The sequence below is a fragment of the Pseudoalteromonas sp. TB41 genome (assembly GCF_000497975.1).
Lineage (GTDB): Bacteria > Pseudomonadota > Gammaproteobacteria > Enterobacterales > Alteromonadaceae > Pseudoalteromonas > Pseudoalteromonas tetraodonis.
Window position 1 is genome coordinate 1 of the sequence record NZ_AUTH01000022.1, and the last position, 44310, is coordinate 44310.

At 40.3% G+C, this 44310-nt stretch carries 37 protein-coding genes and 4 tRNA genes; 12 read left to right on the top strand and 29 right to left on the bottom strand.

Features of this window, described 5'->3' with window-relative positions:
• From L641_RS0103590 to L641_RS0103655, 14 genes are all read right to left on the bottom strand, one after another.
• Positions 1-76: transfer RNA gene (locus L641_RS0103590), tRNA-Lys, on the bottom strand.
• Positions 77-141: 65 nt separating this feature from the next.
• A tRNA-Lys gene (locus L641_RS0103595) sits at positions 142-217 on the bottom strand.
• 69 nt (positions 218-286) lie between these two features.
• A tRNA-Lys gene (locus tag L641_RS0103600) sits at positions 287-362 on the bottom strand.
• A 171-nt stretch (positions 363-533) separates the two neighbouring features.
• Positions 534-1286: a tol-pal system protein YbgF gene (gene ybgF / locus L641_RS0103605; protein ID WP_024601152.1), complete on the bottom strand. Its 753-nt coding sequence runs from the start codon at positions 1284-1286 to the stop codon at positions 534-536.
• Between the two features lie 13 nt (positions 1287-1299).
• Positions 1300-1839: a peptidoglycan-associated lipoprotein Pal gene (pal, locus tag L641_RS0103610; protein WP_013464641.1), complete on the bottom strand. Its 540-nt coding sequence runs from the start codon at positions 1837-1839 to the stop codon at positions 1300-1302.
• Positions 1840-1874: 35 nt separating this feature from the next.
• Entirely contained in the window at positions 1875-3233 is a 1359-nt protein-coding gene (tolB, locus tag L641_RS0103615) for a Tol-Pal system beta propeller repeat protein TolB (protein WP_013464640.1), read from the bottom strand.
• An 8-nt stretch (positions 3234-3241) separates the two neighbouring features.
• Complete coding sequence (gene tolA / locus L641_RS0103620) at positions 3242-4147, bottom strand: cell envelope integrity protein TolA (protein ID WP_024601153.1); 906 nt, start codon at positions 4145-4147, stop codon at positions 3242-3244.
• A 4-nt stretch (positions 4148-4151) separates the two neighbouring features.
• Positions 4152-4583 (bottom strand): protein TolR, encoded by a 432-nt coding sequence (tolR, locus tag L641_RS0103625; RefSeq protein ID WP_016899822.1) that lies wholly within the window; start codon positions 4581-4583, stop codon positions 4152-4154.
• Complete coding sequence (gene tolQ / locus L641_RS0103630; RefSeq protein WP_016899821.1) at positions 4570-5274, bottom strand: protein TolQ; 705 nt, start codon at positions 5272-5274, stop codon at positions 4570-4572. Before tolQ ends, tolR begins: the two co-directional genes overlap by 14 nt.
• 871 nt (positions 5275-6145) lie before the next feature.
• Positions 6146-7156 carry a Holliday junction branch migration DNA helicase RuvB gene (gene ruvB / locus L641_RS0103635; RefSeq protein ID WP_024601154.1) on the bottom strand — a complete coding sequence of 337 codons (1011 nt, stop codon included), beginning with the start codon at positions 7154-7156 and terminating at the stop codon, positions 6146-6148.
• A 7-nt stretch (positions 7157-7163) separates the two neighbouring features.
• Positions 7164-7781 carry a Holliday junction branch migration protein RuvA gene (gene ruvA, locus L641_RS0103640; protein ID WP_008114133.1) on the bottom strand — a complete coding sequence of 206 codons (618 nt, stop codon included), beginning with the start codon at positions 7779-7781 and terminating at the stop codon, positions 7164-7166.
• A 2-nt stretch (positions 7782-7783) separates the two neighbouring features.
• Positions 7784-8308: a crossover junction endodeoxyribonuclease RuvC gene (gene ruvC, locus L641_RS0103645; protein WP_024601155.1), complete on the bottom strand. Its 525-nt coding sequence runs from the start codon at positions 8306-8308 to the stop codon at positions 7784-7786.
• A gap of 132 nt (positions 8309-8440) precedes the next feature.
• A complete protein-coding gene (locus L641_RS0103650) occupies positions 8441-10942 on the bottom strand; it encodes an FtsX-like permease family protein (RefSeq protein WP_024601156.1) in 2502 nt (833 codons plus the stop codon).
• A complete protein-coding gene (locus tag L641_RS0103655) occupies positions 10932-11645 on the bottom strand; it encodes an ATP-binding cassette domain-containing protein (RefSeq protein ID WP_008114127.1) in 714 nt (237 codons plus the stop codon). Before L641_RS0103655 ends, L641_RS0103650 begins: the two co-directional genes overlap by 11 nt.
• On the opposite strand from L641_RS0103655, the gene L641_RS0103660 reads away from it, so the two are divergent.
• Together L641_RS0103660 and L641_RS0103670 are read left to right on the top strand one after the other, a co-directional pair.
• Positions 11646-12269, top strand: coding sequence for an arylesterase (locus tag L641_RS0103660; RefSeq protein ID WP_024601157.1), 624 nt, complete (start codon positions 11646-11648; stop codon positions 12267-12269).
• Positions 12270-12385: 116 nt separating this feature from the next.
• A tRNA-Pro gene (locus tag L641_RS0103670) sits at positions 12386-12462 on the top strand.
• Between the two features lie 403 nt (positions 12463-12865).
• Here L641_RS0103670 and L641_RS0103675 read toward each other — a convergent pair.
• On the bottom strand, positions 12866-13633 hold the full coding sequence (locus L641_RS0103675; RefSeq protein ID WP_024601158.1) for a hypothetical protein: 768 nt from the start codon (positions 13631-13633) through the stop codon (positions 12866-12868).
• 260 nt (positions 13634-13893) lie between these two features.
• Positions 13894-14049 (bottom strand): hypothetical protein, encoded by a 156-nt coding sequence (locus L641_RS23550; RefSeq protein ID WP_253944043.1) that lies wholly within the window; start codon positions 14047-14049, stop codon positions 13894-13896.
• A gap of 280 nt (positions 14050-14329) precedes the next feature.
• Between L641_RS23550 and L641_RS0103685 the strand changes: the two genes are divergently transcribed.
• Genes L641_RS0103685 through L641_RS0103695 form a run of 3 tightly spaced genes read left to right on the top strand, consistent with a single transcriptional unit; the run spans position 14330 to position 17975 of the window.
• On the top strand, positions 14330-15811 hold the full coding sequence (locus L641_RS0103685) for a PAS domain-containing sensor histidine kinase (RefSeq protein ID WP_024601159.1): 1482 nt from the start codon (positions 14330-14332) through the stop codon (positions 15809-15811).
• Positions 15808-16230, top strand: coding sequence for a response regulator (locus tag L641_RS0103690; protein WP_013464629.1), 423 nt, complete (start codon positions 15808-15810; stop codon positions 16228-16230). Before L641_RS0103685 ends, L641_RS0103690 begins: the two co-directional genes overlap by 4 nt.
• Positions 16231-16253: 23 nt before the next feature.
• Positions 16254-17975 (top strand): GGDEF domain-containing response regulator, encoded by a 1722-nt coding sequence (locus L641_RS0103695; protein WP_235190276.1) that lies wholly within the window; start codon positions 16254-16256, stop codon positions 17973-17975.
• Between the two features lie 17 nt (positions 17976-17992).
• Here L641_RS0103695 and L641_RS0103700 read toward each other — a convergent pair whose 3' ends face one another.
• The 3 genes from L641_RS0103700 to L641_RS0103710 form a co-directional block, all read right to left on the bottom strand.
• The gene (locus L641_RS0103700; protein WP_024601160.1) at positions 17993-18535 is read right to left on the bottom strand and encodes a methyltransferase; all 543 of its coding nucleotides are present in this window, start codon (positions 18533-18535) and stop codon (positions 17993-17995) included.
• 181 nt (positions 18536-18716) lie between these two features.
• On the bottom strand, positions 18717-18965 hold the full coding sequence (locus tag L641_RS0103705; RefSeq protein ID WP_008114111.1) for a hypothetical protein: 249 nt from the start codon (positions 18963-18965) through the stop codon (positions 18717-18719).
• 169 nt (positions 18966-19134) lie between these two features.
• Positions 19135-20628: an acetyl-CoA hydrolase/transferase family protein gene (locus L641_RS0103710; protein WP_024601161.1), complete on the bottom strand. Its 1494-nt coding sequence runs from the start codon at positions 20626-20628 to the stop codon at positions 19135-19137.
• Positions 20629-21016: 388 nt separating this feature from the next.
• On the opposite strand from L641_RS0103710, the gene L641_RS0103715 reads away from it, so the two are divergent.
• Entirely contained in the window at positions 21017-21610 is a 594-nt protein-coding gene (locus L641_RS0103715; RefSeq protein ID WP_024601162.1) for a hypothetical protein, read from the top strand.
• A gap of 58 nt (positions 21611-21668) precedes the next feature.
• Here L641_RS0103715 and L641_RS0103720 read toward each other — a convergent pair whose 3' ends face one another.
• A complete protein-coding gene (locus L641_RS0103720; RefSeq protein ID WP_024601163.1) occupies positions 21669-22220 on the bottom strand; it encodes a flavodoxin family protein in 552 nt (183 codons plus the stop codon).
• Between the two features lie 90 nt (positions 22221-22310).
• On the bottom strand, positions 22311-24011 hold the full coding sequence (locus tag L641_RS0103725; protein WP_024601164.1) for a cyanophycinase: 1701 nt from the start codon (positions 24009-24011) through the stop codon (positions 22311-22313).
• Between the two features lie 350 nt (positions 24012-24361).
• Between L641_RS0103725 and L641_RS0103730 the strand changes: the two genes are divergently transcribed.
• The 3 genes from L641_RS0103730 (at position 24362) to iadA (ending at position 30013) form a co-directional block, all read left to right on the top strand.
• On the top strand, positions 24362-27289 hold the full coding sequence (locus L641_RS0103730; RefSeq protein WP_024601165.1) for a TonB-dependent receptor: 2928 nt from the start codon (positions 24362-24364) through the stop codon (positions 27287-27289).
• A 141-nt stretch (positions 27290-27430) separates the two neighbouring features.
• Positions 27431-28834 (top strand): putative basic amino acid antiporter YfcC, encoded by a 1404-nt coding sequence (gene yfcC, locus L641_RS0103735; RefSeq protein ID WP_033102655.1) that lies wholly within the window; start codon positions 27431-27433, stop codon positions 28832-28834.
• Positions 28835-28846: 12 nt separating this feature from the next.
• Complete coding sequence (gene iadA, locus L641_RS0103740; RefSeq protein WP_024601167.1) at positions 28847-30013, top strand: beta-aspartyl-peptidase; 1167 nt, start codon at positions 28847-28849, stop codon at positions 30011-30013.
• 117 nt (positions 30014-30130) lie between these two features.
• On the opposite strand, the gene L641_RS23100 is transcribed toward iadA, so the two are convergent.
• From L641_RS23100 to L641_RS0103760, 4 genes are all read right to left on the bottom strand, one after another.
• Positions 30131-32404, bottom strand: a complete 2274-nt coding sequence (locus L641_RS23100) for an EAL domain-containing protein (protein ID WP_024601168.1) — start codon at positions 32402-32404, stop codon at positions 30131-30133.
• A gap of 120 nt (positions 32405-32524) precedes the next feature.
• Positions 32525-32830 (bottom strand): DUF3240 family protein, encoded by a 306-nt coding sequence (locus tag L641_RS0103750; protein ID WP_024601169.1) that lies wholly within the window; start codon positions 32828-32830, stop codon positions 32525-32527.
• On the bottom strand, positions 32823-35897 hold the full coding sequence (locus L641_RS0103755) for a CusA/CzcA family heavy metal efflux RND transporter (protein WP_024601170.1): 3075 nt from the start codon (positions 35895-35897) through the stop codon (positions 32823-32825). The genes L641_RS0103750 and L641_RS0103755 overlap by 8 nt, the downstream gene beginning before the upstream one ends.
• Positions 35898-36950 carry a hypothetical protein gene (locus L641_RS0103760; protein ID WP_253944044.1) on the bottom strand — a complete coding sequence of 351 codons (1053 nt, stop codon included), beginning with the start codon at positions 36948-36950 and terminating at the stop codon, positions 35898-35900.
• A gap of 183 nt (positions 36951-37133) precedes the next feature.
• Here L641_RS0103760 and L641_RS0103765 point away from each other — a divergent pair, with 183 nt between their 5' ends.
• From L641_RS0103765 to L641_RS0103775, 3 genes are all read left to right on the top strand, one after another.
• The gene (locus L641_RS0103765) at positions 37134-37661 is read left to right on the top strand and encodes a helix-turn-helix transcriptional regulator (RefSeq protein WP_024601172.1); all 528 of its coding nucleotides are present in this window, start codon (positions 37134-37136) and stop codon (positions 37659-37661) included.
• 122 nt (positions 37662-37783) lie between these two features.
• Complete coding sequence (locus L641_RS0103770; protein WP_024601173.1) at positions 37784-38698, top strand: M14 family metallocarboxypeptidase; 915 nt, start codon at positions 37784-37786, stop codon at positions 38696-38698.
• Positions 38699-38749: 51 nt separating this feature from the next.
• A complete protein-coding gene (locus tag L641_RS0103775) occupies positions 38750-39157 on the top strand; it encodes a hypothetical protein (protein WP_024601174.1) in 408 nt (135 codons plus the stop codon).
• 44 nt (positions 39158-39201) lie between these two features.
• Here L641_RS0103775 and ccoG read toward each other — a convergent pair whose 3' ends face one another.
• From ccoG to L641_RS0103795, 4 genes are all read right to left on the bottom strand, one after another.
• Positions 39202-40584: a cytochrome c oxidase accessory protein CcoG gene (gene ccoG / locus L641_RS0103780; RefSeq protein ID WP_024601175.1), complete on the bottom strand. Its 1383-nt coding sequence runs from the start codon at positions 40582-40584 to the stop codon at positions 39202-39204.
• Between the two features lie 153 nt (positions 40585-40737).
• Positions 40738-42135 (bottom strand): sigma 54-interacting transcriptional regulator, encoded by a 1398-nt coding sequence (locus L641_RS0103785; protein WP_024601176.1) that lies wholly within the window; start codon positions 42133-42135, stop codon positions 40738-40740.
• Positions 42136-42190: 55 nt separating this feature from the next.
• Positions 42191-43492, bottom strand: a complete 1302-nt coding sequence (locus L641_RS0103790) for an AarF/ABC1/UbiB kinase family protein (RefSeq protein ID WP_024601177.1) — start codon at positions 43490-43492, stop codon at positions 42191-42193.
• A 64-nt stretch (positions 43493-43556) separates the two neighbouring features.
• The gene (locus L641_RS0103795; protein WP_024601178.1) at positions 43557-44111 is read right to left on the bottom strand and encodes a DUF1439 domain-containing protein; all 555 of its coding nucleotides are present in this window, start codon (positions 44109-44111) and stop codon (positions 43557-43559) included.
• Between the last annotated feature and the right edge of the window lie 199 nt (positions 44112-44310).

Consider the following 44310-nt stretch of genomic DNA (forward strand, 5'->3'; position numbering starts at 1 on the left):
TGGTGGGTCATGATGGACTTGAACCATCGACCAATGGATTAAAAGTCCACTGCTCTACCAACTGAGCTAATGACCCGCTCTGGTTTACTTATAAAAAGTAAGGCTGCGTAAATCCGCCGATTATAACCATTCAGTAAAGAATGGTGGGTCATGATGGACTTGAACCATCGACCAATGGATTAAAAGTCCACTGCTCTACCAACTGAGCTAATGACCCGCTCTGGTTTACTTATAAAAAGTAAGTACGCGTAAATCCGCCGATTGGACCATTCTAATATAAAAAGAATGGTGGGTCATGATGGACTTGAACCATCGACCAATGGATTAAAAGTCCACTGCTCTACCAACTGAGCTAATGACCCGCTCTTTTTGTCGCATTTCGAGTGGGGTTACCATTCGTTTGCTGCGGGCGCTTATAATACTTATTTATAAAATGAGTGCAACCGAAATTGTCTCTTTTTTTAAGTTTTTATGTCTAGTTGAGCAATTTTAGACCGCTTATGACAAAAAGCAGTCTAATCAAGCATCAACATTTATTTTGATAAGCGATCTGTGGCTAATTTAGCAGCAGTTGTACTTGGGTACTGATTGATAAGCTCATTCAGTATTTTTTGTGCTTCTGCCTTCAAACCTTGCTCTTGTAAAAGTGTACCAAGCTTTAACATCGCATCTGGGCGTTTATTTGAATTTGGAAATTCGTTAACAACTACTTTAAAGTGCTCGGCTGCTTTTACACCGTCATTTTTAATCGTTAATAGTTGTCCCAGCCAATAATGTGCGTTTGAGGTGTACACTGAATTTGGATACGTTGTTAAGAACGCTTGAAATTCTGGAATAGCTTGGTCGTAGCGTTTATCTTTCATTATAAGCGCAACAGCACGTTCGTACGCTTCGTTTTCAGATAAATCGCTGCTGTAGCTCTGCTCATTACTTGGCTGTGTGTAGTCTGTTGTAGGCGCTGGAACGGTCGGCTTTGCATACGCTTGGCTAACACGGTTCTCAATTTCTTGATAAAGCTCGCGTTGACGCTGGAGTACTTTTTCAAGCTTATAGCTTTGCTCTTCAGTTACTCCGCGTATTTGACTAACTTCATCTTGCAGTAAATTGAGCTGTTGCTGTAACTCTACTTGTAAAAAATTACGCTGTTGCATCATACTTTCAAGTGTTGCTAAACGCTTTTCAATGCTTGACTGTGAACTTGCAGCTTCTGAAACAGGAGCGGGAGCAGCCATTAACTGGGTGCTCCCGCTCAATATCATGGCTGCCAAAATAATTTTCGGCTTCATAATATCTCTTATCTTAGTAAACTAGTACCGCACGGCGGTTTTTAGCGAAAGCTGCTTCTGTGCGAGTCTTAACCATTGGCTTTTCTTCGCCGTAGCTAACTACTGACATTTGGCTTGCAGAAACACCTAAGCTTTGTAGGTATTTTTCAACTGCTTGTCCACGGTGCTCACCAAGTGCAATGTTGTACTCTGGCGTACCGCGCTCATCTGCGTGGCCTTCAATTAATACTTTAACAGAAGGATTTTTAACTAAAAACTCAGCGTGTGCACGAAGTAAGTCTGCATATTTGCTTTCAACTGTCGCTTTATCAAAGTCAAAGTAGATAATTTGCTCTTGACGAAGCGCTTCGTACTTTTGACGAAGTTGCTCTTCTGCTTGTTGCTCTGGCGTCATTGTGGCTACTTCAACTGTATCCGTTGTTGTTTGCTCAACAGTTGCTTGGTTTGACTGGTTAGCTGCATTTTCGTCGATATCTGAAGATGAGCTACAAGCTGCTAGTGTCATTACTGGCACAGCAATTAGCAGGCCTTTAAGTATTTTGTTAAGTTGCATTGAGTAGATTCCTATTTTGAGTAAACCAGCAATTATTACTGTAAATATGGCGACCAAGCCGGTGCCTTTACTTGTCCATCAAGCACAGGTAAACGTGCTTTAAAACGGCCGTCCATCGATACTAGCGCAAGTACCTGTTTATTATTGTGGAGCGTGCTGTATATAATCATCGAGCCATTCGGCGCTATGCTCGGTGATTCGTCAAGGCGAGTTCGTGTTAAAACTTGAAACGCACCTGTAGCCAACTCTTTCTTAGCAAGATGATACTGTCCGTTAGTACGGTTTACCATCACTAATTCTTTTCCGTCTGGCGAAATAGAACCCGCTAGGTTCATGTCACCGTCAAAGGTTAATCTTTGCGTTCTGCCAGTTTTTAAATTTAACTTATAAATCTGAGCATTACCACCCCTTTCCGACGTAAATACTATATCTTCACCATTTGGGTACCACGAAGGTTCGGTATCTATACTACGATGGCGTGTTAATCGCGTCTCTTTACGTGTTAGTAAGTCTAATAAGTAAACCTCAGTTGCACCAGTTTTATCTTTTGACAGCACTAGCAGTAACTTTTTACCATCTGGCGAGAACTGCGGCGCGCCGTTAATTCCCTTGTAGCTGGTGATCAATTCGCGTTTACCCGTATAAATGTCTTGAATGTAAATTTGGCTCTGGCGATTTTCAAAGGTTACATACGCTAACTTAGTACCGTCAGGTGACCAAACCGGTGACATTAATGGCTCTTTTGAACGCAATAATACTTGTTCATTAAAACCATCGTAATCAGCAACCACTAACTGATAAGGCTTTTCTTCGGTATCACGTACAATAACATAGGCTATTTTTGTTAAAAACGCGCCTTTTTCGCCAGTTAGCTTTTCATAAATAACATCACTAATGCGGTGCGAGTATCGACGAAATCCAGTTTCACCAATTACGCTTTGACGTGCTTCTAAAATATGGTCTTGGCTTTGAACAAGCTTACCGTTGCTCATCATTTGTGTTTCACCGCCAGTAATTTGGCCGCGAATAACATCAACAAGCTCATAACGTACTAAGTAACGTCCGTTGGTTTGCTGTTCTACTTCACCCACTAAAACCGCTTCAACGCCTTTATTAACCCAAGCGCCGTAATCAATATCGCCGTCTTTATGTGGTTGTTGAGGCATTTGTGAAACACTAACTGGCTTAAATTTACCACTGCGCATTAAATCAGCAGCAATAACATCGCTAAGCTGCTCTGGAATAGGGCCAATACCTTGGTATTTAAAAGGCACAATCGCAATCGGTCTTGCACCGTCTATACCTTCAGTAATAACAATTTCAAGTGCCGCGTGTGCAACGCCCTGAAACCCTAATATTAAAACTAAACAGGCTATTTTAATTTTGTTAAACATGTCATCCCTTAAAACTCTGGCGCGATGGTTATATTAATATTCTTTAATTGTTCGAATACGTCTTTATCTTTCGATACCGGTAATGTGTCAGCCATGCGAACCGCTCTTAAAGCAGCTTCACACACTAACTTATCACCGCCTAACGACTTAACCTGCGTAACCAAGCCATTAAACCCAAGACGGAGATTAATGCGGCATTGCTGGTTTTTCATTTTTTCATCAATTAATAAGTTTTGCTGAATACGCGCCATAATTAATGCACGGTATTTATCAACTTCACTCACTACTTGCTGTTGACGTATTTTATTACGAGCAGCCTGCTCTTTGGCAAGTTGCTCTTGCAGTATTTGTTCTTGCAATGCTTGCTGACGTTTACGCTCAGCTTCTTCAGCACGTTTTTTACGCTCTTCTTCCGCTTTTTTAAGCGCGGCTTCTTCGGCTTTGCGTTTGTCGGCAGCCGCTTTAGCAGCATCTTCAGCCTCTTGCTTTTGCTTTTGCGCTTGTTTGGCCTTTGCTCGCTCACGTTGTTCTATTTCGCGGGCTTTTTTAGCTTGAGCTTCGGCTTCAGCTCTTTCTTTCTCTTTAGCTTTGCGCTGCTGCTCTAGCTTTTTAATGCGTCTTGCTTCAGATTCACTTTGCTTACGTGCGTCTGCTGCGCGGCGCTCTAAATCACGAATGCGTTTATCTTCAGCGCGCTTTTTATCTTCTTCTTTTTTGCGTAACTCAGCAATTTTTTGCTCAACCTGCTGTTGATCCACGGTCACAGCAGACACCGCATTTTCTGGCTCAGGAATGGCGGCATTAAGCGTCACTTCCATTACTTTAGGTTTAGGTGGATGAATGTTTGCTGATGCATACAAAAATCCCCCTAATGCTAAATGCAGTATTACTGATTTGATTAACGACGTATTCATATGACTACTTGGTCCCCTCAAAGGATTCGGTCATTAAGCCTACCGATGGTACACCTGCATTTTTCAAAAAATCCATGAGCAGTAACACTTCTTGATACGACACTTTGCCTGAGCCTTTAATCATTACTGGAGTATCAGGGTTTTTCATTAGTTGTAGTTTAATTACAGCGGCTACATCTAATGCTTCCATTGGCTCTTCCGGATCAGTACCTATGCTTACATAATACTTACCTTGCGAATCAATAGAGGCAATAATGGGCGGCGTATCTTTGGTATCAACCAAGTCTGACTCTTCCATTTTTGGTAGGTCTACTTTTACGCCATGGGTTATCAATGGCGCAGTGGCCATAAATATAATAAGCAACACCAACATTACATCAATGTATGGTACTACATTAATTTCTGCGACTGGGCGACGCTTTTTACGCTGGTACATTCGCTTGAGCCTCTATTTGGGTAGCTGCTTGACGGTGTAAAATATTGGCAAATTCTTCCATAAAGTTAATGTAATGAGATTCTAACTTTTCAACTTTATTAGCAAATCGGTTATAGGCAATAACGGCAGGAATAGCCGCAAATAAACCCATTGCTGTTGCAATCAAAGCTTCTGCTATACCTGGTGCAACCATTTGTAAGGTTGCTTGTTTTACTTCACCTAAGGCAATAAAGGCATTCATAATACCCCATACTGTACCAAACAAACCTATGTAGGGGCTAATTGACCCAACGGTTGCTAAAAACGATAAGCTTGATTCTAGTTTTTCTATTTCACGAGAAAGCGCAACCCGCATTGAACGGTGCGTGCCTTCCATAACAATGCCTGCACTTTGAAAGGTATTTTTTTTGTGGCGTGCAAACTCTTTAAAACCTGAGGTGAATAACGCTTCAATACCCGTTGATTGACCACCGCGTGATGAAATTTCGTTATATAACTTACTTAGGTCAACACCAGACCAAAAACGTTGCTCAAATTTTTTGGCATTTGCTAAGGCGTCAGAGATGGCTTTTTTACGTTGAAAAATAATAGCCCACGACATAACCGACATAGCAACCAACGCTAGCATTACTAATTGCACAAGCAAACTGGCTTCTAGAATTAGATCTAAAAAATTAAGCCCTGATCCCACGTTAAACTCCTAAATAATTAAAAACATCAAATTGATTTATTTGAGTAAGGTAACTTTGTAACACATTAGCCACCATTAAAGTTCAGCTAGTGTATCTAGTGTATTTCCTGCTGACAACGATATTGCTGTGAATAGCCAACAAAAAACGTTAAAAAAAATAGTTTTACTACTTAACTCTTGTTTTACTGTATAAATAAATAACAATAAAGCTATCTGTAAGCCCGCTTAATTTCACTAAAGAGTCACAAAAATACGCTGTTTATTCAAAATTAATGCATAAGCACTCATAAACACTACACGCTTACCTTAACGTAATAGTAAAACTAATACCGAACGTTTATATGTTAATATACATAAACAAAGCATTTCATTAACTTATAGAATTAATGGTTAATTAACATGCAACATTAAGTAAAAACAGAAAACCCCTGCTATTAGTTTTTTTAATCTGAAAATATAAATTTTCTAGTTTGAACAAATTCTGCCGCTTCGGTATTATTCTCCCATACCGAGCTAGCGCATTAAATGAAAGCTATTTCATTGAATCCAGTTCTTCGTAATATGATTTATTTCGTATTACTTTTTTACTTCTTGGGGTATGACCTCAATAAGTAAAACGTAGTTCCCTAGATTACTTCCTTAAACTTGTTGTTTGCCCGCATTATTTGCGGGCTTTTTTTTGCCCGCAATTTGTCAAATCAGCTACACTCGGCCTCAGTAACGTTACAGCAGGCGCACAATAGCCTGATATGTCTTAACGCTCAGTGAATTATTGGCAAAGTAAAATACGTCTAAATTTAGCCTTTGCTTATACTAAAAAGCCACTGTCGTTAAAATGACAGTGGCTTTAGAAAGAGTCTAGTTATTCTGGTTATTTAATCTTTTTAGGTAACAAGCCAAAATGGTGGTACGCATTATCAGAGACAATTCGCCCTCGCGGCGTACGCTGAATAAATCCTTGTTGAATTAAAAAGGGTTCAATCACATCTTCTATGGTTTCTTTCTCTTCGCCTATTGCCGCGGCTAAGTTGTCAAGGCCAACAGGGCCACCCATAAACTTTTCGATGATGGCGAGTAAATATTTACGATCCATGTAATCAAAACCGCTTTTATCAACGTCAATCATGTCGAGGGCTTGTTGGGCCACCTCAGCATTAACCGTACCGTCTGACTTTACTTGGGTGTAATCGCGCACTCGGCGCAATAAACGATTTGCAATACGTGGCGTACCGCGCGAACGTTTGGCTATTTCGGCCGCGCCATCGTCACACATTTCTAAACTAAGATAATGCGCTGAGCGCCCCACAATATGCGATAAGTCTTCCACAGAGTAAAACTCTAAGCGCTGCACAATACCAAAACGGTCACGCAGTGGAGAAGTTAATGATCCCGCACGGGTAGTTGCACCAATGAGTGTAAATGCGGGTAAATCAAGCTTAATAGAACGCGCTGCAGGGCCTTCACCTATCATAATATCGAGCTGGTAATCTTCCATTGCCGGGTAGAGTATTTCTTCAACTTGCGGGCTCAAACGGTGAATTTCATCAATAAACAGTACATCACCTTCTTCAAGGTTAGTGAGCAATGCGGCTAAATCGCCCGCTTTTTCAAGCACAGGCCCAGACGTGGTTTTAATATTTACGTTTAATTCGTTCGCCACAATATTAGCAAGCGTGGTTTTACCTAAGCCTGGTGGGCCAAATATCAATAAGTGATCCAACGCTTCGCTACGACTGCGCGCAGCTTCAATAAATATTTCCATTTGTTGCTTAACATGCGGCTGACCACGATAGTCGGCCAGTAACTTAGGCCTAATAGCACGGTCTATGGTGTCTTCGTTGGTTTTTTCAGCAGCATCTATTAAGCGATCAGCTTCGATCATAATTTACTCACAGCATTGATTTCAAAGATTCTTTAATTAGAACTTCAGTCGACATATCGGGTTTGCTTACTGATTTTACTGCTTTTTGCGCTTGTGGCAATTTATAACCGAGCGCCACTAATGCCGAAACCGCATCATCGGCCGCATTATTGGCTATAGTTGCATCGCTCGCAGGCTCTATTACGGCGCTATCGCTAAATGGGGTAAATAAGTCATTACCCCAATTTTTTAATCTGTCTTTCATTTCGAGCACTAAGCGCTCTGCGGTCTTTTTGCCCACCCCTGGCAGTTTAACCAAGGCAGTGGCATCTTCATTGTTTACACAACTTACAAACTGCTGCGCCGACATGCCCGACAAAATGGCTAAGCCTAATTTAGGCCCTACTCCATTGGCTTTTAACAGCTCTCTAAATAACGCACGTTCGGTTTTATTATTAAAGCCAAACAATAACTGTGCGTCTTCGCGTACTACAAAATGAGTGTACACAATGGCGTTGTCGCCTACTTTAGGCAAATCGTAAAAACAGGTCATTGGCATTTGTACTTCGTAGCCAACGCCGCTCACTTCTAAGAGTATTTCTGGGGGCTGTTTTTCAACTAACACGCCGTTTAAGCGACCTATCATTGTTATTTCCTTAGACGTCCTCTAACGGTTTTGCTTGCGCTACCCGCTAGTTTTATTAAATTTTGTTCAGAGTGGGCATGGCAAATTGCAATTGCAAGCGCATCCGCCGCATCGGCTTGCGGCGTACCTGGCAGTTTAAGTATGTTTTTAACCATATGTTGAACTTGCGATTTATCTGCCCCACCGTTACCCACAACGGCTTGCTTTATTTGCCGTGCTGAGTATTCAAAAACCGGTAAGTCGGCCATAGAGGCACCGACAATCGCAGCACCACGGGCTTGACCTAGCTTTAAAGCAGAATCAGGGTTATGCGCCATAAATACTTTTTCTATAGCAAATGTTTCAGGCGAAAATTGCTCTATAAGTTGCGTAATGCCCTGGTAAATCATTTTAAGTCGGGTGGGAAAGTCATGATCGGCTAATTTAATACAGCCACTGCCTAAGTATGAAAACTTGGCACCTTGATGCGCAACCACACCGTAACCCGTTAAACGCGAGCCCGGATCGATCCCTAAAATTATGGCCAAACAGCACTCTCATTATTGTTATTTATTAATAGTGCTAATAATGCCAGAGCACTGTATAAATTACCAGTACAAAGCAAAAACAAAAATGCCTACTTAAAAAGTAGGCATTTAAACGCTATTTGGCTGGAAAGTTTACGCCAATGCGCGTACTAAGCCTTGGGTATTTTGTTTAAGCGTACGGGCAATCATAAAATAGCCTAACCCAGCTACAAACACGCCGCCAGCAGCGGGGCCTATAATCCAAATATTAGGATGCAGCTTACCCGCTAAATCAAACATTTGCTGCTGAACAATCAATAACGCAATATCGCTGAAAAATGCAGCCACCAGTCCGGCTAAACCGCCCAGTAATAAAAACTCATACAAGGTGGCATTTTTGATTAATCGGCTTTTAGCGCCCAAAGTACGCAGTATCACAATTTCTTGCATCCGCTCACCTAAGCTTGCTTGCACCTGCGATATAAGTACCAACGCGCCACACAACACCACAATAGCCAGTACAAAGCCAATAGCTAACGACACTTGCTCAATAGTCGATTGAATTTGTCTAACAAAGTTGTCTACATCAATCGCTGTAATAGTAGGGTATGCTCGCAATAGCTGGCTAAAATCGCGCTTTTGCTCAGGCTCAATACGTACTGATGAAATATACGTGGCCGGAAAGCTGTTCAACACATCAGGGCTTAAAATAATGAAAAAGTTAGGTTTAAGCGTGGCCCAATTAACTTTACGTACACTGGTAATTTTAGCGTCGAACGACTGCGCACCAATTAAAAACGTGAGGGTATCGCCCATTTTCACATCAAGGCGCTTCATCATCGACTCTTCAAGTGAGGCCTCAGCTACTGCGTCATCGCCAAACCACTGGCCATCGATAATGTCATTTTGTGAAGGGACTTCGTCAAGCCAAGTTAAGTTAAGCTCGCGGCCAATGCCTGAGCGGGCTTCTTCGTCTTTTTTCTCGTTGTCTTGCAATGACACTTCACGTGCTACTGCTTCGCCATTTACTGCATTCACGCGGCCACGAATCGTTGGGTAAAACTCCGACACTTGAATGCCTTTTTGCGCTAAGTATTCATTTACCGGATCCAGCTCATTTTGCGTAATATTAACCAAAAAGGCATTAGGTGCATCGCTTGGTAACTGAGACTGCCAATCCGAAATAATGTCGTTTTTTAGCACAATTAAAAACAACAGTAATTTAATCGCTAGCGAAAAACTGATTAGCTGCACCGCGTTAACGTTGGCACGTTTTTGAATAGACGCAATAGCCAACGACCAGCTGTTACCTGGCTTTAAGCCAAGCTTTCGGCCCCCGCCAAATATTAATTTAGAAATTAAAAACAACACTAAAATAAGCGCAAGCGTTGAGGCAAATAAAATAAGGGTAATTTTAATATTGTTACTAAATAACCACATTAATAAAAATACCGTTAAGGCGCTAAGTCCTAAATGGATTTTACTTACCGCAAGGCGATCGCCTAAATTACGGCGAAGCACTCTAAGTGGTGGAATATCAAATAAATCTAACAATGGCTTAATAGAAAACATAACCGCACAAATAACCCCGGTGCTAATGGCCACTAACCACGGTTTAAACCCTGCCATAGGCAGTTCGGTTCCCATGCTTTTTGCAAGGTAACCAGTTGCAACTTCTTGTAAGCCGTAACCAATAGCAAGGCCAACAACTACCGCCATGGTACACACCATTAATAAGTGCATAAGGTAAATTTTGCGGATTATATCGCGGCTGCCGCCTAAAGTTTTCATCATTGCGACAGGGTCGTATTGGCGCTCACAATAACGTTTAGCTGACACCGCAATGGCTACTGCAGCTAAAATAATGCCCAGCAAACCTGCTAACAATAAAAAACTTTCGGCTCTGTTTAAGCTATTTGAAATAGGAGACTGGCGGTCTTTTACACCATACCAGTTTTGGTTTTCTTTGAGTTGCGGCTTTAACCAATCGTAAAAACTATTGATGTCGTTTTCATCACCTGCATATAACTGGCGGTAAAATACACGACTGCCTGGCTGTATTACTTCGGTTTTTGCCACATCATCTATGTTTATGAGCACCCTACGGCTACTAGAGAACACATTAAATGGCGCATCGGGTTCTTCTACAATCACCTTTTCAACATTAAATAACGCGGCACCTAATTCAACTTGGTCGCCTACGTTTATGTTTAAGCTATAAAAAACTGACTCACTTAACCATACGTTACCAGGGCTTGGCGCACCGGGTGCAACCTCAGTTTGAGCATTCAAACCCGACTTAACTTTCAATTGGCCTTTAAGCGGGTAACTGTTTGATGCAGCCTTTACCGAGCTAAACTGCATTTGATCGTTTGCAAACAGCATAGTGTCAAAGTACACCATTTGTGCAGTTTGTAAGTTTTGTTGTTCTGCTTTGGTTATAAAGGCGGTATCTATGGCGTGATTGCTGGCAAGAACACGATCTGCTGCTATAAATGCACTGCTTTTTTGCGCAATACTTTGTGCAATTCGCTCAGTTACCATAGATAAGGTAAGTACGGTTAATACCGCCAGTGCAATGGCTGCGCTTATTACGGTTAGTTCACCACGGCGAAACTCACGAGAAAATAGTTTAAGCGCTAATTTAGCCCACATTTGCCATTTCCTCTGTTGAATTTTGTACCAGCTCCCCCGCCTCTATTTGAATAATGCGTTCACATTTTTGCGCTAAGGCTTCATCGTGAGTGACTAAAATGAGGGTTGTTCCGTTTTGCTTATTTAAATCAAATAATAACGACTCAATCATATGGCCATTTTTGCTATCTAAGTTAGCTGATGGCTCATCGGCAAACAATATTTTTGGCGAACCCACAAACGCACGGGCAATCGCAACACGCTGCTGCTCACCACCAGATAACTGCGACGGGTAATGATCAACCCGATGGCTTAAGCCTACTTTTTCAAGCAAAGCGAGCGCTTGTTCTTTGGCGTCTTCTTTACCTGCAAGCTCTGCTGGTAGCATCACGTTTTCAAGTGCAGTTAAACTTTGTACCAACATAAAAGACTGAAATACAAAGCCAACTTTTGCAGCTCTGAGTGCGGCCCGCGCTTCTTCGTCTAATTCGTGCAGCGGCTCCCCATCTAACATTACTTCGCCGCTGCTTGCCGTATCAAGCCCTGCTAATAAACTTAATAAAGTGGATTTACCTGAGCCCGACGTGCCAACAACAGCAACAGACTCACCGTGCTTGACATTAAAGCTGATGTCGCTGAGGATGGACAACTCACCTTCAAGGGTAGATACAACTTTAGACAAACCATTTACTTGAATTATATTTAATTGAGAAAGCGCTGACATATGACTCATTCAATCCTACGTTTTGTATTTATTTTATTTTTAGTTATTAACCCGCTTACTGCGGCAGCTAACAACACGATTTTAATACTTGGTGACAGTTTAAGCGCAGCCTATGGCTTAAAACAAGAACAAGGCTGGGTGCAATTGTTACAAGATAAATACGATGCCGAGCAACGTAATATCAATTTAGTTAATGCCAGTATTAGCGGTGAAACCACTGGTGGCGCCCTGCGCAGACTTGATGCATTACTTGAGCAATATCAACCAACTCATGTGCTCATAGAGCTTGGCGCTAATGACGGTCTACGCGGTTTTCCAGTTACTAAAATGCAAGACAACTTGACCGCTCTAATTGAAAAAAGCCAAGTAATAGATGCACAAACCGCGCTAATGGAAATTTATATTCCACCTAACTATGGCCCACGTTACAGTAAAATGTTCACCGATAGCTTTGCCAGTGTTAGCAAAGCCACAGGCTCGTATTTAATGCCGTTTTTTGTACTTAAAGTAGCAGGCAAAAGCGAGCTAATGCAAAACGATAACTTACACCCTAACAAAACTGCGCAACCAATACTACGAGATGAAATGTATAACACGATCAACCAGTGGTTAAATAAAGAGTAAAGCCGTGTAAAACTTCTGGCGCAAGCGCTTATTATTAAACGCTTGCGCAATAAACATCCAAACAAACAAATGCTTATTGATTTTTTTAAAAATACACGTACTATTGCAGTCGAAGTCGGTATGTGGCGCAGCTTGGTAGCGCACTGTCATGGGGTGGCAGGGGTCGAGAGTTCGAATCTCTCCATACCGACCATTTAAATCCCTTCAAAACTTAGTTTTATTCAATAAAAACCATTTTCCTTTCGTACTAGCTAATTTAATAATAAAAATATCGCATATTTGTCGCACCAACCAATTTATTGACTGTTTTCCTGCTTTTTGATTTCAGAGGTATTGAGATTATGTGACCCCACAGTTAAATACTTTTCAAATAATAAAGAAGCACGTAACTGCTTTAATTATTGATGTATTGGTTTGAGGTCATTGATATTGCAGCTGTGAGTAGCCACTCGATATTATATATCTGGAGTTTAGGTTTAACTCTTTTACGCTATTTAAATTGAGTTTAAAAATAAAAACTCTTGATTCTTAAATAAATAATTTAAAAAATACATCTGCTTTTTTTGCAAGAACTTTTTAATGGCTGACCTTTTTCTTCACGACTTTCCTTGATTAAGTATTTTTATTGCATGTTCATGCCCATTTTCAGCCGCTTTTTTTAAATAATAATCCCCATAAATACTATTTTTTAATGGGGAATCACGCAGGCCATATATTCCGAAAAAAAGATAATATAAGTTCTTATACATATCATTTGAAAAACCTCGCTTTTCAGCCCTGTTCGATAGATAAGAAACCATTTTAGCTAACGACTCTGAGTCATTCTTTCTTATTGCTTCATCTAAAGTCAATTGACCTAATAATATAGCGGCCTCATCATCACCCACATCAGACGCTTTACGTAAGGAGTTTTTTAAAAAAGCAATATCACCATATTTTCCAAGTTGATATGCATAATATAAATTTACACTAGAATCTAAAATACCTTTTTCAAAAGATGACTCTAATAGCTTGGTTCCTTCATATATGTCTTCTGCTTTTTCACTTGTAATTAAAAAACTACCCAGGATATGCTTTGCTCTAATATTTCCTAAATACGATGAAATTGAAAGCATTTTTTTAGCTTTTTTATAATCTGGATTTTGCTTATATGCTCCCAAATATAAAACGTAACCAGATAGAAAATAGGCAGTGCTGTCATTCTGCAATATTCCTTGCTCTAGTACATTAGAAACATCTTTCCATTCGAGCTCTTGCTGAGCGTCAATATCATCTTTTATCAAATCTAAAGTAACATTCTCACTACAATTACCTTTTGCTTGATAGCAAACCAATAACAATATAAAAAATAAAATTTTACTCACTTAATCTCCCCGGAAGTCCCTTGGAATGATTGAAAATAGACCCTGTAAGAAAAGAAAAAGGGTCAAATTTTGACTTCAGACATCACAATTCTTAACTGTTCAGTAATCGCTTTTAACTACCTTCCAAACTATAACAAAATAGCACTTAAAAAATCCTTGGATAATTTCATGGACTAAAACTTTGCTTGCATACGACACGGCGACAAAGCGGCTGCCGTTTGTGTTAAGACTTCAGGCAAAGTTTATTTTGGTAGCCAGTGCTACACATAAATAGGCGTTTGATAAAAATCCTTAAGCTTATTTACTTTAGTTGCTTTATATGAAGGCAAAGCGAAGGTGTTACTCACAATGGTGCTGTTTTTAAGCACGTGTTGTTTTAACTTTTCTTCAAGCGCTGCCATACCAGCAGATAACATACCAGAGAAGACGCTTTACTAAAATCAGCACTTTTAAAGTCGTTACGATAAAGTGTAAGGTTATTTGAACCCAAGCTATACTTAATAAGCATTACAACCAACATTCCCCACCCCAAACCTAAATAAATGCACCTTTTTCAACCATGATGACTCGCTAAAATATAAGAAAAAATCATTAAAATGAGCATTTAAATAACATGATCTTTCGCTAGATTTGCTGTTCATTACTTGTTCGACTATTACTATATTATGGGAACTAAATTTACTTGCGGGATGCTTGATGAACCTTAAAAAAGTAAATAAAAAATCTAACTCACCAAGTTTAACTGTAAATATGGATGAAGCATTTTTAACTCAACTAGTTAATTGTTTACCCATGGGGGCAATGGTAGTTAATACTGATGCTCAGATCCTTTTTGCCAATAATCAACTGTCTGAAATACTGGGCTATGAGGATTCAGAACTCATAGGGATGAACATAGATAGTTTACTTCCAGCTCAATTTAAAGCCAATCATACCCACTTGATGAGTCAGTTTTTTGCTAACCCTCGAAAACGCTTAATGGGTGAAGGCCGTGAGTTATTTGCGAGTCAAAAAAGTGGTAAGCAAATCCCAATTGAAATAGGTTTAAACCCAATACACGGACAACAAGAATTAGTTTTAGCCACACTGGTTGATATATCGCAAAGGCTGCGCGCTAATAATATGTTTCAACGCTCTATTCAAGCTGCACCACATGGTGTGTTAATAGTTGACCAAGCGGGCATTATTCAAGCGGTTAATCAATCGTTATGTAAATCTTTTGGTTACAGTGAAATAGAACTACTCGATAAAAAAATGGAAATGTTATTACCGCAGCGCTACCAAGGGCATCACTCAGCACTTCGTCATTCATTTCACCGTGAACCCAGTGTAAGAAGTATGGGAGTAGGTAGAGATTTAACCGCGTTACACAAAGACGGTAAAGAATTCCCGGTTGAAGTAGGCTTGAGTCCTTTTATAAACACCAATGATGAAGACATGGTGTTTGTCTCGTTGTTAGATATAACAGAACGAAAACAAATGGAAACTGAGCTAAAAGAAAATAACACTAGCCTGAAAGAGTTTACCTATGTGGCCTCTCATGATTTACGCTCTCCATTGCGTGGCATTTCAAACTTAATTGAATGGATAAAAGAAGATTTAGGCACTACCACGCCTGAAGTAGAGTACAACTTAACGCGTATTGATGATCGTATTCATAAAATGGAGACGTTAATTGATAATTTATTGGCCTATGCAAGAGCTGGCAAAGCTACCCTAGATACTCAAGTAATCGATATGCATAAATTAATCTCTAACGTCACCGAACTGTTAGATTTACCGGCTGGAATGAAGCTTCATAAAGACATTCAATTAAATACCATCGTCACTGCATGGACGCCGCTTGAAACCGTTGTTCGCAATTTGTTAAGTAATGCCATTAAACATCACGACAGTGAAGAAGGAAGTATAAAAATTCGTTGTGTAGCAGAAAATACGCTTTGCCATATCACTGTGACTGATGATGGCCCCGGTATACCACCAGAAGCTTACGAACGTATTTTTAGTTTATTTCAAACAACCTCTGACGATAAGTCAGGCTCAGGTATTGGGCTGTCTATTAGCCGGCGTCTGGCACAAGCTCATGGTGGGCGCATTTCCGTTAGCTCAAATGAACCGCAAAAAGGGTCTACATTTCATGTTTGGTGGCCGCGCTTTGCAAGGAAAGAGAATTTATGATCAAAAATCTATCTATACTGCTTGTTGAAGACGATGATGTTGCCGCGGAAGCCGTAACAAGAAGCCTAAAAAAAGTGGATCCTAAAATTAAAATAATTTGGAAACAAAATGGAAAACTTGCGTTAGATGCGTTACGAGAAAAAGCACAACAAAAAGTAATATCAGAGCCCTACTTAGTATTGCTAGACCTGAATATGCCAGTGATGAATGGGTTTGAATTTTTAGAGCATATTCGTAAAGATAAAAAATTAAACGATACTGTTGTATTTATACTCACGACCTCCAATGAGGATAACGATCGTACTCGCGCGTACCATAACAACGTAGCAGGTTACATGGTTAAACATGCAATTGGCCCGCAGTTTGCCAAATTAGCGACACTTATGGATGCTTATATACATGCCGTTGAGCTTGAATAAGCTATTTTGCAAGAGATATGGATATGATAACTTCAATAGATAATTTTGAAACCTGCGACAGTATTAACCTACTCATTGTTGATGACGATGCGGTTGATAGAGAACAAATACGTCGTATGATATCTCGCTCAAATATACAGGCGAAAATTTCAGAGGCATCCTCTATTGAAAGTTCGATGTCTTACCTTGAACATGGTGAGTTTGATTGTGTCATAGTTGATTACCGATTAGGTATCGGATCGGGGCTTACCCTGCTAAATAATATTAGAAAGACTGAAAATAACCACTGTGCTGTGATTATGATCACGGGCTTAGGAGATGAAAAAATAGCAGCAGAAGCTATGCGGCTAGGAGCAAGCGATTATTTACTTAAAAATCAATTAAAAAGCGATCAGTTGATACACTCTATATCTAGCTCAATTCAACGCGCAAACTTAGAAAAAAAACTTCATGACATGGCACACTACGATAGCCTAACAGGCTTAGCAAGCCGCCCTATTTTAATTGATCAACTCCAACAGGCCATTACATCTGAGCAAAAGCTCGCCGTTGCCTATTTAGATTTAGATAATTTTAAACCCATTAATGACAAATACGGTCACGAAACCGGTGACTTCGTTTTGAAAACTATTGCCCAAAGACTAAAAAGCACATTACGCAAAGAAGATACACTCGCGCGTATTGGCGGAGATGAGTTTATCTTTTTATTAAGAGGGGCTGCGCACACGATACAAGAATATGAGACTCTGTTACAAGAGGTGCTGATTGAGGTAAACGACCCAATAAAATTAGCAGAGTTTTCGTGCTCCGTTCAAATTTCAGTCAGCATCGGCGTTGCACTTCCCAGTGATGATGGCTTAACTTGTGATGACATTTTACGCAGAGCCGATCAAACAATGTACCAAGCAAAAAGATCAGGAACAAACCGAATTCTGTTTTTTGATCCAGAAGAAGAAAGCCTAAGGCATGCAAAACATGATTTATTATTGGCTGCTGAAAAAGGCATTGCTCGCAAAGAGTTTATTTTACATTATCAACCAAAGGTAAATTTGATGGATCACCAGTTGATTGGCGTTGAAGCCTTAATACGCTGGAATCACCCTACTTTGGGTTTACTTTATCCTGGTCACTTTTCAGAGGCATTAGAGCATCCACACATTGGTATTTTAATTGGTGAATGGGTACTTGCTGAGGCCTTAAAACAGCATAAAATTTGGACAAGAAATCATCTTTCTATGAGTGTAAACATCTCTCCAGCTCATTTACTTAGTGAGGGCTTTGTTGAAAACCTCAGAGAGTTACTCATCAGCACTAATAATATAAAACCAAAAACCCTCGAATTGGAAATTTTAGAGAGCACTACAATTGGAAACGTTGACCAAGCAGTCGACGTTCTCAATGGCTGCCGCGATTTAGGGGTAAGTATTGCGCTAGACGACTTTGGTACAGGTTATGCTTCGTTGAGTTACTTAAAAAAATTACCTTTAGATACATTAAAAATAGATCAAAGCTTTGTTAAAAAGCTCCTATCAGACCATGAAGACAAGTCCATCGTTACGTGTATCGTGGCGCTAAGTAAAGCATTTGGGTATAACCTAGTTGCAGAGGGGATAGAGTCACAAGAGCTCGAAAAAGTACTTATAGGCATGGGTTGCTATCATGGGCAAGGCTATTATATTGCCAAACCAATGTCTGCAGAGAAGATGAACTTATGGATAAAAAATATGACATCAACTAAGCACTGACCCTAAATAATATTCCTCTATTTGGGTTGCCAGTGGTACACATAAATCGGTGTTTGGTAAAAATCTTTAAGCTTGATCACGTTAGTTGGTTTATATGATGGCAAAGCGAAGGTGTTACTCACAATAGTGATTTTATTATTAACTACGTCATGTTTTAACTTTTCTTCAAGCGCTACCATACCACCAGGAAACAAGTAACACACCAGAGTAGACGCAGAACTAAAATCGGCATTTTTAAAGTCTTTACGATAGAGGGTAAGGTTATCTAAACCTAAACTATATTTAAAAAGCATTGAAATTAACCAAGGAAACCACGATAACTCATAGCCAATAACCTGTTTATTAGGATGCTTTTTGGCAACCGGTATAACAAGCGTTCCCCAACCTGAACCTAAATCAATTAATGCGCCTTTTTCATCCATGCTTATTGCAGCAAGCATAGTTTGGCGCGCTTTGCTTGAGCTCATCATCGGTGAAATTCCCGTTTTTAGCGTTCCCCAAACAATAGATAAAGCGATTAGAAGGACTAAAAAGAAAAGTCCGATAGCAATAAAGTCCATACTAACTAACACCTAATAACGGTTGAATCATCATAATCTCACCTTATCGATTATTTGTTTCTATATAGTAAAACCATTACAAAGAGCACCGTTAGTATAAATTTATTTTATATTTAACAACTGTTTAAAATAAACCACAAAAAAAGCGCCATTTGGCGCTTTTTAGATTAGTAGCAAGGAATTAATGCTTACGCCCTACGCCGTTGCGCACCATGTCTTGGCCGCTTTGGAAAATCTCTTCGGTAATTTCGCGTGCTAATAAAAGTTGTTGCTTGTCATCAAACACCGCGACAAAACGGCTGCCGTCAGCATTGTTAGTTGCCATGCCCACGCCTGCTACGCCGGTTAAACCTAAGCCGCCGTTTTCAACTTGCAGTAAAAAGCTTTCAAGTTCAGCGAGGGTGTCGATTGCAGTTAGTTTGTTTTCCATTGTGGTTGCTCTATGTGTTGCTCGCCATAGCGAGTCTGTCAATAATATGCGGTTATTTTACAGCACATAGTAAAAACTTAAACCACCTTATAGGCAAAGTCATAACAACATTCTGTAAAGCAAAATTAAAAGTATTTGTAAAAACCCCGCAAATGCGGGGTTTTAAGTATTAGCTTTGCTTCATTGTGCCTTGTTGTTCAAGGCGGGTATGCCAGCTAAACGCTTCTTCTAAAAGGTGGGGCGTATGGCCGCCACGTACACAAGCACGCTCGTAGTAATCAAGCATAGCGTTGCGATAATCTGGGTGTACACAGTGTTTAATTACTTCAACAGCCCGTTCGCGTGGCGCTAATCCACGTAAATCAGCAAGGCCTTGCTCGGTCACTAAAATATCAACATCGTGCTCGGTATGATCGACGTGGCTTACCATAGGTACCACGCTTGAAATAGCGCCGCCTTTAGCAATTGATTTAGTTACAAACACCGATACATGCGCATTACGTGCAAAGTCGCCTGAACCACCAATACCGTTCATCATTTTAGTACCACACACATGAGTTGAGTTAACGTTGCCATATATATCAAACTCAAGTGCCGTGTTAATTGCAATAATACCTAAACGACGCACAATTTCAGGGTGATTCGACATTTCTTGTGGGCGAAGTACTAGCTTATCGCGGTACTTTTCAAGGTTATTAAATACTTGTGCGTTACAACGCTCTGATAAAATAATTGAACACCCAGAGGCAAAATTAAGTTTACCCGCATCAATTAAGTCAAAGGTAGAATCTTGTAGTACCTCTGAGTACATAGTGAGGTCTTTAAAATCTGAGTCTAATAAACCCATCATGACTGCATTGGCTATGTTACCAATACCCGCTTGTAATGGGCCTAAGTTTGCAGGCATGCGCTGTTGTGCTACTTCTTCTTTAAAAAAGTTAACTAAATGGCGTGCAATAGAGGCGGTATCGGCATCTGGGTCGGTTACTGTTGAAAATGAGTCACTTTGATTAGTAAATACAATACCCACAATTTTAGCCGGATCGATTGGAATAGCAGCACTACCGATACGGTCATCTACTTTCACTAGCGGCACTGGAGTGCGCGTTGGACGGTACGATGGAATGTATATGTCGTGCAGCCCTTCAAGCTCTGGCTGATGTAACATGTTAATTTCTACAATTACTTCTTTAGCAAAAATAGCAAAGCTTGCTGAGTTCCCCACTGACGTTGTAGGTACTATGTGGCCTTCTTCTGTAATAGCTACGGCTTCAATGACCGCTACATCTGGCATAGTTAACTGATGATTACGTAACTGTTCAACAGTTTCTGATAAATGCTGGTCAATAAACATGACCTCACCGTTGTTAATTGCTTTACGTAATGTGCTGTCTACCTGAAATGGCATACGACGCGCTAACGCACCTGATTCAGTAAGTAGCTTATCTAAGTCGTTACCTAATGACGCGCCCGTCATTAGGTTAATTTTCATTGGGTTTTCACGTACACGCTCGGCAAGTGCACGTGGTACAGCTTTCGCTTCACCAGCACGAGTAAAGCCACTCATGCCCACGGTCATGCCGTCTTTAATAAATAAACTGGCCTGCTCTGCAGACATCACTTTGTTGTGTAAGTCACTACGACGAATTCGTTCTAATTGCATTTGGAACCCCTTAAACCCCATTATTATTTGGGCGCTATTCTAAGTATTTCCTTATGCTTCGTAAGCTAGACCTAAGTCTCATTTACGCATAGTTGGTATAAAAACGTTGCAGAGCGCTTTAATTTTGTACACTTTATTACTTAACTTATTGCTGTTATTGGGGTTAGAATACCAAAAAATCTATTCAATCATTTAACTAAACAAGCTTAAAAACAAATATAATTAATTTAAATCAATTGCTTATAAATTCAGCCAGGAAAGCTTAGATTATAAATTGTATAAAAATAAAGCCGTACAGGCCAAATCTTACAAAATAATAAACTGGTCATTCATTGGGCAGTAACCTTGTAAGGAATAGAATCTAGGATTTACGTATTAAGGAAAATACATGGATTTGTCTGACGAAGAAATTAACTTTTTATCTGGGTTGTTTGAACCTAGTCAAAGTACAGCATTAATTAATGAAACAAAACTAACAGTACAAACATCAATACCAGATGGTATTGCGCATTTACTTGGTCAGGCTAAATTAACCCTATTAGCAGAAGTAGCTCATTACCAACTGTGGTTTCCACTTCAATTTAAAACTGATGAATTAGGCCATTTCAGTACTGTGTTAGCAGCCCCAGAAGTGATTGATACTAAAGGGACTCAACGTAGCTGGCGAATAAGTGAATTAAATATTCAAAGCCAAGGTTTTTGCATTGAATCTATCTCAAGCACAGGAATATTTTTAAAACCCACATCAATAAACAGTGAACTTGATGAGTTACAAAATATGCAATTTATTTTACCCAATGAAGCGGCTATATCATTAGACATAGAACCCGTTAGGCACAGTGAGTGTGGCATAGCAGCTAAAATAAAGCATATTCACCATGGTAAAGAGCAACTGAGAGCGTATTTATTTGAAGTTCATAAACGTGAATATTCAAGCTTATATCAACTTGAGCATAAGCAAGAACTGGGGCTATCAAACTAAAAAGCCACACTAATTAAGTGTGGCTTTACGGATTAAATAAACTTAATTTAGGTCATTTTTACTTTAATCGTTTTGCTATTTCAGCAACGCGCTCACCGTATAAACGAGCCGTTTCTAAATCGCCTGATGGAATAGCCGTTTCGTCAGCATCAGTAGGTGATTGTACTAATACGCCAACCGAACCGCCTAAGTTATTGATGTCTTGACGGGTTGATTCCAATTTATTGGCGGGTGGTAACCCTAGGCTTACCCAAATTCCACCATGCTGTGAAGCTAACGTTTGCATACTAATTAGGGTGACTTGTTTGTCGCCATTTAGGCTGCCGCTATTAGTAAAACCGCCAAACACTTTATCTTTCCAACCCATGGTAAACCACACTTTAGAGGTGGCATCGACAAACTTTTTAAACTGCCAAGGGTATGAGCCCATATAGGTAGGTGCACCAAAAATAATGGCGTCTGCATTGTTTAATGCATCCCAATCGGTGTCTTTAATATCACCATTTTCATCGATTGCAATAAGCTGAGCGTTTGCTCCATCAGCCACAAATTCCGCCACTTTTTTGGTATGGCCATATCCAGAAAAATAAATAACCGCTACTTTACTCATGAACCTTCCTTTTGTTGTGATTTAATAACACGCTTTAAGTATAGTATGGCCGCTTAATCTAAAATCAACTAAGCAGCGTGTTTAATTAAATTAAAAGGTACTCACTGAAATTTCTAAATTACTCACCGCACAGCCATACTGCTCAGCACTAATACGGTGATAAGCCGACTCAGGCTTAGTTGATAGACTAATAATAAACGCATCTTGCTGACCAACAGCTGTTTGTTCTTGGCTCAAGCACATGGCTTGCGTTAAAGAGCGCAATTTGGCATCCGTTAAAATATTGCCGAAACGCTGAACCGGCAAAGGCGGTATTTTAATTGCTGGCAATGCTTGGCTAATACTGCGCTGACTTAAGGTAAAATCATTATTTTTAATATCAATCACACTGCCAGCAGGCCAGTACGAGTAACTGTAGGTTTTAGTTTCAGCCTGAGCCTGCCCTGTTGATTTAACCATCACCACACCATTTTTACCAATTACGGTCATTAAATTCCCTGATTCAGATTTAATAACCACTAAGGCGGTGGTTTCGTCTACACCAAAACCAAATGCGGGTTGAGCTTGATTTGCACCAAAGCTGTCGAGCAAAGTGCCTAGTCTTAATGTACGGTTTCGCTCGCTAAAGTGTGTATCGAGTACACCGTAACTAAATGTGCCTAAACCCCCAAAGCGGTTGTAAGTTAAACTATCGCTGTTTGAGCGCTCACTGGGTGCATCAATGGCTTGCGCGCCTTCTTTCAATGCCGATAAACTTGTGCCATTAGTGATCATAACCACATTACCACCGTGCGCTTGCCCGCCACTTTGCACTGCGGTGCCTGCACTTGTACCTACAACAACAGGGCGAGACTGTAACGCTTTTGTCCATGGATATGGCTGATTATTTTCATCAAACAATACCTTGCGCGTTAAGCTTTGATCGCCGCCATTAAACATAACACCGGTACTATTTTTGATTAGCTGCACTAAAGCGTCTGTGCCGTTTTTACACAGCAAATATTCTGCTTGAGTGCGATCAGGATAAATATGTTCACGTTGATATAGCCCCATTTCAGAGTGCCTAAGCGTGTTTAAATCATCACATTTATTGGTGGTTATTGCTTTAGCAAGCGCAGGGGTTAATGCAAGCCATTGTGAATTTACATTGGGAAAACGAAGTAATCCTTCGTAAAAATCAGCAGATTCATAAGGGTCTCTGCTTGAGGCGGTAATGGCTAGTATGCTCGGGTTAGTACTTTTTACTTTTAAACTGCCAGATATAAATTGCAAAATATCTGTCGCGGCGGATTCGCTATTAAGCGCGGTATTGACCTGCTCTTTTAGTCGCGTATTGTCGCTCTGCAGCTGCGCTACTTCAAGCATATCTATTACAAAATTGTATTCTTGATCCGTTAAACTATTGAGCTGTTTACTATCAATATCGCGCCATAACCATAACAGCTCTTTTTTTGACAATGTGGGTGATGATTTAGCCTGCATTGTTGCTAAATTTTTAATAGTTTTGTTTTTAGCTTGCGTATTTTTACTTGGCCATTGTTGCTTTATTTGACTAATTTTAGCGTTGGAGAGCGCAAATACATTATGTATTTTACCCGGAATTTGTGTGTTTTTTTCACAATTTTTAGGGCTTAAACTAGCACACGTTGTGAGTGCACCGCCGACTAATACTAACGTTTGTTCAGATTCTTTTGCGCTTAACTGCAGCGAAAAAGCAATAAAAAACGAAAAAACAGCCGTTATTGTACGCGATTTAGCTAACCGTTTGTTTGGTAAATATATTCGTTCCATTATGTTATACTCATGTAAAAAATTATAAGAAATAACTTGCGAGAGCGTCTCTCACTTGCTATAAAAAAAAGGAACTTTAAAACGCGAGTAAGCTAGCACCCCTTTGCTGGCTTTGTCAAAAACCTTTTGGAATGAGAATTATGTTTAAAAAAGCACGTTTGCTTACAACATATTTCTACTCACCACACTACCTTTCGGAGTGGTTTGACGAGTAGCCCACCACCTCACTTTTTCACAGTGAGGGGCTAAGCGTGTCATTTCACCACTGCCCTGTCTAAAAATATAACAATTAAAAGCCACAGATCTGTTTGTATGTTTTTGTGCGCTTAAAAAGACAAAAGGTATTTAAGATGTTTCGTCAACTAACAATTGCGGCCACAGTAAGCGCATTACTGAACCCGATCACTTTTGCACATGCACAAGAAACCAACACCGACACCAACATTGAACGAGTAGAAGTAACAGGATCTCGCTTAAAAGGCGTTGATCTTGAAGGAACTATCCCATTAACCGTACTAGACCAAGATGCAATCAAACGCTCTGGCGCTAATACCATTCATGAATTACTCAAAGATTTATCTGTTTTTAAGGGCGGAAGCGGCACATTTTCAACCTCTGAAAGTGGCGGTACGTCTACTTCAACACCAGCCGGTCAATCAGCAGCGAGCTTACGAGGCATGGGGCCATCAGCAACGCTGACATTAATAAATGGCCGCCGAGTTGCGCCTAGTTCATTTGCTGCAGGTACTGAAAACTTTGTAGATGTAAACTCTATTCCACTAGCCGCCATTGAGCGCATTGATATTTTAGCCACAGGCGCATCAGCCGTTTATGGTGCCGATGCTGTGGCAGGTGTTATTAACTATATTTTAAAAGATGATTTTGAAGGCGCTGAAATTAATACTTCGTTTGCCGATAGCTTTGATCAGCATGACGAAAGTAAAAAACAATTAAACTTAGTTTATGGTACAAAAATAGGCGAAAGTAACTTAACGGTATTTGCTGATATATATGACCGTAACGCTTTTAAAGCGACCGATCGTAATTACACGGCCTCTCCCTCTTTAGTGAATGGTTACTCCTATTTACCTAAGCTGGAGAACTCACCTAATATTTATTATTTCAGCAGCCGAGATGGTAACGAACTTCCATCACCAAACTGCAAAACCGAATTAGTTACTACTGAATTAGATGAACAAATTTGTGCTTACTACCCTAATCAAGATGATTACCTAGAAACGCCATTTGAAAGCCTTTCAACCGGCTTTATGTTTAATAGTGAGCTTGGTGGTATGCAATGGCATACTGACTTTTTTTACAGTCAGACCAAGGCAAAAGCGTACTCATCGCCCTCACCTATTAACCAAATTAATGACGACGATGGCCCGTATGTTTTAGAAGACGCCTTATTTATTTACGATAATGCCGATGGTAGTAATGATTTATTAGATCAACTCTACATTGACCCATTTGATACCCAAAGTGGTCGAGAAGTGTATGGTTTTGCATTTGATGCGCGTTTTAATGCCCCAAGAACGGTGGAAGTAGAAACGAAAAACTTTCGCTTGGTAAGCAGTCTAAGTGGTGAAATTGGTGATTGGGGTTGGGAATCTGGGGTAACCTTTTCTCGCTCACGTTCAGAGCAAGAAGCGATTGCAGGAGTTTATAATCGTTACCAGTTCCATGGCGCTATCACCGGCGAGCTATGTTCAGACGGTACGCTGGCAAGTTATGACGGTACTGACTTAAACTGTGCATCGGGAGAACTGCTGCCTTTTTACAACCCTTTCCTTCAAGGCGACGCCGCTAATGATGCCGTTTTGGCAACAGCGCAAGCTCGCCCAACGCGCAGCGGAGAAAGTACAGTTTACGGCTGGGATGCTAATTTTAATGGTGAGCTATTTACCTTTAACGACCTACCTGCCTATGCCTCATTTGGGGTAGAAGCACGCCGTGAAGAGTTAAGCGACATTCCTTCGCTTGATTCACAAGCTCAAGCAGATAAAGACTATCTTGTTGATGTATTTGGCTTTGGCTCTAGTTTATCAGAAGCCGATCGCACTCAATATGCAGCGTTTGCTGAATTAAGTATTTCACTCACAGAGCAAATAGAGCTGCAAGCAGCAGGTCGATACGATCATTACGATGACTTTGGTGGCACCTTTAATCCTAAAATAGGTTTGAGCTATCGCCCAACTGATTCGTTGGTTGTTCGAGGTTCATGGTCAACCTCGTTTAGAGCACCATCATTAACGCAGGCTGGCGTTAAATTAAGAACCACACAATCTACTTTTGACTGTGGTGCAAACCAAGCTGTAGCCGATTTATACTGTATGGGTGATGGCACCCAAGTGAGTGTTAATTCGTTAGAGTTAGGTAATCCAAATCTAAATGCAGAAGAATCTGAGGCTATTAGTGTCGGTTTTGCATGGAGTCCCTCGGCTAATACTAATTTAACCATTGATTATTGGCAGTTTGATCATGAAGAAGTAATCGATACCAACATGACCGCTGTGTTAGATCGCGCCATAACCGATGCGTCACTTCGTCACTGTGGCATTGTACCACCGGGCGAGCAAGGCATATCGTACGATGAAGCATTATGTGATGTCACCGACAACAGTGGTTTAAACATAGAGCAAGACGGCGCTAATTTAACTGAGATTTTAAGCAGTTATATAGATGAATTTAACCCACGTGATGACGAGCTATTTTTACCGCTGTTTCGCGATCATGCAATCCCACTTGAAAACACTGGTACACAAACATTAGCTGGCATAGACTTTAAGTTTGACCATAGGTTTGTATTACCAAGCGGCGATTTAACCTTTGCCTTTGATGGCACTCATTACCTTGAGTTTGAACGTAATAAACCGGGGTCTGACTCGTTAGAGAAGCTGGTGGGAACTTATCGTTATCCTGAAAATATTGCGCGTATGTCAATAGATTGGGAAGCGCAAAGTTACTACCTTAACTTAGGTGCAAACTACACCAGCAGCTACGAAGATGATATAGAAGGCCTGCGTAGCCGTGAAATTGATGAGCTAGATTCACTTGGCGTATTAGACTCAAAAGGTGAGCATCAGGTTGATGACTGGCTCGTTTGGGATTTATCAGCGGGTTACTATGTTAATAAATCGCTGACTTTGCGCGCGCGCATCAATAATATTTTTGATAAAGAGCCACCCACACTTTATGGTTCAAGCCGTGGTTTTGATTCAATCAACCATAATGCCCTAGGTGCTAATTACAAATTAAGTATTAGCTACCGTTTTTAACCGCTTAGCCGCAAAGCAAACGCTTTGCGGCATTCCTTTTATTACAGGTCATGGCTACAGTGACACTGCCTATTAAGTGCTAAAGTACGTTTAAGCGTTTATTTACGCATCAACACAATGACCTTTTATTAAAGTGAAATTATGAAACAAAAACAATTTTCTATGCCCGATGCAAGCATCATTTTGCTTTGCGTGGCAGTGATTGCCTATATGGCCACGGTATTTATTACCCCTGGGGTATTTAATGCAGAGCCTGACAGCCATACTGTGCAGCTTTCACAATATCAAGCCGTTAACGACCAACAATCACCACCTGTTTTTGCACAAGGTGGCGAGATTGGTTTAGCTAATGTATTGTTTGAAGGCCTCGTGTCGGGTGATAAATATGGTGCAGCGATTGGCGTAATGGCGTTTATTTTGATCACTGGCGGTGCCTTTGGCATTATTATGAAAACCGGTGCGATTAATAACGGTATTATGGCACTTATTAATAAGACCCAGCGGGTTGAATGGCTGTTTATTCCCTTACTGTTTTTACTATTTTCGTTAGGCGGCGCGGTATTTGGTATGGGCGAAGAGGCTATTGCTTTTTGTATTGTGCTGCTCCCTATTATGCAACAACTTGGCTACGACGCTAAAGTCACTGTGCTCACAACTTATGTGGCCACGCAAATAGGCTTTGCCACCTCATGGATGAACCCTTTTAGCATTGCTATAGCGCAATCGATAGCTGAAATCCCAGTGTTTTCTGGTGCGGGCTTTCGTATGTTAGCATGGGCTTGTTTTACCCTTGTAGGCCTTGTGTTTACTATGCGCTATGCAAAACGGATAAAAACGCAACCCCAAAAAACGGGTGATCAGCCTACAATTAAACTTAGCCTAGCCGATGCACTCACATTATTAGTGTTTGTATTGGGCATAGCTTGGGTTGTATGGGGGGTGATGGCGCGCCAATATTATATTCCTGAGCTTGCTGCACAGTTTTTTTGTATAGGCCTTATCAGTGCAATAATTGCCATCGTGTTTAAAAAGCTAACCGCGAATGAGTGCGCGGATGCGTTTAAACACGGTGCACAAGAATTATTGCCAGCGGCGTTATTGGTCGCATTGGCTAAAGGCATTGTATTACTATTAGGGGGTAGTGATTTAACCACTCCCTCAACCCTTAACACCCTGCTTTATTACTGTGCAAGCAGCATAGCCAGTGTGCCAGATTACATTGCAGCTTGGGGAATGCTGGTGTTTCAAAGTGTATTTAACTTTTTTGTTTCATCGGGTTCAGGGCAAGCTGCCATCACTATGCCACTGATGTCTCCACTTGGCGATTTGCTCAATGTATCAAGGCAAATTGTGGTATTGGCCTTTCAATTAGGCGATGGATTAACCAACATTTTAATTCCCACCTCAGCTAGTTTAATTGGTTGTTTAGGGGTAGTGAAATTAGATTGGGGAGAATGGGCTGCGTTTATTTGGCGCTTTGCCCTAGCACTTTTTGTATTAGCAAGCGGCTTTATATTTCTTGCTTACTTTATTAATTATCAATAAAAAGAATTTGTTATGTTAACTTTAATTCAAGGTGCAACCGTTTATGCACCTACCTTCCTAGGCACACAAGATGTTTTAATTGGCGGTGGTAAAATCATTGCTATTGACGAAAATATAACCCTCGACAGCAGTGTACTCGTCAAACGGATTGCCGGTAAAAATAAGCTGGTTGCGCCGGGGTTTGTTGATTCTTTAGTGCATATTACCGGTGGCGGTGGCGAGGCTGGATTTGCCAGCCGCACCCCTGAAATGAACCTAACCGATGCAACCTTATCGGGCACCACCACGGTGGTGGCCGCACTGGGTACCGATTCAAGCTCACGTACACTGACCAACTTGGTTGCCAAAGCAAAAGGCCTAAAAGAGCAAGGGCTGAATGTATTTTGCCATACCGGTTCGTATCATTTACCCGCGAAAACACTCACCCACTCAATTACTGACGACATCATGTATATAGAGGAGTTTATAGGTGTTGGCGAAGTGGCGATTTCTGATCATCGCAGTAGCCAACCCACGGTACAGCAATTAGCAGAATTGGCAGCTGAGGCTAAAGTAGCCGGTATGCTCAGTGGTAAAAAAGGCATCGTGAGTATTCATGTCGGTCCTGTTGATAGCCATTTAACTATTTTACATCAGGTGGCTGAGCAAAGTGATATTAAGCTTAAACAGTTTTACCCTACGCATATGAACCGCAATAAAGCACTTCTTGATGCCGGTATTCACTTTTGTGATCAGGGCGGTACTATCGACTTTACCACCAGCACAACCGACTATGATTTAGCCCATGGTGAATATGCAGCAGCCCATGCCCTTGCCTACTGCTTAGAACAAGGCGTAGCACCAAATCAACTCACTATGAGCTCAGATGGCCATGCCAGTTTACCTATTTTTGATAAAGACTTTAATTTATTAGGGCTTGAGGTGGGCAAAGAGGCATCTTTATTAACCTCGTTTCAGCAAGCAGTCAAAGAATATAACGTCCCTATTGAGCACGCTTTAATGAGCATAACCAGTAATCCTGCCGATATTTTAGGAGTTGATAAAGGCCGTCTTAAAGCAGCGAGCGACGCGGATGTTGTCCTTCTCGATAAAGAGACCCTAACCCCTGAGTATGTATGGGCTAACGGCACATTAATGGTGCAAAACACCCATGCAGTTATAAAAGGAGTGTTTGAATAAGCTAGTACAGCTAAAATGCTGCTGAGATATTTCAGCAGCATTTAACACCAAAGAGTTTATTACCCTAGTTTAAACAAATATCAATCCAACAAGGTCACTAGAACCTAGTTGTTAAATTCAGCTACTTTTCGCCGTAGCTAAGTTTTTTGTCGTAAAAAGCAGACCATTTTGATTTATATATTCAGCATAAACCTGAGCACTCATAGGTTTAGAAAAGTAATAGCCTTGAAACTCTTTACATCCCATTTCGGACATTATTAGGACCTGTTCTTCGGTTTCTACTCCCTCGGCTACACACTTAATATTAAGTTCATCACACATCACATGCACGGCTTTAACTAAGCTTTTTTGGCGTGTAGAGCTTGTAACCTTACTTATTAAAGAGCGATCCAATTTAAGTTTATCAATGGGATAATCAGCAAGTCGTGCAATATTCGAGTATCCAACACCAAAATCATCCACTGTAATAGTGAACCCCCAATCTTGCAGAGTTTGCATAAGTTTTAGAGAGTGAACTTGGTTAGCCTCAAGTGACGTTTCAGTAAGCTCTAATTCTATTTGATTCGGTTTTACATTAAAATCCGCCAAATATTTTACCAACTTTGACATAAAATCAGCTTGGCTAAAATCGAGTAAAGATATGTTTATTGCTACGGGTAAAAGTGGCAAACCAACTTTACTCCATTGGGCAATTTGAGCGCAGACTTTTTGAATAATTAAGTCCGTTAATCGGCTAATCATTCTATACTCTTCTGCAATAGGAATAAATACAGCGGGCGATACACTGCCAAGTACAGAGCTATGCCAACGAGCTAATGCTTCAAGCCCTATACATTCACCTTTTGCATTCACTTTAGGTTGATAATGTACTGACAGATCATTTTGTTGCAAAGCTTCATCAAGTAACATGGAAATTTCATACTTTTCCATAAAGGCCTGTGATTGTTTTTGATTGTAACCATTAAATGGCGAGTTATAGTCTGCGAGTTTAAGCGCCTCACACGCATTACTAAGAACAATCGCACTATTTTCACCATGCTCAGGACACTTAGCAAAACCAAATAAAAATGATTGCTGGTAATTAGTACCAAGCACATCATAAGCTTGATCTAAGGTGCTTTTAATTTGTATTAATAACTTGTTTTGCTGTTCACTTGAGCTTGAACCAATAATAAAGCCAAGTTTGCCACCTTCTATATACGCACAAAGCAAAGGCCCCTCTGACATTGCTTTTAAGCGCTTATAAGCAGTAATTAACAATGATTGCGAGTCAGCTTTGTTAAGTTTTAAATTTAAATATTCACTATTTGCGCTTTGTGTAACGACAATATAAAACCCTTTTTGGTATTTAGACGTTAACCTATCGCATTGCATCTCAAACCACTCTCGATTAGGCAATTTCGTTTGCGAGTCTCTAAACCTTAGACGTTTGTTCTCTTGCTCCATCATAGACAAATTTTGTTTAATTAACTGCTCTTGCGTGCAATCATAAAAGTCATACACTCGGTAATTTGTACTCATTGCTATTTGCTGATAATTACTCTTATAGTAGCGACTCTTATATTCTATGATTTGATTTTTTATATTTAACTCTTTGCTATTAAGTGCAGGGAATAACCCATCAATTCTTACAGCCTTTTCTTTCAAGCTGTTTTTTAATCCAAACATTTCAATAGCATGTTGATTTAAATCTGTAATTACTAAATTTTCGTCGACAATAATTTTAGCTTTATTAGATTCAGTAAATAAGGTGCGATAAAGCTCGTTTTTATCTTTAAGGAAGCTATTAGCATTTAACATGGTTTTGTTTAAACGTTTGGCAGCAACAATTGTTCGCGCAGTGGCAAGTGGGATACAAATATTAAAAAATAAAAATATCAGGCCTGTAATATATAAGTCAGCTTCTGGTAATTGGCTTGATATTCCTGAATAGCCGGATAAATCAACATTATTAATAATCATGTAAAAAGGTATGATGTTTAAAATACCGTAGGCCAAAGCCGTTCTGTAACCGAGTAGCATAAGAGCAATGATGGGACATGAATACATAAACATAGAACCCACCTTGGCAAGCTCTAAGTCAGTTAAAAATAAATTCATTGATAAACTACCGGCAACGATAGTTAATAGAAGTGCATTTGCACTAAATGTGTAAAATCGCTTACTTGCTAATAAAAGACTAAAAGCAATAGTGAAAAAACTAATAGTAATAACTGCAATATAAATTAGGTTAAATTCAATTGCGCGGGTGTATGTATAACAAACGACCAAAAAACAGAGCAAAGTAACGAGCGTTAAAATTATCCGTAGTGCACTCACCCGCCAGTGTGCGACTTCATCATGGGCAGTATGATGATCGTTAAGTAAGAAGTACTTATTGAGAAAGTGCATAATAAAAATCAGTTAAGACATATCGCCTCATTAAACATTGATAAGTTGTTAAGATCAATTAAACAAGCTCAAATATCAATCCAATTGAAGTAGCTTATAAAATAAACCTAATACAAAAAGCTAAACAATATGCCCGCTTTCAACTATAGGCGTAACCCAATATTTTAACGGCGTGTACTTACAAACAGGGCTTAACGCCGTTTTTACTATGGCAAGTTCAGGTAATAATATATGCACCTCAAACTGATAAAAGCTGCGATGCCCTTCTACTTGCTCGGCAATGTCAAATTCACTGTGCTCTTTACTGTAGCCTTCAATGTTTTTTAAGTTAAAGCCGGTAATGCACTCTATGCCAATTAATATATCAACCACGTTATCTTTTATGTTTGTGGGTACATTTAGGGTAAAAAGTAACTGTTCAGCCATGTTTTTTCTCCAACCAACCATAAAAGATAGGTAATAAATAAAGTGTTGTAATTGTTGAGGTAATTAACCCGCCAATAACCACAATTGCCAATGGTTTTTGAATCTCAGCGCCAGGGCCGGTGGCAAATACCAGTGGCAGTAAACCAAACATGGCGGTTGTGGCTGTCATTAACACTGGGCGAAGGCGTCTGCTTGCGCCATCTAAAATGCGCTGCGTTACATTGGCAGAAAACATTTTCATTTGCTCAAAGTAGCTGATCATCACAATACCATTGAGTACCGCTACGCCAAGTAAAGCAACAAAACCAACCGATGCAGGCACCGACAGGTATTCATTACTAATAAACAGGGCAATCACTCCCCCCATTAACGCAAACGGAATATTAGCAATTATCAGCGTTGATTTAGATAAGGATTTAAACGTGGTAAATAAAATAATGAAAATTAGTATTAATGCCACAGGAATAAGCACCAGCAAGTTTTGTGTTGCACGTTGCTGGCTTTCAAATTCGCCACCAAACGACAAGGTAAAACCACTGGGTAATTTTATACTGCTATTAATTTTAGCTTCCAGTTCATTCACATAACTAACCACATCGCGGTTATCCACATTAACGCTTACAGAAGCAAAGCGCTTTGCTTTTTCTCGCTCTATTAACAATGGCCCCGTTTTAAAGCTAATATTAGCCACCTCTTCAAGTGGTAGTAGGCTGTTGTCGGGCATTAAAATTAGCTTTTGCTTTAATGCGCTCATTGACGACAACTCAAAGTGTGCTGCGCTTTCGCCTTTTTGTGCATTAAACACAATTGGGATCACGCGGTTTCCTTCTTGCAGTGCCGATACCTGTAGGCCTTCTAATTGCGACTTTAAATAATCACTTAATCCTTCGGTGGTTAAACCAAACTGACTAGCAACCTCAGGAATAAGTTTAATATTTACGTATTTACCCCCTTCGATAAGCGCCATTTGTACATCACTTGCACCGTCAATATTAGTGGCAAGTGCCGTGATTTTTTCAGCTAATGAGGAAAGTGTCGCAATGTCATTACCGAATACTTTAATCGAAATATCACCGGTGCCACCGGTGAGCATTTCTGATACCCGCATTTGTATTGGTTGAGTAAAGCCAATATTTACCCCTGGAAATTGCGCAAGTGTTTGTCGAATATCCTCGATTAGCCGCGCTTTGGAGTCAAAACGCCACGTATCTTTTGGCGCTAATTCCATAAACACATCGGTTTCGTTTAATCCCATAGGATCAAGCCCGAGTTCATCGGATCCGGTACGGGCAACAATTTGTACGATTTCTGGGGTGTTTTTTAACAGTGTGGCTTCAATTTGTTTATCTATATCCAGCGAGGCTTGCAAGGAAATACTCGGCGATTTTTCCAGTTGCACAATAATGTCGCCTTCATCTAAAACGGGCATAAAGCTTTTACCAAGTCCCTGAAATAACACCCCACTGAGCACTAAAACAGCAACTGATATAACACTAATAGCCACCGGCTTTTTAATTGCTTGGGCAAGTGTTTTAGTATAAAAACCTTGTAATAGCGTGACCATTTTAGGCTGGGTTACGGGTTCATTTTTTAATAACAATGAGGCTAAAATTGGAATAACCGTTAACGACAACAACAGCGCACTTAGCATGGCAAACACGATAGTGAGCGCCACTGGGGTAAATAACTTGCCCTCTAACCCTGTTAACATTAATAGCGGTGAAAACACGATAATAATAATAATTGTGCCTGAGAACACTGGCGCCGCGACTTCTTTACAGGCGCGATAAATAACATGCAGCCGAGGGAGGTGCTGATTGTTAGCCAACCGATTCACTATGTTTTCAACAATAACTACCGATGAGTCCACCAGCATACCAATGGCAATCACTAAGCCGCCTAAACTCATTAAATTAGCCGATAAATCAAACTGCTTCATCATTATAAACGTCAGCAATGCCGACATAGGTAAAGACAAAGACACCACCAATGAAGAGCGAATATCACCTAAAAACAAGGCAAGTAACACTATTACTAGAATAATTGCTTGGCCTAGTGCGCTGGTAATGGTGCTAATTGCGGTATTTATTAAGTTAGAGCGGTCGTAAAACACATTAATTTTTGTGCCTTGCGGTAATGACGCTTCAATGGTGCGAAGTTTATCTTTTACATCTGCAACAACTTGCGCTGTATTACTATTTTTAAGCGCAATTATAAGCCCTTGTACCGCCTCTTCACTGTTTTTAGTGACTGCGCCATAACGGGTTAAACTGCCAACATGTACCGTGGCAATATCACTTAACCGAATAACCTTATTTTGAGTGGACTTAATCACGGTATTTTCAATGGCGGTTATATCGGTGTATTTGCCCTCAGTGCGCAGAATTAAGGTGTCGTTGCCTTTTTCTAAGCGCCCTATGCCACCGTTTTGATTCGTTTGCGTGATTGCCAACTTCATTTCATCAAAGCTGACTTGATGCTGTTGCATCAATAAAGTATTGGGAAGTATTTCATAGGTTTTTGAAAAGCCGCCAAGGCTATTTACATCTGCAACGCCGGTTAAAGTGCGCAGTAATGGACGAATTTGCCAATCTAAAAGCTCTCTTTTTTCAATCAGCGATAAGTGAGTACTTTCTATAGTAAACATGAACACCTCGCTCAAAGGCGTGCTCATTGGCGCCATGCCGCCACTAATATTACTGGGCAAGGTGGGTAAAATATTTAATAAACGCTCATTAACTTGCTGACGGGCCCAATAAATGTCGGTGCCCTCTTCAAAGTCAATGGTAATATCGGTAATAGAATACTTAGTGGTAGAGCGCAGCATTTGCTGTGACGGAATACCCAGTAATTCGGTTTCAATCACCCGTGTTACTTGCGATTCTATTTCAAGGGCGTTCATGCCGGGTAATTTGTACACTATTTTAACTTGGGTGGGCGATATTTCTGGAAAAGCATCCACCGGAATACTTAACCAAGATTTAGCACCAATGGCCATAGCAACAATAACAAAAATACTCACAAACAAACGCTGAGTAAGTGAAAACTTAATAAGCAGGTTTAACATTTACTCTCTCCCTAAGTGAAGCAACATACCTTGTAGCGCACTTACCGAGCTTATTAGTACCTGCTGATCATCTAGGTTTTTGTTAGCAGTAAATACATAGTCTTTGCCTTGTGTACCTTTGAGCTCAATCGGAAGTAACTCAAGGTTATCGCCAGACTTTAAAGCAATGTAATTAACATCTTCAAATTCAAACACCGCTGACTTTGCTATTTTAAAGCCCGTTAATTTATTTACCGGTGTGACTTTGATAGTTTGCCCCAGTCTAAGCTGGCACTCATTTGAGCTTGGCGACGCCCACACTATTTGATGGTATTTATCTGCAATACTGTCATAGCTTTCAATATTTAAGCTGCAACTTTGTGACAGCTTGAAATGCGCTAACGTGTTGGTAAAACTAAGAGGAACTTTAATCTTAACGCGAATACTACTTGCATCGATAATATCAAACGCGGTGTCACCCATCACACGGTTTCCCGACTCATTAGTGAGTTTTAAAATGCCTGTTTTTGGACTCACTAAGGTCACGTTTTCATTATCATCAATGTTTAAAAATGCCATTTGATGTTGCATATGTTCAAAATTTAGCTTGGCTTCAAAGTAGCTTTTTGTGATTTCAACCCATTCAGAACTTCTTATTATTTTGTTTTTTAAGTGTTGTTGATTTATGTCGTAATGGCTTTTAGCAATAGCGAGCATGTCTTTTGCTGATTGATAGGCATCTAAAAAATGGTGTACATCACTGCCCTCAACGCTTGCAATCGTGGCGCCCTTTTCAACCATGCGGCCGTTAGGGTATAAGTAACGAACCTGCTGTACATCAAACGCAAACAGCACCGTATAATTGACCCCAGGTTTGAAATTAACTTCACCAATTAAACTTTGCCCGTTAATAAACTCTGTTTTTTGAATCGGCGCAAATTCAACATCAAAACCACTGAGTGACGAAAGCCCTACAGGTGCTAAATTTTGCGAAGCAAACACAGGATTAAATGTTAATAAAGTCACCGTAAAGAAGAAAAATAACGTATATTGAATACGCAAAAAATGACGCATTTTTTTTGTAAAATTTAACAGCATTTAGTTTGTTCACATTTGATTAATTTTATAGAATCAACCATGACTTTTTTAGACGGTTAAATCATCAGGCAAACGCCTTAACGTACCCAAAAATAGCGAAAATTACGCTATGGTACATTTGTCCATTGTATTTATAAAGCATTGATAATAGAGGTTTTAATGAGAGACAAGTTAATAGCAGCCACCTTGTTAATAATAATGGTGCTAAACTTTTTTGATGTACTAACGGATATACATTTAGGCGTGCCGCAGTGGCATATTTTTTCTGAGGGCTTAATCGTTGTCATTTCTGCAGCCTGTGCTATTTACTTAATTAGCGATATTCGTGCGCGTACTGCCAATATTAATGCGCTGAAACAAGAATTAGTGCATTCAAAAAAAGAACTTAAAAACATATCACAGGCAATGATGGATGCGCGTCATGAATACAGTGGTGTTATTCAAACCCAATTTTCACAGTGGACATTGACCCGCAGTGAGCAAGAAGTCGCGATGTTGTTACTTAAAGGCTTAAGCTTTAAAGAAATAAGCGCACTAAGAAACACAAAAGAAAAAACCGTTCGTCAACAAGCGTCCGATATTTACAGTAAAGCCGATGTAGAAGGCCGACATGAATTTGCTGCATGGTTTTTAGAAGACTTTATGCAACAAAGGCACTATCCGCATTCAAGCTCAGCCATTAACTAATGCAGTGACTATCGCATATACTTGCGCGCTATTTTAGTCAGCGTTAAGCTAACGCTTTATTTTCGTCATTATGGTCTATGTGCTCTATAGCCCGCAGAGATAATTCAACGTAAAGGTTTAATATGAATAACAGTACCTACCCTATTGGCAACCCTGGTGAAAAGTGGAATAACAATCATAAACTCCAATGGCTTGAAGCCCAGAAAATTAAACGTAGCTATAACGATGAAGTATTAACGCTGATTAATGAGCTAAAAGATACGCTTATTGTAGAGCAATATGGTGAACTTAATTATGCTCAAAACAGTTACCCTTTGTTTGCATTAAAAACCCAACACTTTGATAAAAATAAACACACAGTGCTAATCACTGGCGGCGTACACGGCTACGAAACCAGCGGAGTACATGGTGCATTAAGGTTTGCAAAAACATTGGCAACTCAATACGCAGAGAAATTTAATCTGGTGATTACTCCCTGCATTAGCCCATGGGGTTATGAAACAATAAACCGCTGGAACCCAGAGGCAATTGATCCAAACCGTTCTTTTTATGAAGGCAGCCCTGCGCAAGAATCTGCATTGGTAATGAATTATGTGCAATCTTTAAATACTGATTTAATCGCGCATATCGATTTACATGAAACCACTGATTCAGATAACAGTGAATTTCGCCCTGCACTTGCAGCGCGCGAAGGTAAAGTAAATACTAATTGGAATATTCCAGACGGTTTTTATTTAGTCGCTGACAGCAACAAACCAGAGCCTGCTTTTCAAAAAGCTATTATTGAATGTGTTGAAAAGGTCACACACATCGCTCCAAGCGATGAAAATAAACAATTAATTGGTGTACCTCAAGAACAATTTGGGGTAATAAACTATGCAGCAAAAGAGTTAGGTTTATGCATGGGGTTATCTGATGCGACCTACGTTACAACCACGGAAGTTTACCCAGATAGTGCAACGGCCAACCCTGAAGAGTGCATATTAGCGCAAGTTGCGGCAATTTCGGGTGCGTTGGACTACATTATTAATAAGTAATAGTTATGGTATCCATCAGCACATAGTAAGGTGCAGACAAAGGAGCGGTTATTGGAATTTAAAAATAATTACGGCAGTTACAGTTTTTATGTTGAGGGTAATATTGTTATTGCGCAATTTAAAGGCAACTTAAACCCTGAGTTATTAAATCACTTTAAAGCCGCTCTGTTAGACACCATAGCAACGTTTAAACATCAACCTTGGGGCTATATTAGCCACTCGCCCGACGTTGTGGCCGCCACCCCTGACGCTGAAAAAAATATGATCGATGTTAGCCAAACAATGGGGATAAATAATTGCATAATGAGTGCCTTTATACTCACCTCTCCCATAGCCATAAGGCAACTACAACGTATTATGCACAGCTCAGGACGTGACGCTCATTTACAAGATTGCTTATTTGATGACTTGCCAAGCGCTAAGGCATTTATAAAAAGTCAGCTTACCTCAGCCGAGTAAATTAATTACACGACCGAGGTATAGTCAACGAAAAACCGAATGGGCTAGTTTTTATAAAACTGACTCTCTTTAGTAATTGAAATGCTATTGTCCTCTTGTGCGGTAATTTTAAACTGCAGCTTACTCACCTTCGTGGGTATATCATATCCATCGGCAGTAACCGTTACAGGAACACTTTTCATCAACCCTGGCTCTACCAACACAGCGTTAGGACTTTGCAAGCTCGCACCTTCTAACCCACTAATTGAAATAGAATAATGCAGAGGTTGCTGCGTTTTGTTAATGATGGTGAGTGTATAAGGGTTTTCGACTAACCCTTCATAATTTACCCGATACAGTGCATTTCTGTCTCTAAGGACAGAGGCTTCGATAGGCGTACGTTGTAGCATCCAAGCAAACATAGAAATAATTAACAGCGCAGTTAAAGCGCCATAGCCCACTAACTTGAGCCTAAATGGATTAGTTTTTTGCCCCGCCATTTGCTTTTCACTGGCGTATTTAATTAAGCCTTTTCCGTAGCCAAACTTATCCATGGTATCGTCACAGGCATCAATACATAAGCCACAGTTAATACATTCATATTGCAGTCCATTGCGAATATCAATCCCAGCAGGACATACTTCAACACATAAGTTACAGTCTACACAGTCACCTAAATTAAGCGCTTTAGGATCGGCTTTGCGTTTACGTGGGCCGCGGTTTTCACCTCGTTCGCTATCGTAGGTTACCACCAGCGTGTCTTTATCAAACATTACCGATTGAAAGCGCGAATACGGACACGCCACTGTGCACATTTTTTCTCGTAAGAAACCTGCGTTGCCATAGGTACAAAACGCAAATAAAAACACCCAAAAACTGGTAATTCCAGACCATTCAAAATTAACCATTTCTAAGTATAAGGTTTTAGCTGGAATAAAATACGCTAAAAAAGAAGTGGCAGTTAAGAGTGAAATAACCAGCCATGCACTGTGCTTAGTGATTTTTTTACGCCACTTGGTAATATCCCATGGGCTTTTATCAAGCTTAATACGCTGGTTACGCGTTCCCTCAATACGTTGTTCCACCCAAGAGAACATCAACATCCAAATTGTTTGCGGGCAAGTATAGCCGCACCACACACGGCCAAGCCAATTGGTCACAAAAAATAAGGCAAACGCCCCCACCATAAATAGCATGGCGAGAATCATAAAGTCTTGAGGTAATAAGGTTAGGCCAAAAATAGTAAACTTTTGGGTGGCCACATCCAATAAAACCGCTTGCTGACCGTTATATTGAATCCAAGGAATGGCGATAAAGCTGAGCATTAGCAGCCAACCTAAATTACGGCGTATACGCTGAAAAAACCCTTTTTGCTCGCGTATATAAATCGGCCCTTCTTCTTTGTAGGGCTTAATGATCATGTCTTCTTCTTTAATATCAAACTTCATGTTACTTACTTAATAGTGACGGGTATTAAGTACGATTTTGCAACTTTCAGACCACAGTGAAAGTTAATTTAACTTATTGATATTAATTGATTTTACATATACTACCCAAGCGAAAATTCGCGACATTTAACGACATGCACGATATATCGCGAGTTAACGAGTACGATGCACTGCTAATTTTCGCATTTTTGAGCGAAGCGTACTCTCAGGTAAGCCCAACTTATTTGCCGCGCCTTGTTCGCCTGCAATTTTCCAGTTACATAACATCAGTACGGAGATAATATGCTGCCTTTGCGCCTCATCCAGTGTAAGCGTTGGGTTAACAGCATTCGCATCACCGGCTTTTAGCGGCTGACTTAACTGCAGTGTGGGCTGTGTAGATAAAATAGCTTCTCTCTCTAACACGTTTTGCAGCTCTCTGATATTGCCTGGCCAGTCATAGGCCTGTAGTTGCCTGATAGCTTTGTTACTTAACCCCTGTAATTGCTTACCTAGCCGCTTGTTTATTTGAACAATTAAGTTTTGACATAAAAAAGGTATATCTTCTTTTCGCTCTTTTAGTGCTGGCACTTTGATAGGAAACACGTTCAAACGGTAATATAAGTCCATTCTAAACAGCCCTGCTTGTACCATTTCCCACAAGTTACGATTGGTTGCAGCAATGATACGAATATCGACTTTTAGGGTTTGGCTGCCCCCTACTCGCTCAAATTCGCGCTCTTGTAATACTCGTAATAATTTACTTTGTGACTCTAACGGCAGCTCTGCCACTTCATCTAAAAATAGAGTGCCCTTATCAGCAAGTTCAAAACGCCCTTTACGTCGCTCATTTGCGCCGGTAAACGAGCCTCGTTCGTGTCCAAACAACTCTGATTCTAATAAGCTAGGGGTAAACGCCGCACAATTAACTTTTATAAACGCCTGCTCATTGCGCTTGCTTAATCTATGTAAGTTACGCGCCACCAGCTCTTTGCCAGTACCGTTTTCGCCAAGTATCAACACCGTACTGTCGGTTTCGCTCACTAACTGTATTTGCTGCAACATACGTTGAAATACATCACTTCGCCCTACAAGCCCTGAGTCTTGCCAATCCTGATTTAGCTCGGCAGTAAGGTAGTCGTTTTCATCTTTGAGCTGCTCGCTTAAATGCTTTACTTGCGCTAAAGCATCTTGGAGCGCGGTTTGGGTTCGCTGCTGCGCTGATATATCGCGAAAAACAGCCACGGCACCAATAAGCTGGCTATTTTTATAAACAGGCGTGGAGGTATATTCAACAGCAAAGGCGCTGCCATCTTTACGCCAAAATACTTCGTTTTTAACCTCGCGGCGTTTGCCATCAAACATGGTGCAGTAAATTTGGCATTCATCGGCATGACTGTGATGATGATATTGATGTATTTTTTTTCCTAATAATTCATCGGCCGTCCAACCCGTCATTCGCTCTGCGGCTGGATTTACAAACACCGCATTACCAGATAAATCAAATCCATATATGCCCTCACCTACCGCATTAAGTAATAAAGTAGGATCGTTTAAAAAGTTTTTTATCATTGCAGACCTCGCGAAATATCGCGAGTATTATGCCAATTCTCTCTTGCTTTAGCACCTAGTAATGGCTAAATAATGCCTTAATATCTATTTTTGCTTCTAACCGTGCTGCGATTAAATACAAGCCCGCTAGCTTACGGTGAATAAACAACGCATCAACAGGAGGCGTATGCCATTGCTGCGACTGTGCGCTTAACTGCAAGCCTGCATCTTTAATATTGCTAGCAAGCGCGCTATTTTTAAAATCAAACTCGCCGTTATAGCGCAGTGGCTCGCAGGCCATTAAAAATAAATCAATCACTTTTTCTTTGTAATTGTCTTTGAGGGAATCTTTAAAATAGCCAATATCGGTGGCGGCATTGAGCACCCCTTCACGATCGTTATTACTACCAGCTTTAAATAAAGCTAGATAGGCATTACTTAGTGCTGGGGTAATTTCTCGTGTGGCACCAAAGTCAAATAATACTATTTTTTGTGATTCAGGTTGGTAATGAAAATTTGCAAAGTTAGGGTCGGTTTGGATTAAATTAAAGACAAACATTTCTTTAAAAAATAAATCAATCAGTTGTTCAGCAACTCGGCTTCGCTCTGATTGTGGTAAATATGTAATGCCCTCTATAGGCTTGGCATCTACATACTCCATGGTTAGCACTTGCGCAGTACTGTGCTGAGGATACACGCTAGGGACTTTGAAATGCGCGTTATCTGCTAACAGGTTTTTGTAACGTGCTAAATACTCAGCTTCTCGAGTGTAGTCGGCCTCTGCTAATAGCTGTGCCTTGGCTTCTGCCACTAAGGGTTTAATATCCAGCTCTTTAGGTAATAACCGCGATAAGGTAAGTAAAGTGATCACGTTATCTACGTCACTCACTACACTTTTTGCGATTCCAGGGTATTGAATTTTAACTGCCAGTTGCGCGCCATTTTCTTTATAAGCTAAATGAACCTGGCCAATGGACGCCGCCGCAAACGGCCTGAGCTCAATATGAGAAAAACGCGATAACCAATCCTCTCCCCACTGCTCTTTTAAAACACTAACCAGTTGTTTGTGTGGCATCGGGTTGGCATCTGAGCGCAATAAAGACAGCAATTGAGCAAGTTCGGGGGTTAGTAAGTCGCCAGCATCCATTGAAAGCAGCTGCCCAAGCTTCATTGCCGCACCGCGCAGGTGTGAGAGTTGAGTGGCTAGGTTTTCAATATTTTTAGGCTGAAGCAATAAGCTTTTATTATCCCAGCCTTTACCAGAAAGCGCACTTTTAGCCCCGCCCACTAACATATTCGTGGCGACGCCAGTGGCTAATGAGCCTAACTTTGCAAAACGTGAAAGTCGAGATGTGGGAACGGATCGCTCATTAGCCATAATTAACCTAATCTATTAATAATAAGGTCAACTAATACGTTTTATTACGCCTATTGGATCTAAATTATAACCGAGGGACTAGCTTAATAGCGCCTTCTACTACTTTTAAATCTAAAGGTAAATTACTTAATAATGCCATTTTAGGATCGTTCATATTTAACTTATAAACGGGGTTAACGGCTAAAAAAGCATTCATTACATCCATGGCCTCGTTATCCAGCACTTCTAAATTACCTTTAAAGCCACCGGCATCAATGCTTGAGTCGAGTAACTTAACATTACGTAAAAATACCGCTTTTTTCTCGCTGTCATAAAAAGGAGTGCCCTGTATTTGCAGCTTTAAGCGCACTGGGTACTTTAATGCAAAAGCATTAATCTCGGCGCTAGAATCTGCACCTAATAAAACATAATCACTATTATCTGGGCCAATATTAACGCTTAAATCATTCACATCAAACTGCACAGGTAAGCCCATCAGGCTAACTTTTTCACTTAATTTAGGTAACTCTTTATTTAGTAACGACTCAACCTCTGAATTTGTAAATGAATAAACCGAAATACCCTGCGTACTGTTACAGGCAGTTAAAAATAGTAGTGAAATAAAAACAAAAATTTTCATGCAAAACCCTATTGGTTAATCGTATAGGCAGTAAGTAACCATAATAAAAAGCCGCTTTAATAGCGGCTTTTTCATTTTAGTTGATAAGAGCGATTGCGCTTAGGGTCTGTTGATCTTTGCGGATTAAAATTTGTTCAAACTAGGGGCGGTTTAATCGCGGCGCGAGGTTTGTAACCTAGTGGGCTAAGTAAAAACCGAG

Excerpts from the sequence above, each read along its gene's own strand:
- L641_RS0103705 (WP_008114111.1), bottom strand. The coding sequence starts at position 18,965 with ATGGAAAACAAACTAACTGCAATCGACACCCTCGCTGAACTTGAAAGC.
- L641_RS0103715 (WP_024601162.1), top strand. The coding sequence starts at position 21,017 with ATGGATTTGTCTGACGAAGAAATTAACTTTTTATCTGGGTTGTTTGAA.
- L641_RS0103655 (WP_008114127.1), bottom strand. The coding sequence starts at position 11,645 with ATGTCAGCGCTTTCTCAATTAAATATAATTCAAGTAAATGGTTTGTCT.
- L641_RS0103790 (WP_024601177.1), bottom strand. The coding sequence starts at position 43,492 with ATGGCTAATGAGCGATCCGTTCCCACATCTCGACTTTCACGTTTTGCA.
- L641_RS0103650 (WP_024601156.1), bottom strand. The coding sequence starts at position 10,942 with ATGTGGGCTAAATTAGCGCTTAAACTATTTTCTCGTGAGTTTCGCCGT.
- L641_RS0103710 (WP_024601161.1), bottom strand. The coding sequence starts at position 20,628 with ATGCAATTAGAACGAATTCGTCGTAGTGACTTACACAACAAAGTGATG.
- L641_RS0103725 (WP_024601164.1), bottom strand. The coding sequence starts at position 24,011 with ATGGAACGAATATATTTACCAAACAAACGGTTAGCTAAATCGCGTACA.
- ruvB (WP_024601154.1), bottom strand. The coding sequence starts at position 7,156 with ATGATCGAAGCTGATCGCTTAATAGATGCTGCTGAAAAAACCAACGAA.
- tolR (WP_016899822.1), bottom strand. The coding sequence starts at position 4,583 with ATGTACCAGCGTAAAAAGCGTCGCCCAGTCGCAGAAATTAATGTAGTA.
- tolA (WP_024601153.1), bottom strand. The coding sequence starts at position 4,147 with ATGAATACGTCGTTAATCAAATCAGTAATACTGCATTTAGCATTAGGG.
- L641_RS0103700 (WP_024601160.1), bottom strand. The coding sequence starts at position 18,535 with ATGGACTTTATTGCTATCGGACTTTTCTTTTTAGTCCTTCTAATCGCT.
- L641_RS0103795 (WP_024601178.1), bottom strand. The coding sequence starts at position 44,111 with ATGAAAATTTTTGTTTTTATTTCACTACTATTTTTAACTGCCTGTAAC.
- L641_RS0103685 (WP_024601159.1), top strand. The coding sequence starts at position 14,330 with ATGAACCTTAAAAAAGTAAATAAAAAATCTAACTCACCAAGTTTAACT.
- L641_RS0103695 (WP_235190276.1), top strand. The coding sequence starts at position 16,254 with ATGATAACTTCAATAGATAATTTTGAAACCTGCGACAGTATTAACCTA.
- ccoG (WP_024601175.1), bottom strand. The coding sequence starts at position 40,584 with ATGAAGTTTGATATTAAAGAAGAAGACATGATCATTAAGCCCTACAAA.
- L641_RS0103765 (WP_024601172.1), top strand. The coding sequence starts at position 37,134 with ATGAGAGACAAGTTAATAGCAGCCACCTTGTTAATAATAATGGTGCTA.
- L641_RS0103750 (WP_024601169.1), bottom strand. The coding sequence starts at position 32,830 with ATGGCTGAACAGTTACTTTTTACCCTAAATGTACCCACAAACATAAAA.
- tolB (WP_013464640.1), bottom strand. The coding sequence starts at position 3,233 with ATGTTTAACAAAATTAAAATAGCCTGTTTAGTTTTAATATTAGGGTTT.
- iadA (WP_024601167.1), top strand. The coding sequence starts at position 28,847 with ATGTTAACTTTAATTCAAGGTGCAACCGTTTATGCACCTACCTTCCTA.
- yfcC (WP_033102655.1), top strand. The coding sequence starts at position 27,431 with ATGAAACAAAAACAATTTTCTATGCCCGATGCAAGCATCATTTTGCTT.
- L641_RS0103785 (WP_024601176.1), bottom strand. The coding sequence starts at position 42,135 with ATGATAAAAAACTTTTTAAACGATCCTACTTTATTACTTAATGCGGTA.
- L641_RS0103760 (WP_253944044.1), bottom strand. The coding sequence starts at position 36,950 with ATGCGTCATTTTTTGCGTATTCAATATACGTTATTTTTCTTCTTTACG.
- L641_RS0103690 (WP_013464629.1), top strand. The coding sequence starts at position 15,808 with ATGATCAAAAATCTATCTATACTGCTTGTTGAAGACGATGATGTTGCC.
- L641_RS0103730 (WP_024601165.1), top strand. The coding sequence starts at position 24,362 with ATGTTTCGTCAACTAACAATTGCGGCCACAGTAAGCGCATTACTGAAC.
- L641_RS0103720 (WP_024601163.1), bottom strand. The coding sequence starts at position 22,220 with ATGAGTAAAGTAGCGGTTATTTATTTTTCTGGATATGGCCATACCAAA.
- L641_RS0103770 (WP_024601173.1), top strand. The coding sequence starts at position 37,784 with ATGAATAACAGTACCTACCCTATTGGCAACCCTGGTGAAAAGTGGAAT.
- L641_RS0103660 (WP_024601157.1), top strand. The coding sequence starts at position 11,646 with ATGACTCATTCAATCCTACGTTTTGTATTTATTTTATTTTTAGTTATT.
- ruvA (WP_008114133.1), bottom strand. The coding sequence starts at position 7,781 with ATGATAGGTCGCTTAAACGGCGTGTTAGTTGAAAAACAGCCCCCAGAA.
- L641_RS23100 (WP_024601168.1), bottom strand. The coding sequence starts at position 32,404 with ATGCACTTTCTCAATAAGTACTTCTTACTTAACGATCATCATACTGCC.
- L641_RS0103755 (WP_024601170.1), bottom strand. The coding sequence starts at position 35,897 with ATGTTAAACCTGCTTATTAAGTTTTCACTTACTCAGCGTTTGTTTGTG.
- ybgF (WP_024601152.1), bottom strand. The coding sequence starts at position 1,286 with ATGAAGCCGAAAATTATTTTGGCAGCCATGATATTGAGCGGGAGCACC.
- pal (WP_013464641.1), bottom strand. The coding sequence starts at position 1,839 with ATGCAACTTAACAAAATACTTAAAGGCCTGCTAATTGCTGTGCCAGTA.
- L641_RS23550 (WP_253944043.1), bottom strand. The coding sequence starts at position 14,049 with ATGTTATCTGCTGGTATGGCAGCGCTTGAAGAAAAGTTAAAACAACAC.